This window comes from Duganella radicis (assembly GCF_009720825.1).
GTDB lineage: Bacteria > Pseudomonadota > Gammaproteobacteria > Burkholderiales > Burkholderiaceae_D > Rugamonas > Rugamonas radicis.
In genome coordinates this window covers 1-55,002 of the sequence record NZ_WNKY01000042.1, presented here as the reverse complement: position 1 = coordinate 55,002, position 55,002 = coordinate 1, and the positions used below count along the sequence as shown (strand labels likewise).

Sequence of the window (55,002 nt, the reverse complement as noted above, 5' to 3'; positions counted from 1 at the left end):
GCCGGCAGACCCGCCGCCACGCGCGCGGCCGCCTGACGGGCCAGTCGATCCACCGCGCGAGCCGCCGTCGCGTGGGCGGCCCGACGATGGCCCGCCGGCATCTGGCGCGCGATCGCGGCCCGGCGATTTCGAATGTTTTTCTGGCGCAATGTAAGTGCCCAGCGATTCACTGCCGCCGGCCGGCCGGGCTTCGACCCTGGCTGGCGTTTTGCCGCCGGCCGGCGCAGCGGCAGGGCGTTTGGCGCCGGCGGCCGGCTTGCCCGCCGCCTTGCCACCGGCGCGTGGTGCGGTTAGCTTCTGCACGGCTGGCGCACTGCCTTTGGGCGCGGTCTCCGGCACGCGGTGATCGGCCTCGAAACCTGCTTCCTCAAAGCGCGGCACGATCTGCCTGGTGAGCGTCTCAATCGCCTTCAGCATGTCCACTTCATCCGCGCATACCAGTGACACCGCCTCGCCCTCCAGGCCTGCGCGGCCGGTACGGCCGATGCGGTGGATGTAATCCTCGGCCACTGTAGGCAAATCAAAGTTCACCACCAGCGGCAGCGCCTCGATATCCAGTCCGCGCGCCGCCACGTCGGTGGCAATCAACAGTTGCACCTCCTTGCGCTTGAAGCGCTCCAGCGCGCGCAGACGTGCAGGCTGCGTCTTGTCGCCATGGATCGCGTCGGCAGTGAGCCCATGCTCCTGCAACTCCTTCACCAGCGCCTCCGCACCCTTGCGCGTCTTGACGAACACCAGCGCCTGTCCCCAACCGAGCTTGCCGAGCAAATGCAGGAACAACTCCGGCTTGCGGCGCTTGTCGGTCGTAACAAGCCACTGCTTGACGGTTTTTACAGCCGTATTCGCCGCCGCCACCTGAATCTGCACCGGATCGCGCAGCAGGCCCTTGGCCAGCCTGCGTATCTCATCCGAGAACGTGGCAGAAAACAGCAAGGTCTGGCGCTGCTTCGGCAAGGCTTCCAGCAAGATATCCAGATCGCGCTCAAAACCCAGATCCAGCATGCGGTCCGCCTCATCCAGCACCAGCGTTTGCAGTAGCGCGAAACTGATCGCGCCCTGATCGTGCAGATCGATCAACCGGCCCGGCGTCGCCACCAGCACATCGAGACCCTTGCGCAGCTTGGCGATCTGCGGCGCGATATCGACGCCGCCGTACGCCACCGCACTGCGCAACGGCAAATTGCCGCCGTAGCTGCGGAAGCTTTCGAAAACCTGCTCGGCCAACTCGCGCGTCGGCACCAGCACCAGCGCGCGCACGCACTGCGGGCCGGTGACGCCATCCAGCGTCAAGCGCTGCAAGATCGGCAGCGCGAAGCCGGCCGTCTTGCCGGTCCCGGTCTGCGCGGCCGCCATCACGTCGCGGCCCGCCAGCACGGCGGGAATGGCTTGCTTCTGAACCGGAGTAGGCTGCTTGTAGCCCAACCCGCCCAGCGTGCGCAATAAAGGATCGATCAGATCCAGTGCTTGAAAAGTCATGTGCAACCTAAAAAAATTAATTGGCCAATGCGGCCGACCACAAAGCCAGAATCTCGCGTACGCGCTGGTCCGGCAGATGCATCAGATTGTCGCCGATGTAAAGCTCGGCCGAGCAGCGCCCGGGCAGGGCCGCATGATTGGCGCCGTTGAACAGCCACACGCTGTGCTCCTCGGCGAAGCGATTGCGTATCTCCAGCGCTCGCTCGCGGCTCACCGGCAAATGCAGATGCAGCATGTTGGCATGCGGTGCCGCCGGATTCGGCGTCAGCAAAGGGAAGTCGCGCAGCGCCTCGTAAAGCCACTGGGTGCGCTTGAAGTAATCCGGCATCGCCGCCAACCGCGCATCGAACTGCATGGCCGCAGCCACCACATACGGCGTGCGCTGATAGAGATTGCCGCCCTGGCGGCGGAACCACTCCTGCGCCTTGGCGACAAACGATGCGCTGCCGGCCAGCATGGCGCCACCCATGCCGCCAATGCCCTTGTACAGCGAAACGTAGACGCTATCGAAGCCGGCCGCGATCTCGCCGACCGGGCGGCCATAGGCGGCAGCGGTTTCCCACAGCCGCGCGCCATCCATGTGCAGGTGAATGCCTTGTTCGCGTGCATAAGCCTTGATGGCACACAGATCCTCCCATTCCGGACACTGGCCGCCGATCTCGCGCGCCGGCAGCTCCAGCGAAACGGCGCCCAGCTTGTCGGGGATCGCCTGCAACTCGCTCAGCGTCCAGGGACGATGCGGATCGCCGATTTGCAGCGCATGGAAATGATCGAACAGCTGATGATTGCCGCGTTCATGCTTGAGAATGTGCGAGGTCGGATGCAGCGCCACCAGCTTGCTGCCGCGCTCCGCGCAAGCGATGCGCAGCGCGGTCGCTTGTGTCATGGTACCGGTGATGCAGAACACAGCCGCGTCAAAGCCGAGCAGGCGCGCGATCTTCTGTTCGAATTCCTGAATCAGCGCTCCGCTGCCGTAGACGTCGTGCGCGATGTCGCGCGCCTGGCACCAGTCGCCCATGGCCGCAAACAATTCAGCGGGCGTGAGGGCGCGATGGCCCGGCAAGTGCTGGCGGCAGCTTTGCTTCAATTCTGCGTCGGTCATGGTGGATTCCTGAAAGGCAGAATGTTACCACTTTAGCCCTGGCTGACGCGGAATCCTGCTGTACGGTAGTGCCGCTCGTAGTCCGGCGACAGGGTGCCCATCATGCGGTCCCAGAACAGGAAGTACCAACTGAAGTTGTAGCGCGCCCGCGCGTGATGAACGTTGTGTGCCGTCGACGTATTGATCCAGCGGCCCAGCCAGTGCCGTGACATCCCCTTTGGGAACAATTCGTAGCCCAGATGGGTGTAGACCGCGTACACAGTATTGATGACACTGAAGGTAAGCACGCTCGCGCCGGTTGTGGGGAGGAGCATCATTATCAGCACGCCCGAGCCGCTGTCCACCAGTGCTTCCAGTGGATGGATCGAGTAGGTGGTCCATGGATTGGTGTGCGTGGAACGGTGATGCGTGAAGTGGAACCATCTGAACAGCCGGCGATGGTGCATCAACCGGTGCGTCCAGTAGAAGTAGGTGTCCTGGATAATCATCGCCAGCAGTATGCTAAGGAAGAAGTAGGGCCAGCCATGCGTCGCGATGCGCTCGTAGTGCTGCGTGTGGCGGCCAAAACCTAATGAGAACAGGATGGGCATGAAGCTGCCGAGGACGACGATGCTGCCCATCGAGGTAAGGAGTTCCCGGCGGATCTGCGCTGTCTCTATCTTTTTCGCCTGGAGCGGAGAGCGTTTGCCGGGCCGGATGCGCCACCAGAGCCATAGCGCGAAGAAGGCGCCGGCGATGATCGCATAATAAAAAGCTGCCCAGCGGAGATTGAACAGAATATTAGGCAACAGGTGCTGAGGCATGGCGTCTCCGTCGGGTCAGGAGACGCAATCATAATTACCGGTGCTTATAGAAAAATTAATGTTCGATGTGGACGTTGTGGAATTGCAGCGCTGCCAGATTGGCGTAGATGCCACCCATTGCCACCAGCGATGCGTGTGTGCCGGTTTCGACGATTTTACCGTCCTCCATCACAATGATGCGGTCCGCGCGCTGCACGGTTGCCAGACGATGCGCGATGATGACGGTGGTGCGGCCGACCATGGCCGCTTCCAGCGCTTTTTGCACCAGCCGTTCCGATTCCGCGTCCAGCGCGCTGGTGGCTTCGTCCAGCAGCAGCAGCGGCGGATTTTTCAGCAGCGCGCGCGCGATGGCGATGCGTTGACGCTGGCCGCCCGACAGGCGCACGCCGCGCTCGCCGAGGAAGGATTGGTAACCTTGCGGCAGGCGCTCGATGAACTCGTGCGCGGCAGCCAGCTTGGCGGCGGCGATCACTTCCTCGTCGGTGGCATCGGCGCGGCCGTAGCGGATGTTCTCCATGGCGTTGGCCGAGAAGATCACCGTGTCCTGGGGCACGATGCCAATCGCGCCGCGCAGCGTGTGCAGGTCCAGCTGCGTGATGTCGACGCCATCGAGCTTGATGCTGCCGCTTTGCGGATCGTAGAAACGCAGGAACAGTTGGAACAGCGTGGTCTTGCCGGCGCCCGACGGGCCGACCACGGCCACGGTTTCACCAGGCTTGATATCAAGCGCGAGGTGGCTCAAAGCGTGGGTTTCAGGACGCGACGGGTAGGAGAACACCACATCGTTCAAGGTCAGCGCCGCGCCGTTGGCCGCGCGCGGCGGCAGCGGCAACGGCGTGGCTGGCGATTGAATCCTCGATTTCACCGACATCAGTTCCAGCAGACGTTCGGTGGCGCCGGCGGCACGCTGCGCTTCGCCCATCACTTCGGACAGCGCGCCGATCGCGCCTGCCGTAATCGAGGCGTACAGGATGAACTGGCCCAGATCGCCGCCAGTCATTTCGCCTGACAGCACGGCGTGCGCGCCCAGCCACAGCACGAACACAATGGCGCCGAACACCAGCACGATGGCCAGCATGGTCAGGATGGAGCGCGCGCGGATGCGGTTCATCGCGGTCTGGAATGCGCTTTCGACCGAGCCGCCGAAGCGTTGTGCTTCCAGGTGTTCGTGTGTGAAGGCCTGCACGGTGGGCATGGCGTTGAGGATTTCGCCGGCCATGGCGGAGGCGTCGGCCACGCGGTCCTGCGAATCGCGCGACAGCTTGCGCACGCGGCGGCCGAACATCACGATCGGCAGTACGGTCAGGATCAGCAGGCCGATGATGATGGCGGACAGTTTAGGGCTGGTCACGAACAGCATCACCAGGCCGCCGATGAACAGCAGCATATTCCGCAGCGCCATCGAGATGCTGGTGCCGACCACCGATTGAATCAGCGTGGTGTCGGTGGTGATGCGCGACAGGACTTCGCCGGTCTGCGTGGTCTCGAAGAATTCCGGGCTTTGCGTGACCACGTGCTTGTAGACCGCGCTGCGGATATCGGCCGTCACGCGCTCGCCCAGCCACGAAACGCTGTAGAAACGGGCCGCCGTCGCCAGCGCGAGGATGGTGGCAAGACCGAACAGCGCCAGGAACACCAGATCAACATGCTGGATGCTGCGCGCGCCGGAACTGCCGAAACCGAGGTCGATCATCTGCTTGAAGGCGGCCGGTATCGCCAGCGTGGCGCCGGCGGCCACCAGCAGCGCGATGCCGGCGATGGCGAAGCGCTTCTTGTACGGTGCGAGGAAGGGCAGCAGGCCGCGCAAGGTGGCCAGGCTGCCTTTTTTCAGTTCTCGGGATGTTGTCGGTGTGGCGGCAGGCATCGTGCTGGCGGTGGTGCTGTTGGTCATTGTCTGGCTGCGGTTGCGTAAATATGCTTATTCTGACGTTTGGTGCTGCGTTATATTGTTCTTACAGTTTCATCGCCCGGACATAGCCGGTCAGTTCCAGATAGGCTCGTCCGGCCGGCTTGCCGTCGCGGCTCAGCGTCACCGCGCCCTCCCAGTACACGGCGCCGGTCGACCGGCGCGAGTCCAGTTCCTGATCGTCCTGCAAAGGCACGATGTCCCACACGGTATTGCCGGTGGTGAGCTGGGTCGCAACGGGATACTCGGCATTGGTGCGGGGCGAACGCCACCGCCTTTGCGGGGTAAATTTGACCTGGTCCGGGGCAAACTGCGTGATCTTACCGGAAGCATCGCGCCATGTCGCGTGCGCCCATAGTTTAGCACCTGTCTTGCCGCGGATCTGGAAAGCCATCATGGCGCCCCCGTCACTGAGGTTGGCGCCGATCCAATCCCACCCGTTGGCGTTGGGATCGACGTATTCGCTGAACCATTCGTGATCGAGCCAGGCCGACCCGGTGACGGCGGCCGGTTTGCCCCTGTGTGTGATATTTCCGCTAACTTGCAGGTGTGGTTCACTGTAATAGTAGCTGGCCTGCCCGGGGCGCGGGCCTTTGCGCGAGTAGCCCCGGTCGTCCTCGGGCAGCACGGCCTGGGTTGGCTTCAGATTCAGGTCGAACTTGAACTGGGCGCTGTCGACGTGGACGGTGTAGCTGCCGTCGGCGCTGCGCAGCATGTGCCAGTCTTCCAGTTTGACGTCGGTGTCGCCGGTCCTGGCGTAGGACAGGCCGAAGCCCTCGCGCGCGCTGCGCTGGTCATGCAGCAGTTTGCCGTTGGCCGGATCGGAGATGGCGGCGTGGCCGATGATCAGCTGCTTGGGCGCGAACTGACTGGGATTGGCGCGGTCATGGCCGGTGGCGCTGCGGAAGAAGGTGACCTGGAAGCCGAGCGGCTTGCCATCCGGCGTATTGATCCAGCCGGTGACGTACCACCATTCGGTTTTGTAGCCGGGATGCGCGCCGTAGTCTTTAGGGAAGGACAGTGCTGCGCCGGGCGGCAGCGGCGTCACCGGCGTGAATTGCGGCCCGGCGGCGTGCGCGAACGCCGACAGCACGATGGTGAAGGCCAATAGCAGGCGGCGCAACATTACCAGTCCTCCCTGACGGCGCGTATCGGTCCGCCGGACAGCGATTGCCGGCCGGCCAGCAGCGCGGTGAGCGCGGCGGCGGCCAGCAGCAGGCCGGCCACGCTGGCGAGCAGCGGCCAGGGCAAATGGAGTTGCATGGTCCAGTGGAATGATTGCGGATTCACGATGAATACCAATATCAGGCTGATGACCCATCCCAGCACGAAGCCGGTGGCGATGCCGAGCGCCGTCAGCGAGCCGCCTTCAATCGCCAATATCGACAGCACCTGCTTGCGCGTGACGCCGACGTGGCGCAGCATGCCGAATTCCTTGGCGCGCGCCAGCGTCTGCGCCGAGAACGTGGCCGCCACGCCAAACAGGCCGATGACGATGGCGATCGCCTCCAGCAGATAGGTGATGGCGAAGCTGCGGTCGAATATTTTCATGCTCATGGCGCGGATCTCGGAGGGTTCGCTGGCTTCCAGCGCGGCGGCGAAGGGCAGGCGTTTCAATGCGGTCAGTGTGTCCTCGGCTTTGGCATCGGGCTTGAGCGAGAGCGCGACGCCGCTGGCTTCCTGATCGCCGGTGATGGCGCGGTAGTCGCTGAGCAGCATCTGGATGGTGCCGGTCGGCCGCGCGTAATCGCGCCAGACGCCGGCCACCTGGAAGGCGTGCATTACGCCGTTGAGCGGCAGCTCGACGCGCTGGCCGACCTGCATGCCGTACAAATCCACCATCGCTTCGGACACCCACACCGGCCTTGCGCCCGGCGCTGGTGCGCGCGCCTCGCCGACGATGGACAGCGTGCGGCTTGGGTTGGCCGGATCGACGTTGCGCGCCATGAGCGTGACAGGCGGGCGATCGGACGCCAGCGAAACGGAGCGGGTGCGCAGGAAGTCGGCATGCGCCACGCCGGGCAGGGCGGCCAGCGTGGCCTGTTGTTCCGGATGCAGGCCGGCGGTGCCGCCGCCGGTGGCCGCGCCGACGTAGATATCGGCCGGCAGGATGTGTTGCAGCCAGTCGTCCAGCGACACACGGAAGCTGGCGACCATGATGGCCATTGCCACCATCAGGCTGAAACTGGACAGCACGCCGCCCAGCGCGATACCGGCCTGGCTGGAGGCATTGGCGAGCCGCGACAAGGTCAGTGTCATGACGGCGGAAGCGCCGGGCTTGCCGGCGGTGGCGGCGCTCCAGCGCTGGTGTGCGTAGCGGAACACGATGGCGGCCAGGCGCGGCATCAGGCCGATGGCGCCGATCAGCAGCAGGGCGATCGAGAGGTAGCCGAATAGCGGCAGCTCGAACACCGGCGGCGCTTGCGACAGCAGCGCGGCCAACGCCATCAGCACCAGCGATGGCCAGGCACGCGAGAGACGCGACATGGCCGCTTCCTCGGTGCCGGATTTCAGCGCGACGGCCGGCTTGGCGCGCGCCGCATCGAGCGCAGGCGCGGCGCAGCCCAGCAGCGCAACCACTACGCCCAGCGCGAAGTAGACAGCGGCGGCCACCGGCGTGAAATGCACTTGCGGGCGCACGCCGGAGAAGAAGCCGGCGCCAAGGTCGGCACCCATGAAGTGCAGCGCGGCGGCCGCCATGCCGTAGCCGGCGGCGATGCCGATGGCGGAACCGGCCACACCGAGGCACAGGCCTTCGATCAATATTTGCCGCAGCAAGCGGTGACGGCCCATGCCCAGCACGCGCAGCAGCGCGAACTGACTGCGGCGGCGGATCACGGACAGGGCCTGCGTGGAGAATACGAGGAAAGCGCCGGTGAACAGCGCCACCAGCGCCAGCACGGTAAGATTGACACGGTAGGCGCGGCTCATCCCTTCGTTGCGGTTGTTCTGTTCTTCGTCGTTGGGCTGGTTGACGCGGAAGCGGCCGGGGTACTGGCGTTGCAGGTCTTGCTGGAGCTGGGCCTTGAAGGCCTCGCGATTGACGCCATCGCGCAGTTTGAGGTCGATGCGCGAGAGCTGGCCGAGTTTTTCGAAGCGCCATTGGGCGGTGCCGATATCCATCGCGGCGATGCGCTGGCCGGCACGTGCGCCCGGCAGCGGGCCGGCTACGCGCAGCTTGAGCTGGTTGGTGCCGACTTGCAGCGTTACCGCGCCGTCAGCCGGTTGCAGCCATTGTTGCGCGGCGGCGGAGAGGAACAGGGCGTCGTCGGCCAGTGTGTCTTCAAGGCGGTCTTCGGCCGGTGTGCCCAGCAGGTCGGGCGAGACGAAGCTGGCGCGGAAGGCGTCGATGCCGAGGATTTTCAGGGCGGTGCGCTGACCGGGGACCGAGGCTTCCAGTTCCAGGACCGGCGACGCAACCACCACGCCTTCGCGCTCGGCCAGCGCCGGGAAGATGGCTTCGTCGAAGAATGGCTCGGCGCCGCGCACCTGGATGTCCGCCACGCCGGACAGGCTTTTCACCGCGGCGGAAAATTCGTTGAAAGCGGCGGCGTTGATCAGGTGGATGGCGAAACCGAGCGAGATGCCGACCGCGATGGCCGCAATCGCCACCAACGCCCGCATCGGGTGGGCGCGCCATTCGCCCAGCAGCAGCCAGCGCGACAAGCGGCGCATCGATGCAGCCGAGCCGTCCGCCGCCCCGCGCGGGGCCGGGCACTCGCCACTGGCGTTGATGGCCCCAAGCGCAGCCTCTCGCGGCGTGCCGGGCGCCTGAGCCGGCGGTGGGCTGGGCGGTGCGTGGTCGGACATCAGTGTGGACACTCCAGTGACATCGCCTCGCCGGCGCGGTGGGCGCGCAGGCGGGCGGCTTCGGTGGCCTGGCCGGTGGCGCGGCGGGCGTCTTCGTCGGCCCAGCGCTTCTTGAGCTTGAGCTGATCGCACTTCTTGCGCTGCGCAGCGGCAGCCTTGGCATCGCGAGCGGCGTCACGCTCTTCGCGTTCCTCGCGCTTGAGACGCGCCTTTTCCAGCGTGTCGGCCTGCTTTTGCTGGCGGCGCAGCGTGGCGCCGGCCGCCGGATCGGGCGAAGGCGCGGCCGGCGCCTCCAGCACCGCGCCGCCGGCGCAGGGTATATCGCTGTAAGTGATCCTGCCATCTACCGTGCATTTGTAGACAGCACCCGCCAACGCAGCAACGATCAGGATATGCATCTCAGCCTCGCTCAAAGGATTTTACCGGGATTCATAATACCCAGCGGGTCCAGCGCGGCTTTGATGGCTCGCATCATATTGAGTTCCACCGGCGATTTGTAGTGCGCCAGCTCGTCGCGCTTCAACGCACCGATCCCGTGTTCGGCCGAAATCGACCCGCCAAACGCCACCACGCTGTCGTGCACCACGCGATTGACCTTGTCCTGATTGACGAGGAAGTCTTCATTGGAAATCCCTGCCGGCGGCGCGACGTTGTAATGCAGGTTGCCATCGCCCAGATGGCCGAAGCACACCAGCTGGCAGCCGGGGAATGCCGCCTCCAGCCGTGGCCCGGTCGCCGCGATAAAGTCGGCGATGCGCGATACCGGCAGCGAAATATCGTGCTTGATGTTCTTGCCCGCCTTGGCCTGCGCCAGCGGGATATGCTCGCGCAGCTGCCACAGGCCGGCCGATTGCGCCACCGACGACGCCACCACCGCGTCCTGAATCACGCCGCGCTCCAGCGCCGCGCCAATCGCATGCTCCAGCAAACCGACCGCATGCGCCTCCGACTCGCTGCTCGACAACTCCAGCAGCACATACTGCGCATACGGTTCGGCGAAAGGCTTGGGCAGTTGCGGGAACTGCCGCGCCACCAGATCGAGACAGAAGCGCGACATCAGCTCAAAGCCCGTCAGGCTGGCGCCACAGTGATCCTGCATCAGCACCAGCAACTGCTGCGCATGGGCAGGCGAGGGCAGGGCGGCCAGCGCCGTGATGCTGGCCTTCGGTTGCGGATACAGCTTGAGCACCGCGCCGGTGATGATGCCCAGCGTGCCCTCGGCGCCGATGAACAGATCGCGCAGGTCGTAGCCGGTATTGTCCTTGCGCAGGCCGCGCAAGCCGCTCCAGATCTCGCCCTGCGGCGTTACCACCTCAAGGCCAAGACACAATTCACGCGTATTCCCATACCGCAGAACCGCCGTGCCGCCCGCGTTGGTGGACAGGTTGCCACCAATGGTGCAGCTGCCTTCCGCCGCCAGCGACAAGGGGAACAAACAACCCTCGGCGGCCGCCGCTTCCTGAATCTGCTGGAGTATGCAGCCCGCATCCACCGTCATGGTGCGGTTGACCGGATCGATCTGGCGCACGCGGTTCAGCCGCGCCAGCGACAGCACCACTTGCGCGCCGCTGGCATCCGGCACGCTGCCCAGCACCAATCCGGTGTTGCCGCCCTGTGGCACCAGGGCCACGCGATGTTCGGCGCAAGCGCGCACCAGCGCCGCCACTTGCTCGACCGAGCCGGGACGCAGCACCGCCAACGCCTTGCCGGTGAAACGTCCACGCCAGTCGGTGAGGAAGGGCGCCATATCGGCTTCCGCGTCCAGCACGCCGGCGTCGCCGACGATGGCGCGGCATTGCGAGAGAAAATCCATCATTTAACCGTGTTGACCTTTACCTTGTCGAGCAGTTCCCTGGCCATCTTTTTGGCGGCACGCTTGTAAGGACGCAGATACAGCACGGCGCACACAAAATACACGCACACAATCGCCGCCTCGCCCCAGCCCAGCCAGGCGGACAGGCTGCCGGTATCGCTCCAGCCGCGCACCACGCCTTCGGCGAAGTACAGCAGGATCATCATCGACGTCCATTGCAGCGTGTAGATATCGCGCTTGTACACGCCATACAGCGGCAGCAGCAGCGGTGCGGCTTTCAGCACCAGCCACGAGCCGCCCGGCTTCAACGGCGCCAGCACCGTCTCCCACAACACACACCAGACAATCAGCGTCACCAGGCTGCCGATCGCGCCCCAGTGAAAATATTTTTGTGCTGTGGTTTCCATGGCGCTTATCCGTTAAGTTTGACTGCTGTTTCAGCCAGGCGCTTGCCCAATGCGATGGCCAGGCGTTTCTCGTCTTCGGTCATGACCTTTTGGCCGTCGAGCCCGGACCAATGGCTGGCGCCGTACGGCGTGCCGCCGCTGGCGGTGGTCATCAGTTCGGGATGGGTGTACGGCAGGCCGAGCACCATCAGACCGTGATGGAACAGCGGGATCATCATCGACAGCAGGGTCGATTCCTGCCCGCCGTGCAGGCTGCCGGTGGAGGTGAACACGCAGGCTGGCTTGCCCGCCAGCGCGCCCGACAGCCACTGGCTGGCGGTGCCGTCCCAGAAATACTTCATGGCCGCCGCCATATTGCCGAAGCGCGTAGGCGAGCCGACGGCGATGCCGGCACATTCGATCAGATCGTCCAGTTCCACGTAAGGCGCGCCATCGGCCGGGACCTCCGGTTCAGTGGCCTCGGCCACGGTGGACACGGCCGGCACGGTGCGCAGGCGCGCGTCGCAACCCGGCACGCTTTCGATCCCCTGCGCGATCAGCTCGGCCAGTTTGCGCGTGGCGCCATGGCGCGAGTAAAACAGTACAAGAATAGTCAGAGAGTTCATCGGCGTTATTATAGGGCGGTTTAGCGGCTGGCATCATTGCCACTGTTGTAATACGATACGCCCCATGATTGAAAAATATACCAAGTGGTTCTTCCAGTACGTCTACCGCAGCTGTAAAAGCGGCTGGGAGACAGCGCGTTCCCTGTCCTGGCCTGAAGTGCGGGACTTGTTCCTGTTTGCCCATCGCCGCCTGCGCGAAGAGAGCTTGCCGCAGGTGGCCGGCAGCCTGACGTTCACCACCGTGTTTGCGCTGGTGCCGCTGCTGACCATCGCGCTGGCGATCTTCACCACCTTCCCGCTGTTTAACACCTTCCGTACTTCGCTGGAGGCGTACTTCGTGCAGAGCGTGATGCCGAAGTCCATCTCCAGCAACATCCTCAACTACCTGACCATGTTCGCCTCCAAGGCCACGCGCCTGTCGGCGGTGGGCGCGGTGACGCTGATCGTGACATCGATCGCGATGATGAACCTGATCGAGCGCGTGTTCAACCGCATCTGGCGCGTGCGCGGTGAACGTGCCTGGACCCGGCGCATTCTGGTTTACTGGGCCCTGATCACGCTGGGGCCTTTGCTGATCGGCGTGTCGCTGACCTTGTCCTCGCAGGTGTTCATGGCCACCAGCGACCTGGTTGGCCACGTGCCGATACTGGGCACGCTGATCTACACCACGCTGTCGCTGGCGCTGACCACGGCCACCTTCACGCTGCTGTACGTGGCGGTGCCGAACCGCGACGTCGACTGGCACGATGCCGCATGGGGCGGTCTGGTGGCCGGCCTGGCGTTTGAAGTGGCCAAGCGCGGCTTCGCCATCTTCATCACCCAGTTCCCGACTTATTCCAAGATTTACGGCGCGCTGGCGGCGGTGCCGCTGTTCCTGCTGTGGGTTTATCTATCGTGGCTGATCACCCTGTTCGGCGCCTTGCTGGTGGCCGCGCTGCCGGTGGTGAAGTACGAGCGCTGGTGGCACGAGGCGCAACCGGGCGGCGAGTTTGTCGACGCGATGGCGATCCTGAAGGTGCTGCACGTGGCCTGCAAATGCGGCGACACGGCGCTGGTCAGCGCGGTGCGGATCCGCGAGCGCACGCGCCTGGGCTTCGATGAAATGGACAATCTGCTGGAACGCATGATGGCGGAAGGCTGGGTGGGGCGGGTGCCGGTGGCCACGCAGCCGCGCGTCCAGTGGGGCAAGCGTGTGAGCGAGGGCGCGGACAACTGGGTCATCCTCGCCAATGTCGACAAGCTGACGCTGGCCGACGTGTATCGCCTGTTCGTCTTCGCCGGCATGCCGCTCAACGCCGGCGTGGTGGCGGACGGCGACGATGAGCGCGACCTGCAAGCCGCGCGCGAGGCCGCGGCGCTGGCGCGCGAAGTGGAAACGGCGGTGGAGGCGGGCCTGGGCAAGACCCTGGCCGCGCATTTCGGGCCTATCGACTGCCGATAAAGTCGAGCAGCGCGTGGTTGACGGCGTCCGCCTGCTCGGACATCAGCGCATGGCCGGCCGGCAGCGTGAGGCTTTGCGCGTGGGCGATGGCGCCGCCCAGGCGGGCGGCGGATTTGGGCGGCGTCATGACGTCGTTGGCGCCGAAAATGAACAGGGTGGGGCAGCGCACCGCTGCTGCTGCGGCGTCGCCGTTGTCGTAGGCATTGCAGGCCGCGAGGTCGGTGTGCAGCAGCTGCTTTCCCGCGAGGCGCAGCATCATCTGCCGCAGCGGTTCGGTATCCGCGTAACCCGGGCTGTGCGACCATTTGGTCACCATGCCGATGGCGCGCTGCTCGTCGTCGCGTGCGGTGTCCAGCAGCGCGTCGGCCACCTTCATCGGATAGGTGGAGCCTAGCAGCGCCAGATGCGTGATGCGCCGCGGCGCGCGTGCCGCCGCTTCCAGCGCGATCAGGGACCCCATGCTGTGACCGACCAGCGCCGCTTGCGATACGCCAGCCGCGTCGAGCTTCGCCAGCAGCCAGGCGGCCATCGCGTCGACGCTGGCCAGCGCGGGGCCGTCGACGCCGTGGCCCGGCAAATCCAGCGCCAATACCGGGTAGCCATGGGCCTCGAAATGGCGGCTTTGCGCGCGCCATACGGCATGGTCGTTTAACGCGCCATGGACGAATACCACGGTGGACTTTTGCATGTCAGGCTCCTTTCGACAACAATGTTGTGTTTTGCTTATCCGTAGCGCTGGCTTTTTCGCCGGGCATAGGCTACATTCGCTACAAGGCTAGAACAACTAGAAATCCCATTCACAGAGCATATATCAGCGGACAGGACGGCCCAAAATGAAAGTCTCCGAAATTCTCCAAGTTAAAGGTTCCATCCTCTACACCATCTCCCCAGACCAACCGCTGGCGGATGCCGCCAACACCATGGCCGAAAAGGACATCGGTTCGCTGGTGGTGATGGAATTTGGCGACCTGGTAGGCATGCTGACCTTCCGCGAAGTGCTGCGCGCGCTGCACGAAAACCACGGCAACGTGGGCGCCGGCACGGTGCGCAAGCACATGGAAGACCACCCGATCACCGTGACGCCGGACACCGACGTCAACGAAGTGCGCCGCATCATGCTGGAAAAACACGCGCGCTACCTGCCGGTAATGAACGCCAAGACCATCCTTGGCGTGATCTCGTTCTACGACGTGGCGCGCGCGGTGCTGGAAGCGCAAAGCTTCGAGAACCGCATGCTGAAAGCCTACATCCGCGACTGGCCGGCCGAGGCCGAGCAGGCGGCGGATTAAGCGGCTGAATGAGAAACGCCACCCGAGGGTGGCGTTTTCGTTTGGGCGTGCCGCGTTTCAGGCCGCGCCCTCCAGCGCATCGTTGCTCAGCCAGCTGTTCAGGGCGGTGGCGGTCATCGGGCGGGCGAACAGGAAGCCCTGCGCCAGCGGGCAGCCCAGCGATTGCAGGATTTGCGCCTGACGCTCGTCTTCCACGCCTTCGGCGATCACCGCCAGGCCGAGGTTGCGGCCCAGCTGTATCACCATCTCGGCGATGCTGCTGCCGCGCGCCGAGCCGGTGATTTCGGTGACGAAGGCGCGGTCGATCTTCAGGCGGTCGATCTGCAAGCGCTGCAAGTAGGACAGCGAGGAGAAACCGGTGCCAAAGTCGTCGATGGCGATGCTGACGCCGGTCTGCTTGATCTGGGCCAGCATCTTGATCAGCATGTCCGGCTCTTCCATGGCCATCGATTCGGTGATTTCCAGCTCGATGTTCTGCGGCGGCGCGCCGGTGTCCTCGAGCGCCTTGCGCAGCATGTCGAGGAAGTGCGGATGGCGGAACTGCACCTGCGAGACGTTGATCGACATCATGAAGTCATGGTGGCCGGCTGCGCGCAGATCGACCAGCTCGCGGCAGGCGGTGCGCATCACCCATTCGCCCAGTTCGATGATCAGGCCGGAATACTCGGCGATCGGGATGAAGCGGTCCGGCGAGATGAATTTGCCGTCCGGCGTCTGCCAGCGCAGCAGCGCCTCGGCGCCCATCGGCCGGCGCGTGGCCAGGTCGATCTGCGGCTGGTACACCACGAACAGCTGGTTCTGGCCGAACGCCGTGCGCAGCGCATGCATCATGCGCACCCGTTCGCGGATCTCCACGCCCATCGAGCGCGAGAAGTAGAAGTGGCCGGCGCGCTGCTGCGATTTGGCGCGCTTCAGGGCGATGTCGGCGTCCTTGAGCGCATCGGCGCCGCTGCCCTCGTGCTCGCACAGGCGCACCAGGCCGAGCGTGGCCGACAGCTGCACGTCCTGGCCGTCGATGCTGAAGGCGCGCTGGAACAGCGCCAGGATGCTGCCCGGATTGACCTGCGCCGAATCGCCCAGCACGCAGAAGATGTCGCCGCCGATGCGGGCCACGGTCAGCTGGCCGCCCAACTCGGTTTGCAGGCGGCCGGCCACCGCCACCAGCAGCATGTCGCCGAACTGGTGGCCGAGGGCGTCGTTGGTTTCGGCAAAGTGGTCGAGGTCGACCAGCGACAGGGTGGCCTCGTCGCGCGCCGGCCCGGCCAGGGCGGCGTCGAGGATTTCCACCAGCCGGGTGCGGTTCGGCAGCTTGGACAGCTGGTCGTAGAAGGCGGCGTTGTGCAGATGCGAGACCAGTTCCACGTTGTCCAGTCCCACCGCGACGTTGCTGCAAAACACTTCCAGCAGGCGCTCGTCGATCTCGCTGGTGGCGCGCTTGAGTTCCAGGAAGGCGACAAAGTCGCGGCTGGCCTTGCCGGCGAAGTACAGCACCACGTAATCCGGGCCGTAGACGTTGCGCCGCTGCGCCAGCGCCTGCTCCAGGGCGTCGTGGATGCGCTGGTCCTCGCGCACGGTCAGGGTGATGTTGTCGAGGTGGCGGTAGGTGCCGGCGGTGGCCATCACCATCAGTTCGTGGCAGCCGCTGTCCGGGCATTCCTGCACGCACAGCACGCCGTTGGCCTCCTGGCCCAGCAGGTCGCCGATCTGCGCCAGCACGCCGGCGGCAAAGTTCTGCACGCCGTGCAGGGCCATCAGCTGGGTGCTGGCGTGGACGATCTGGTTCAGGCCGCGGCGGCTGTCGTTGATCTTGCGGATTTGCTCGTAGGAACGAATCGCCGCCGTCACGGTGGTGAACAGCTTGATGCGGGTCAGTTCGGACTTGGTCTTGTAATCGTTGATGTCGAAATCGCGGATGGCGTCGATTTCAGGGGCGTAGCCCGGCTGGCCGGTGCGCAGGATGATGCGCACGTCGTGCAGTTGCAGGGTTTCACGGATGTAGCGCACCAGGTGCAGGCCGGCGTCGTCCTGCTCCATCACCACGTCCAGCAGGATGACAGCGATTTCACGCTCGTGCTTGAGCAACTCGCGCGCTTGCCCAGCCGAATACGCGTGCACGAATTCGAGCGGGCGATGTTGCATGTCGAGGTTGCCGAGCGCAAAGGTGGTGGTCGAGTGGACGTCTTCGTCGTCGTCGATAATCATGACCCGCCAAACATTGCGCGCGCCCGTCGACGCAGGCGCAGCCGGATGCTCTTCTAAGAATACCAAATCGTCTTGATCATCCTTGGACTGCTCAAGGGGTGAAACCGGTGGGGGCATGTGTAGCTTCTCCAGAGTACTCGGTGTTCTTGCGTTCAAGTATATAGCGGATTGTCAAAAAGAATGCGGTTTTCCATGGCTTTCGGCAGAAGCTTGTGCGCCGATGTGCAAGTTACACCATACTTGTATCAAAAGAATGATATTTTACCAAGCGGAACTTGCTTTGTGGAAATTATTGTGCGGATGGGACGCCACGGGGCGCTGGCTGGTAGAATGAGGGACTTTCCACTTTTTTCCGAAGATTCTTTTCCTATGTCCGGTAATACTTTTGGCAAATTGTTTTCTGTAACTACCTTTGGTGAGTCGCACGGTCCCGCGATTGGTTGTGTGATCGATGGCTGCCCGCCGGGTTTGCCGTTGTCGGAAGCGGACATTCAGCCGGAACTGGATCGCCGCAAGCCGGGCACGTCGCGCCACGTCACCCAGCGCCAGGAGTCGGACACGGTGGAGATTCTGTCGGGCGTGTACCAGGGCGTGACCACCGGCACGCCGATCACGCTGCTGATCCGCAACGAAGACCAGCGCAGCAAGGACTACGGCAACATCGCTGAAACCTTCCGTCCGGGCCATGCGGACTATACCTACTGGCATAAATACGGCGTGCGCGATCCGCGCGGCGGCGGCCGTTCCTCGGCGCGCCTGACCGCGCCGGTGGTGGGCGCGGCGGCGATCGCCAAGAAGTGGCTGCACCAGCAGTACGGCACGGTGTTCAAGGGCTGCATGAGCCAGCTGGGCGACATCGTGGTGCCGTTCCAGGACTGGACGCATGTGCCGGACAATCCGTTCTTCGCCGCCACCGGCGATGCCGCGGTGATCGCCAGCATGGAAACTTATATGGACGAGCTGCGCAAGGCCGGCGACTCGATCGGCGCCCGCATCGACGTGGTGGCGCAGAACATCCCGGTCGGCCTCGGCCAGCCGATCTACGACAAGCTGGACGCCGACATCGCCTACGCCATGATGGGCATTAACGCGGTCAAGGGCGTTGAGATCGGCGCCGGTTTCAAATCGATCGCGCAGAAGGGCACCGAGCATGGCGATCCGCTGACGCCGCAAGGCTTCGTCGGCAACAACGCCGGCGGCGTGCTGGGCGGGCTGTCGACCGGCCAGGACATCACGGTGTCGATCGCCATCAAGCCGACGTCGTCGATCCGCACCCCGCGTCCATCGATCGACAAGGACGGCAATCCGGTGATGGTGGAAACCTTCGGCCGCCACGATCCCTGCGTGGGCATCCGCGCCACGCCGATCGCGGAAGCGATGCTGGCCCTGGTGCTGATCGACCACGCGCTGATGCACCGCGCGCAGTGCGGCGACGTCAAGGTATCCACGCCCAACATCGCGCCTTCGGCTGCGCCTTAAGCGGTGCCCGCGCAAGCGCTCAGCTTCGCCTTATTCCTCTTCTGCTACTACGCACACGCCGGCACCTGGTCGACCTACGCCACGCTGTTCTTTGCCGACAAAGGCATGACGGTGGCGCAGATCGGCGTGCTGATGTCGATGATCCAGGTGCTGCGCATCGTCGGCCCCAACGTCTGGGGCTACGTCGCCGATCATTACGACCGCCGCGTGCTGGTGTTGCGCCTGGCCGGTTTTGCCGCGCTGGCGGGATTCTCGGGCTTCTTCTTCGGCGGCACCTTCGGCCACTTCATGCTGGCCATGGTGATCCTCAACCTGTTCACCAGCGGGCAGGCGCCGATCTGCGAAGCGCTGATGCTGTCAGAGATGAAGGGCGATCTTACTTACTATGGCCGCATCCGCATGTGGGGCTCGATCGGCTTCATCGTCTCGGTGACGCTGGCCTCCGTCGCGCTGGAGCGCTATGGCATCGTCACGCTGCCGTGGGTGGCGGCCGGCCTGCTGGTGGCGACCATCGCCGCCGCCTTCCGCCTGCGCGATGTGCCGCGCCGCACGCATGCCGTGCCGCCGCCGCCCTTGTTGTCGCTGCTGCGCCGGCGCGAGGTGATCGCCTTCTTCGCTTCCACCGCGCTGATGGTGTCGGCCCACACCTCGCTGTACACCTTCTACTCGCTGTATTTGGAGCGCAATGGCTACAGCAAGACCGTGATCGGCGCCATGTGGTCCTTGGGCGTGCTGGCCGAGGTGGCGCTGTTCTATTTTCAGGCGCCGTTGTTCAGGCGCTGGGGCGCGATGCGCATGATGTACCTCGCGCTTGGGGTCGCGCTGGTGCGCTTCCTGATGATCGGCTTTGGTTCGCACATTCTGTGGCTGCTGGTGGCGGCGCAGCTGATGCACGCGGCCACTTTCGCGCTGCATCACTCGTCGTCCGTGATGTCCTTGCAGCGCTGGTTCTCCGGGCCGTTGCAGGCGCGCGGGCAAGCGCTGTACATGAGCATCTCCTACGGCATCGGCGGCTCGCTCGGTGGTTTGTTCCTGGCGCAGTGGTGGGAGAGGGCGGGTGCCGAGTCAGTGTATTACGTGGCGTCGGCGCTGGTGGCCTTGTCCGCGCTGGCCGCCATGCTGTCCTTCCGCTGGCAGCAGCGCGACCAGTATTAACGGGCGACCGCTTCCGGCATGATGCCGTGGCGGCGCTCGACCGCGCGCACCACCATGGCGCGCATGTCGTTCAGCAGCGAGAACTCGGTGGCGCTGAGCGAAATCGGCGGGAAGGAATCGTCCCAGTCGCCATACAGGAAACCAGCCGGCTGGCCGTTGGCCGACAGCGGCAGGATCACGAAGCTGCGCGCTTCGGATAGCGACGATTTCCACCACAGCGGCAGCTTGGCCGCGAACTTGGCGTCGCGCGCGTTTTCGATGAAGATCACTCGGTCGCTGTTGAGCGCCGCGTGGAACACATTCGGTTCGTAGGCATCGTCGAAGGTCATCCCGGGCAGCAGCTCGCGCGTGCCTTCGCCGAAGCTGATCTTGGCCGAGTAGGTGTTTTCCTTGCGGTTGCGGACGAAGGCCACGGCGCGCGAGAAGTCCAGGCCTTTGTAGACTGTCTCCAGCGCGATCTGCACCATCTGCCCGGGGCTGGCGGTGTCCAGCACGTCGCGCATGTCGGCCAGGCCGCTGAGCAGGATCTTGTTGCCGGCGGCGCGCTGGCGCGTTTTCGCCAGCGCCTTGGCGCGGCGCTCGGCGGGACGCGACAAGGGGGCGATGGTCAGGTCGTTGGCCGCCACCTCCTTGGCCTGTTCGATGGCGTGCATCAGGTTATCCGCTTCCACGCCCAGCATGCCGGCGTAACTTGCGGCCAGCTGCTTTACTTTCTCGGCGCCGGCGGCATCGTCGTGCCACAGCGATTCGGCGCAGCTGGCGGCCATGGTCGACAGGCCGGCGATCCAGTCGGACGGCGATACATCCGCACCCGCTTCGACCGGCTCCAGCGTGCGCATACCGTTCAGCAGCGACGATGGCAACCCCCAGTGCAGCGCGGCGGCGTGGCCGATTTCTTCCAGGCTGAGGCCCAGCAATTCCGGCGCGGCCTGTTCCACCGTGCACGCACTCTGGTCGGCCAGGCGTTGCAGCTCATGCCAGCGCTCCGGCATGTAGAAGGTCAGCATCATCCGGCCCAGCGTGTGCAGCATGGAGCACACCACGGCTTCCTCGCCGTGACGGCTTTCGGCGGTGTAGGCGATTTGCTGCGCCACGATCCCGGCCAGCACCGCCTTTTCCATTTCGATATGGGCGATGGTGGTGTCGCTGGAGGTGGCCGCCAGCTCCTCGATCAGTTTGAGGCCGAGGGCCAGGTGGCCGATGGCCTCCGTGCCCAGCACCAGCACCGCTTTCGACACCGTGTTCACATGCTGGCCGAAGGCCGAGTACATGCCGCTGTTGGCCAGCCGCAGGACTTTCTGCGTCAGTACCGGGTCGGACAGCACGGTGCGGGTCATATTGAATTCCTGCTCATCCTCGCCGCGCATGGCGCCGAGGATGGCGGTGATGGCTTTGGCGAAGCCCGGCATGTCGCCGCGGCGGCGCGTGCAGTCACCCAGTTCGCTCAGGGTCTTGTTGCCGAGCGGAGTGGATGCCTTGTAGCTGGCGATCATTGGGCCACCTGCCGCAATTCCGCCGGAACCATCTTGACGTGGATGCTTTCCTTGAGCGCCGCCAGCGCCACGTTGGCCGCCATCGGCTTGCCGGTCAGGTAGCCCTGGATATACTGGCAGCCGCGTTGTTCAAGATACTGAAGCTGTTCCTCGGTCTCCACGCCTTCCGCCACCACCGACAGGTTGAGGTGCTTGGCCAGGTCCAGCACGGCGTTGCAGATGGCGCCATCCTTCTGCGATCCGGGCAGGTCGCGGATGAAGGTGCGGTCGATTTTCAGCACCGAGATCGGGAAACGTTTGAGATAAGCCAGCGAGGAATAGCCGGTGCCGAAATCGTCAATCGCGATACGCGCCTTGCGTTCGGCCATTTTGGACAGGATGGACTCGGCATGCACCGGGTCGATCATCAGTGTGCCTTCTGTGATTTCTAAAACCAATTGCTCACCAAGCAGGCCGGAAAATGCGATGGCATCGTCCAGCACATCCAAGAATTTATCATTGCGGAATTGTCGCGGGCTGATATTAACAGAGATGTACAAGCTGCGCTTGGCCACTTCTTCAAACTGTTTCAGTTGCACGCAGGCCGCTTTCAGCGCCCACGCGCCCAGCAGGTTAATCAGGCCGTTGGTCTCGGCGATCGGGATGAAGCGCGCCGGCGGCACCATGCCCAGCGTCGGATGCTTCCAGCGCATCAGTGTTTCAAAGCCCTGGATCTCGCGCGTTTGCGCATCGACGATGGGCTGGTAGTACAGTTGGAACTCGCCCTCGCGCACCGCCTGGAACATGGCCGCTTCCAGCGAAATGTCGTGCTGCGGCGGGCCGGCCAGGGAAGGGCTGTAGACCACGGCGCGTGCCTTGCCGGTTTCCTTGGCGCGCGACATGGCGGCATCGGCCAGCGCCAGCAGGCGGATCTCGTCTTCCGCATGCTGCGGATAGACCGACACGCCAACCGAGGCGCCGACGTAAATCGTGTGGTTCTCGATTTCAAACGGCGATTGCAGGGTGGCGATCAGGCGGCCGGTCACCAGCTTGATCTGCGCCTCGGTGGCGGTGCCGGGCAGGATGGCGACAAACTCGTCGCCGCCCACGCGGGCCAGGGTGTCGCTGTCGCGCAGGGTCTTGCGCAGACGCTGCGCGGCCATGCGCAGCATGGCGTCGCCGATCGGGTGGCCGAGGCCATCGTTCACTTTCTTGAAACCGTCCAGGCCGATGGTGGCCACCGAAAAGCCCTGGCCGGAACGGCGCGCGTTGGCGATCACCATGCGCATGCGGTCCGACAGCAGCAGGCGATTCGGCAGTTCGGTCAGCGCGTCGTGGGTGGCCATGTGGCGCAGGCGTTCTTCGGTGGCGTGCTGCACGGTCATGTCGCGCCCGACCACCAGCAGTTCCAGCGCGCCGTCCGCGTTGGCGTAGGCCGAGATGCGCAGCTCGTGCCAGATTTCCATGTCGGCGGTTTTGAGGCGCGCTTCCAGCAGCTTGGGCGTGCGCGATTCGGCCACCTCGGCCAGCGCGGCGGCCAGCGCGGCCTGATCGCCTTCGGCCACCAGTTTGGCCATGGCGCCGCCTGTCAGCGGCGCGGCGGCGCCGATGCGCGCGATGGCGCGCTGGCTGGCAAACAGCAACTGGCCGGATTGGTTCAGGCGGAATACGACATCGCCAGCCTCTTCCATGAGGTTATCCAATTCATGACGCGGCTGGGATGAAACACTGGTAGGCATCGCGAAGATCTATTCTTTCAAATTATGCATGTAACAATTGGTCTGGCCGAATCTTGCAAAACCATAACGGAATGTATCACTGATGAGAGGCAAATTGCATGAAAAAAGACAACATTACAGCGACTTTTTGAGAAATCTCTTGAGATCGTTAAAAAAACTGCTTTTCAGAGTGAAAAACTGCCTTTCCGCAGGGGCTGTCTGATGGCGGTTTGACAAAAATACCGGCTCTCGATTTTGAGCGCGTTATCGAAGTCAACTTGCAGTCCTTCGACCATCGCGCACAGCACGGCTTCCGCCGCTGACGGTTTGGCGCTGGCGCGCAACCTGGCGGGCGCGGCTTGCAGCAGGGCGCGTATTGGCGGGGTGTCCAGCGCGCCACCGGGCAGTTGGTAGCCCTTGGCTTGCCAGGGTTGCATCATTGGCGTTTTGTCCAGGACCGCGGCGGCCAATTCCGCATCGCTGGCGGCCACGGCGTGCAGCAGGCCGGCCCGGCGCGCTTGCGATGCGTTGAGTGTGGCGCCATCCATCAGCAGCGGCATGGCGGCCTGCACACCCGCGAGGCGCGCGGTGCGGGCGATTTCGCCGGCCACCGGCGCCAGGCCAGACTGCACTTGCGGCATGCTGAGCCGCACATCGTGCATGGCGATGCGGCGATGGCAGGCCAGCGCCAGGCCCAGCGCGTGGCCGCTGATGTCGCCGCCCAGCGTGGCAGTGACCGGCACGCCCAGCGTTTCCAGACGGTGCAGCAGGGCGTTGTAGTCGTCCAGCATGCGCAGGCAGTCGACTGCTTGCGCCGGTGTGATGGGGTGTTCCAGTTCGTGGCCGCGGCCGGCGGTTTCAGCATCGAAGCCGATGATGACAGCTGCCAGCCGGGCGCGCTGCGATTCCAGCTGGTCCAGCAGGGCCGCCAGTTCGCGCTGGAACAGGCGGCTCAGCGGGTTGATGCTGCGCGCGGCCAGCAGCACGCTGACGGTGTGGCCGTTGCGGTGGGCGGTGATCATGGCCAGATCCGCTTCAGATCCGCTCAATGATGGTGGCGATGCCCATGCCGCCGCCCACGCACATGGCCACCATGCCGCGCCGCAGGCGGCGTTCTTCCAGCGCGTCCAGCAGGGTGCCGAGCAGCATGCAGCCGGTGGCCCCCAGCGGATGGCCGAGCGCGATGCTGCCGCCGTTGACGTTGACCTTGTCTTCAGGGACGTCCAGTTCGTGCATGAAGCGCAGCACCACCGAGGCGAAGGCCTCGTTCACTTCAAACAAGTCGATATCGTTGACCGACAGGCCGGCCTTGTGCAAGGCCTTGCGCGCGGCCGGCGCCGGTCCGGTCAGCATGATGGCCGGTTCGCTGCCGGTGACCGCCGCCGCCACGATGCGCGCGCGCGGCGCCAGTCCGATGCGGGCGCCGGCGGCCTTGCTGCCCACCAGCGCCAGCGCCGCGCCATCGACGATGCCGGAGGAATTGCCGGCCGTGTGCAGGTGGACGATCTGTTTCAGTTGTGGATATTGACGCAGGGCCAGGCTGTCAAAGCCGCTCTGGCCGAGCGCGGCAAAAGCCGGCTGCAAGTTTTCCAGGGCTTCCATGGTGGTGGCGGGCTTGATGAACTCGTCCTCGGCCAGGATGGTCACGCCGTTTTGGTCGCGTACCGGCACAATGGAGCGGAAGCGGCCGGCGGCGCGCGCGGCGGTTGCTTTCTGCTGCGAGCGCAGGGCGAAGGCATCCAGTTGCTCGCGCTGATAGCCGTCCAGCGTGGCGATCAGATCGGCGCCTATGCCTTGCGGGACGTAGTTGGTCTTGAAACTGGTTTCGGGGTCCTGTGTCCAGGCGCCGCCGTCCGAGCCCATCGGCACGCGCGACATCGACTCGACGCCGCCGGCCACCACCAGGTCTTCCCAGCCGGAGCGCACTTTTTGCGCGGCCAGATTGACGGCTTCCAGTCCCGAGGCGCAAAAACGGTTGAGCTGCACGCCGGCCACTTTCCAGTCCCAGCCGGCGGCCAGCGCGGCGATCTTGGCGATGTCCGCGCCTTGCTCGCCGATGGGCGTGACGCAGCCGAGCACCACGTCGTCCACCAGCGCGGTGTCGAGCTGGTGGCGTTGCTGGAGTTCGCCCAGCAAGCCGGTGAGCAGGGAGATCGGCTTGACGCTGTGCAGGCTGCCGTCCTTTTTGCCTTTGCCGCGTGGGGTGCGGATGGCCTCGTAAATATAAGCGTCGCTCATACTGTCTCCTTGTTGTTATGCGATTATCATAGGGTATTGTTCAAGAAAACAGATAACAGCGGTTTGAACGGAGACAAAATGCAAGCTTTCGATACCCACGAAGTGCGCAATACTGTTGCGCCGTTTGCGAATATCAATCTGTTTGCTGCCGATCCTGCCTTGCAGGAAGCCTTGCGGCGCGAAGGCGCGGGCGATGCGGCCGCCTCGCTGCACGCGCTGGGCGCCGAGCTGGGGCGGGCGGAAACGCTGGACCTGGCGCGGCTGGCCAATCTCTACCCACCCCGGCTGCACAACTACGACCGCGAAGGCCACCGCATCGACGAGGTGGAATTCCATCCAGCCTGGCACAGCCTGATGGCGCTGCTGATCGGCCATGGCACGCATTCCTCGCCATGGCAGGGCGGCCCCGGCGCGCAGGTGGCGCGGGCGGCGCGCTATCTGTTGTTCGGTCAGGTGGAGAATGGTTCGCAGTGCCCGGTCACCATGACTTACGCCTCGGTGCCGGCCTTGAAGCAGGCGCCGGGCATCGCCGCCAAGTGGCTGCCCAGGATTTTGTCCAACGATTACGATCCGCGCTCGCTGCCTGTCGAGCAGAAGCGCGGCGCCATCATCGGCATGGGCATGACCGAGAAGCAGGGCGGTTCGGACGTGCGCGCCAATACCACCCGCGCCGAGCCGGTGCCGCCGTCCGAGGCACGCGCCTTGTTTGGCGAGGAGGGCGAGGAGGTGTTCCGCATCGTCGGCCACAAGTGGTTCTTCTCGGCGCCGCAAAGCGACGCGCACCTGATCCTGGCGCAGACCGGCGAGGCTGGCCTGTCCTGCTTCTTCCTGCCGCGTTATCTGCCGAACGGCGAGCGCAACGCCATCCGCGTGCAGCGACTCAAGGATAAGGTCGGCAACCGCTCGAATGCCTCGTCGGAAGTGGAATTCACCGGCGCTTACGGCTGGCTGATCGGCAAGCCGGGGCGGGGCATTCCAACCATTCTGGAAATGGGTGGCTACACCAGGCTCGACTGTGTGCTGGGCAGCGCCGGCGCCATGCGCGCCGCGCTCACGCATGCGCTGCATCATGCGCGCCGCCGCGTGGCGTTCGGCCGTCCGCTGGCCGGGCAGCCGTTGATGCAGAACGTGCTGGCCGATCTGGCGCTGGAGTCCGAAGCCGCCACCGTGCTGGCCATGCGCCTGGCGCGCTGCTTCGACGAGGTACACGACCCGGCCCAGGCCGTGCTGGCGCGGGTGCTGACGCCGGCCGCCAAATACTGGGTCTGCAAGCGCGGCCCGGGTTTTGGCGCCGAGGCGATGGAAGTCATCGGCGGCAGCGGCTATGTGGAAGAGAGCCCGCTGGCGCGGCTGTACCGCGAACTGCCGGTCAATTCAATCTGGGAAGGTTCGGGCAATGTGATGTGCCTGGATCTGCTGCGCGCGCTGTCCAAGTCGCCGGAAGCGCTGGAGGCGCTGGCGGCCGAACTGGCGCTGGCCGGCAATGGCGATACGTTCTTCGTCGCCTACCGCAGCACCTTGCTGGCCGATCTGGCGCAGCAGCAGCAGCCGGACGAATTCGGCGCCCGCGTGCGCGCCGAGCGCGTGGTGCTGGCGGTGCAGGCCGCGCTACTGCTGCGCCATGCGCCGGAATATGTGTCGTCGGCGTTCGTGGCCTCGCGCCTCAAGCGCGAGCCGGGCGGCGCCTACGGCCGCCTGCCATCGGGCGTGGACTGCGGCGCCATCCTGGCACGGGCGCTGGTCGAGTCAGTATAATGCCGCCTACAACCGCCTAAAAAGAGCACAATCCAATGAAACAAGATCCGCGTTTTCCCAAGCTGTTCATCACCGACCACCCGCTGATCCAGCACAAGCTGAGCCACATGCGCGCCAAGGATACGTCGACCCGTACCTTCCGCGACCTGCTCAAGGAAATCACGCTGCTGATGGGTTACGAGATCACGCGCGACCTGCCGCTGACCACCCGCACCGTTGAAACCCCGCTGATGACCATCGACGCGCCGGTGATCGCCGGGCGCAAGCTGGCCATCGTGCCCATCCTGCGCGCCGGCATCGGCATGAGCGATGGCCTGCTGGACCTGGTGCCGTCGGCGCGCGTCGGCCACATCGGCGTGTTCCGCGATCCTGAAACCCACCAGCCGGTGGAATATCTGGTGCGCCTGCCGGATACCGCCGAGCGCACCTTCATCCTGTGCGACCCGATGGTCGCCACCGGCAACTCGGCGGTACACGCGGTGGATGTGCTGAAAAAACGCGGCGTCAGCGACGATCAGATCATTTTCCTGGCGCTGGTGGCCGCGCCCGAAGGCGTCGAAGTGTTCCAGAGGGCGCACCCGGACGTGAAGCTCTACTGCGCCTCGCTCGATTCGCACCTGAACGACCACGCCTACATCATCCCCGGCCTGGGCGACGCCGGCGACCGTATCTTCGGCACCAAATAAAATGGCTACCCCGGTCGATCCCGATTTCCGCGCGCGTCTGGCTGCGCTGAACGACAAGTTCGCCGCCACCGTGCCCGCCACGCTCGACAAGATCCGCGCCGCGCTGGCGCTGTGCGTGGCCGGCGGCGGACAGCCGCCGCAAGACGCGCTGCACCAGCTGCATGAAGTGCTGCACGGCGTGGCCGGCTCGGCCGGCACCTTCGGTTTTACCGTGTTTGGCCAGGAAGCGCGCCGCATCGAGCAGATGGTGCGCGCCGTGCTGAACGGCCAGGGCGCATGGGCGCCGGTGGTGCCGGAAGTGGAAAAATTGCTGGCCTGGGCGGCACGCGACGCCAAGGCAAGTCACTACGACTAATCGTGCGTTTGATCTAGCGCAAAACGTGTACGATTTCGTTGTCTATCATGACACATACACCCTGCTGCGGAGGGTTTCTACCAAAAAATGCGGCGGTTTGCATTTATTTTCGTGAAAACGTGCTTTTCTCTTGTAAATGGGTATAATGCGGGATCGTTTAGATTCAAGAGTAGTACAGTTTGTCTTTCTTGCCTCAAAAACGATATCACGGGCGCAAGCCCAAATTAACTGAAATAGGAATTGTAATGGCAACTGGTATCGTAAAATGGTTCAATGATTCGAAGGGTTTCGGCTTTATCACCCCTGACGAAGGCGGCGAAGATCTGTTCGCTCACTTCTCGGCGATTCAGACCGCAGGCTTCAAATCGCTGCAAGAGAACCAACGCGTTTCTTTCGAAGTAACCGCCGGCCCTAAAGGCAAGCAAGCTTCGAACATTCAGCCTCTGTAATACGCTGGATCTAACGATCAAGAAATCCTCGGTAACCGAGGATTTTTTTTTGCCGGTTCACGTCATCACTTGGCCTTGCGCCAGTAATCCGGCTGGGCGTACGTGTGGCGCAGGAAGTCCACGAAGACCCGGATGCGCAGCGGCAGGTGGCGGCGCTGCGCGAACACCGCGTAAATGTCATTGCCCGGCGCGGCGTAGCCGTCCAGCACCGTTTGCAGCTTGCCGGCGTCGATCGCGCTGCCCACTTCCCACATCGAGCGCCATGCCAGCCCTTTGCCGGCCAGCGCCCACTCGTGCAGCACCTGGCCGTCGTTGCAGGCCATGTTGCCGTTGACCTTCAACACCACGTTCTTGCCATTCTCGCGGAAGGTCCAGCCACGCTGGCTGCCTTCGCTGCTGATGGCCAGACAGTTGTGCCTGGTCAGATCGGCCAGCGTTTCCGGCTTGCCGTGGCGCTTGAGGTAGGCCGGCGAACCGACCACCACACGCTCGTTATCGGCCAGCTTGACGCTGACCAGATTCGAGTCCGACAGGCTGGCGATGCGGATCGCCACATCGATGCCTTCGCCGACGATGTCGACCACGCGGTCGCTCATGTTGAGCGTGGCCGTGACGTCGCGATGCTCGGCCAGGAAGGAGGGCAACAGCGGCGCCACGTGCTGGCGGCCGAAGCCGGCCGGCGCCGATATCATCAGGTGACCTGTGGCGTGCGCGCTACGTTCCGACACCGCCGATTCCGCTTCCTCCAGTTCGGCCAGGATGCGCTGGCAGTCTTCCAGAAAGGCCGCGCCCTCGTCGGTCAAGGCCAGCTTGCGCGTGGTGCGTTGCAACAGCTTGACCCCCAGACGGGCCTCCAGCGCATCCAGCCGGCGGCCGATCATCGCCGGCGCAATGCCCTCCGCACGGGCGGCGGCCGACAAACTGCCCCGCGCAACGACCTCAACAAAAGTGGAAATCTGCCTGAACTGCCCCATGAAAACCTTTCTCCGTTATTTTTTTACAAAAACGCATAGATGAAGTGATATTTAATCTCGTTTGCATAACTAACGAGTGAATATACTGTAAAACAAATCAGCTTGTAACTGAATCCACACACTAAAAACGCCGCACTGCAACAAGCATATAATTAGCCGATTCGTTGACATTTTTTTACGGAGACCTCCATGACGCAATCCACCCTGAGCCTGCCAGCGGGCATGCAAATCACCGGCGAGATCAAGCCTGGCTACGAAACCATCCTGACGCCTGAGGCGCTGGCCCTGGTCGCCAAGCTGAGCCGCGAATTCGAAGCGCGCCGTCAACAACTGCTGGCCGTGCGCGTGGAGCGCGCCAGGCGCCTGGATGCCGGCGAACGCCCGGATTTCCTGGCCGAGACCGCTCACATCCGTAACGGCGACTGGAAAATCGCGCCGATCCCGAAAGCGCTGGAATGCCGCCGCGTGGAAATCACCGGCCCGGTGGAGCGCAAGATGGTGATCAACGCCCTGAACTCGGGGGCCGACAGCTACATGACCGACTTCGAGGACTCCAACTCGCCCAACTGGGACAACCAGATCAGCGGCCAGATCAATATGAAGGACGCGGTGCGCCGCACCATTTCGCTGGAGCAGAACGGCAAGTCCTACAAGCTGAACGACAAGGTCGCCACGCTGGTGGTGCGTCCGCGCGGCTGGCACCTGGATGAAAAGCACGTGCTGGTGGATGGCAAGCGCATCTCGGGCGGCATCTTCGACTTCGCGCTGTTCATGTTCCACAACGCCAAGGAGCAACTGGCGCGCGGCGCCGGCCCCTACTTCTACCTGCCGAAAATGGAATCGCACCTGGAAGCGCGCCTGTGGAACGACATCTTCGTCATGACCCAGAACGAGCTGGGCCTGCCGCAGGGCACCATCAAGGCCACCGTGCTGATCGAAACCATCCTGGCCGCCTTCGAGATGGATGAAATCCTGTACGAACTGCGCGAGCACAGCGCGGGCCTGAACGCCGGCCGCTGGGATTACATCTTCTCGTGCATCAAAAAGTTCAAGCTGGACAAGGATTTCTGCCTGGCTGACCGCGCCAAGGTCACCATGACCTCGCCCTTCATGCGCGCTTACGCTTTGCTGCTGCTGAAAACCTGCCACAAGCGCAACGCGCCGGCCATCGGCGGCATGGCGGCGCTGATTCCGATCAAGAACGACCCGGAGAAAAACGAGATCGCCATGGGCGGCGTGCGCAACGACAAGGCGCGCGACGCGACCGACGGCTACGACGGCGGCTGGGTGGCGCACCCGGGCCTGGTGGATCTGGCCATGGCCGAATTCAAGAAAGTGCTGGGCGATAAGCCGAACCAGATCGACAAGCAACGCCTGGACGTGGAAGTGAACGCCGAGCAGCTGCTGGACTTCAAGCCGGAAACCCCGATCACCGAAGCCGGCCTGCGCTACAACATCAACGTTGGCATCCACTATCTGGGCAGCTGGCTGAACGGCAATGGCTGTGTGCCGATTCACAACCTGATGGAAGACGCGGCCACCGCCGAGATCAGCCGTTCGCAAGTGTGGCAGTGGATTCGTTCGACCAAGGGCGTGCTGGACGACGGCCGCAAGGTCAGCGCCGAGATGGTGCGCGCCATGATTCCGGAGGAACTGGCGAAAGTGCAGGGCACCGCACCGGATGGTGACACCCCGGCCTATCCACGCGCGGCGCAAATCTTCGAACAGATGTCGACCTCGGAAGCGTTTGAGGAATTCCTGACGCTGCCGCTGTACGAGGAAATCTGATTGTTCTAACGATTAGAAGTCATTCTTCCACAAACGCAGCGCGGTGAAGGTGGCAAGCGGCGTATCGATCCGATCGAGACGCCCGGCCTTCACCAGCTGCTCCGCGATCGCCGGCTCGCGATAGCGCAGGAACGGGTTGGTGGCCTTCTCCAGCCGGATGGTCGACGGCACCGTCGGCACATCATGCTCGCGCTTGTCGGTCTCCACCTTCACCCGCTCTTGCAGCGCAACATTGTCCGGATCGACCACGCGCGCGAAGCGCAGGTTGGACAGCGTGTACTCGTGCGCACAAAACACCTTGCTGTCATCCGGCAGCGCCGCCAGCTTGCCGAGCGAGCTGATCATCTGCGCCGGCGTGCCTTCAAACAAACGTCCGCAACCGCCGGCAAACAGCGTGTCGCCGCAGAACAGCCAGGTCGGTTCATCGCCCTCGGCCTCGCGCACGTAAGCGATGTGGCCCATGGTGTGGCCGGGCACGTCCAGCACCGACAGCCTCAGCGCAAGGCCCGGCACCTCGATAATCTTGCCTTCGCCGACCGGCAAAGTGACCGCGGCGATAGTCTCGTTGCGCGGGCCGAAAACGGGAACCTGATAATGCTGTAATAATTCAGGAACACCGCCTATATGGTCAGCGTGATGATGGGTGAGTAGAATGGCGGTGAGCTTGAGTCCATGGGCTTTCAGGGCCGCCAGGATGGGTTTGGCGTCGCCGGGGTCGACCACCGCGGCATGTGTGCCATCATGTATCAACCACAGGTAATTGTCGCGGAACGCCGGTACCGTTAAAACACTGAGAGCTTGAGTAGAAGATATGGTCATTGGATCGCAAAAGGCTAAGCATGGATAAGGCGGGGTCGGAGAAATCCATTATAGCGCTGGAAGGCTGGCTGCAAACGCCCGCAGGTGTGTACATGCGTGCGTGGGAACAAAGCTGTCTCGATAATTTAACAGCCGATATCTTTGGATTCAACGCCGTGCAGATCGGCATGCCTGAAATCGATGCACTGGCCGCCAGCCGCATGCCCTACAAGCTGCTGGCCGACCGCAAGCCGCGCAGCGGCCGCGCCGTCGATGTCACGCTCGACTACACCGAACTGCCGTTCGCCTCGCAGAGCGTGGACCTGATCGTGCTGCCGCACGTGCTGGAATTTTCCACCGATCCGCACCAGGTGCTGCGCGAGGTCGAGCGCGTGCTGATCCCGGAAGGGCAGGTCATCATCTGCGGCTTCAACCCGGCCAGCCTGTGGGGCGCGCGCCACGTGCTGCGGCGCGTCGGCGGCACCTCCTTCCTGCCGCGCACCGAGGAGCTGATTTCTATGCCGCGCATGAAGGATTGGTTAAAATTATTGAATATGAGCGCCAGCCAGAGCCACTTCGGCTGCTATGCGCCGGCCTGCCGCACGGAAAAATGGTTGCAGCGCTACGGCTTCATGGATAATGCCGGCTCGCGCTGGTGGCCCTACTTTGGCGGCGTCTACGTGATACAAGCGGTCAAGCGCGTGAAAGGCATGCGTCTGATCGGTCCGGCATGGACCAGGAAAGCGGCAGCGGCCCCGGTGGGCGTGCCGGTAACGAATAAAAGAAGAGAGCAGCAGGATGGATAAGGTTGAAATTTTTACCGATGGCGCATGCAAGGGCAATCCCGGCCTGGGCGGCTGGGGCGCCTTGCTGGTGGCGGGCGAGGCCGAGAAGGAAATCTGCGGCGGCGCGCGCGACACCACCAATAACCGCATGGAGCTGCAAGCGGTGATCGAGGCGTTGAGTGTGCTGAAGCGCCCGTGCAACGTGGTGCTGCACACCGACAGCCAGTATGTCCAGAAAGGCATCAGCGAGTGGATCCACGGCTGGAAGGCGCGCGGCTGGAAAACCTCGACCAGGGAACCGGTCAAGAACGAAGACTTGTGGAAGGCGCTCGACGCGGCGCAGCAAATGCATACCGTGGAATGGCGCTGGGTGCGGGGCCACAATGGTCATCCTGGCAACGAACGGGCCGACATGCTGGCCAACCGCGGCGTGGAAGTGGCGCGCGGCCGCTGATATACTGCACTCTGCAATTAATTTCGGAATACTATGCGCCAAATCGTACTCGATACCGAAACCACCGGTATCAACCCCAAGCTGGGCAACCGCATCCTGGAAATCGGCTGCGTCGAGCTGAACAACCGCATGCTGACGGGGAATAATCTCCACTTCTACATCAATCCGGAACGCGATTCGGAAGAGGGCGCGCTGAACGTCCACGGCCTGACCACCGAATTCCTGAGCGACAAGCCGAAGTTCCACGAGATCGTCGACCAGCTGCGCGAGTACATCCAGGGCGCCGAAGTCATCATTCACAACGCGCCGTTCGACCTGGGCTTTTTGAACCACGAATTCAAGCTGCTCAAGCTGCCGGACTTCACCGAGCACATCGGCGGCGTGATCGACACCCTGGTGCAGGCCAAGGAACTTCATCCGGGCAAGCGCAATTCGCTGGACGCGCTGTGCGACCGCTACGGCATCTCCAACTCCCACCGCAAGCTGCACGGCGCGCTGCTGGATGCGGAACTGCTGGCGGATGTTTATCTGGCCATGACCCGCGGGCAAAACAGCCTGGGCATGGATGTGGAAGAGGAAGTGGTCAGCGTCGGCGACATGCTGGAGCCGGTCGCCATGGCCGAGATCATTTTCATGCCAGCCTCGCAAGACGAGCTGGCGGCACACGCGGAAACGCTGGCAGGGCTGGACAAGGCGGTCAAGGGCCAGTGCATCTGGACCGCCTCGCTGAATCCGCCGGCCCCGCCGGCGGCGGCTTAAACTCAGTCCTTGCCCGGCATGGCCGACGAGTGGTGGCTGGTGATCAGCCACTGCTTGCCATCCCATTTATAGGTGTAGGTAAAGCGTGCCTTCACCTCCTTGCCGTCCGCGAACTTGAAGGTGTACAGGCCGGCGTCGACCGCGCTGTTGCAGTCCAGCTCGATGCTGCGGCTATTGATGGTGCCGACCGGCTTGCCCGCCAGGAAGTGCTCGAAATAATCGCGCTTTTCTTCCGGGGTCAGGCGCGGCTTGTTCGACACCGTGGCCAGCAGCACCGACTTCGTGGCGTAGTTGGCCACCACCTTGTCCGGATTCCCGGTTTGCAGCGACGCGTTCCAGCGGTCGAACAGGCCGGCGATTTCCTTTTCCGACGATGGATGGCAGACCTCGGTATTGGCGGCGTAGGTATTGGCCGCGAACATGACGCAGGCGAAAGGCAACAGGCTCAGGTAACGCATAATTTTTCCTTGGTATGTGGTTGATGAATGCGGTGCCGCTTAGCCGCCGTGATACAGCGGGTTAGGCGAGACGTACACGCGGACGCGATGGGTATCGATCTCGGCCGGCGCGATTTTCGACAGCGGGAAACTGTCGCTGGCGCGCAGCGTGTCGAAGTGCCAGGTGAACGATTTGTCGCCCACCACGAACTTCACGGTCTCGCCCTGTTGGACGTTGACGTGCTTGGTCTTCGGCAGGACGTTGATCACGCGGGTGGAAGCGCTGGCGGTGGCGGCGCTGCCGTTGACGTGGGTCTTGTTGGCCGCCGAGGCGCTCAATGGCAGGACAATGGCGATGGCCGCGATGGTCAGGAATTTCTTCATTAAATTACGATCTCCAAAAAAAGGATTTGAGTTTCAGGTCGCACACGGATCGGTGATCGGTGGCGATGAGTGAAGTATGGTGATATCGCGATTTGCAGGAATCGGCTGAACGGCGGATTTTTTCTATGCTGATTGGCATATAATCCGCTCTACAGGAAAATCCCATGACCGACACCAGCACGCTTACCGACCACAACAGCAGCGCCCGCAGCACCCGCGTGCGCTATCGCCACAACGAAGGCAGCGCCGCCCGCCTGCGCCTGCTGACCGCCGCCGCCGCCGCGCTGGCCGATGGCGGCCATAGCGACGCCACCATGCAAACCATCCTGGGCAAGGCGCTGTCCTTCCTGTCGCTGGAGGAGGGCTTGCTGCTCCATCTGCATGCCGACGGTCTGCACGTGGCCGCGTCGCAGGGACCGGTGGCGCCGGTGGGCGCCTGCCTGCCGGCCACCGGCGCGCTGCACGAGGCCTTGCAGGACAACGCGCTGGCGCAGATCCGGCAGGACATCCAGAGCCGTCTGCGGATCGGGCGCGACAAGACGATCGGGCTGGAAGTGCTGGTGCCGCTGCGCTTCCATGGCCGGAACGTGGGCTTGCTGGCCTTGATGAGCGCGCGGCCGGTATCGCCGCCGAACGCCGACGACCTGAGTGTGTTGCAGGTGCTGGGCACGGTCCTGGCGACGGCGCATGAGGCCGCCAGTAAGCCGACCGTGCGCGCGGCTGCCACCGCCTCGGCCGCCAAGTTGAAGCAGCTGACCTCGCGCGAACTGCAAGTGTTTGCCATGATGCCGCGCGGCCTGACCAACGCGGCGATGGCGCAGGAACTGGGCATCGCCGCCGGCACCGTCAAGGTGCATATCGAGCGCATCCTGCACAAGCTCGACCTGCGTGATCGCACCCAGGCCGCGGTGTACGCGGTCGACTACGGATTCGGTGGATGAAGCGGGCCGCTTTGTACTGGCGCAACTGGTCGCTGACGGTCAAGGGCGTGGCCATCATCGCGGCGGCGCTGGCCACGCTGGTGGGATCGGCCGCCACCAGCTACAAGCTGGAGCGGCAAACCGCGGAGGCCATGGCGGAAATGCAGCGCACGCTGAAAGTGCAGCGCGACATCCAGCTGCTGCACGCGCTGATCGCCGAAGCGGCCACCGGCGTGCGCGGCTATCTGCTGACCGGTGTGGACGACTTCCTCAATCCCTACCGCGCGGCGCAGGAGAAATTGCCGGCGGCGATGGCCGACCTGCAACAGAACTCGCGCGATCCGGAACAGCGGGCGCGCCTGGACGTGCTGCTGCCGCTGGTGCGGAAAAAGCTGGTCGGGCTGGAAGCGCTGCGCCAGCAATATGACGCCAGGCCGGAACAGTTGCGCGCCAGCCTGCTGGCCGGGCGGCAGATCCTCAACCAGCTGCGCGAAGGCATCGGCGCCCTGAACGCGCGCGAGTCGCTGCTGGTCGAGCAACGCACGGCGGCGGTGCGGGAGGCGCTGCGCCGCAACGTGTTGATGAATCTGATCACCATCGTGATCGGACTGGCCGGCGCGCTGGCCATGTTGCTGTTCACCTTGCGGGTGGTGCGGCGGGTCCGGGTGTCGGCGGAGAACGCGGAACGACTGGTGAACGACCAGCCGCTGCTGCCGACCGGCGTCGCCAGCGACGAACTGGGACAACTGGCCGACCGCCTGCATCACGCCAGCGTGCTGCTGGCCAGGCGCGCCGCCGAGGCGCAGGCGGCCAGCGTGGCCAAATCCGAATTCCTGTCGCGCACCAGCCATGAGCTGCGCACGCCGCTGAACGCGATTCTCGGTTTCGCGCAATTGCTGGAGGACGATCTGAGCGCCAGCCAGGACCGGCAACATGCGCAGCACATCGCGCGCGCGGGCAAACACTTGCTGGCGCTGATTGATGACGTGCTGGACGTCGCCCGTGTCGAGGCGGGGCAGTTGGCCATCACCACCGCGCCGGTATTGGTGGCGCCAGTGCTGCGGGAAGCGCTGGCCTTGTTGCAACCGCTGGCGGCCAAGCATCAGGTCAGGCTGCCGCGGCAGGACGATGACGGCGGACTGGCCGTGCTGGCCGACCGCCAGCGCCTGATGCAAATCGTACTCAACCTGCTGTCCAACGCCATCAAGTACAACCGTGCCGGCGGCGAGGTGCGGATCACCACCGGTGCGCAGGACGGACAGGTCGCCATCGCGATCGGCGACGAAGGCGCCGGCATCGCGGCTGGCATGCAGGAGCGCCTGTTCACGCCGTTCGACCGCCTCGGCGCCGAGCGCGGCAAGACCGAAGGCGTGGGCCTGGGACTGGCGGTATCACGTTCGCTGGCCGAAGCGATGGGGGGCAGCCTGAGCGCCGATAGCCTGGCGGGCAAGGGCAGCGTGTTCACCGTGCGTCTGCCGCTTGCGACGCAGGAGGTGCATGAGCCGTTGGCTGCGCCGGATGCGCAAACGGCGCCAGCTGCGGCGGAACCCGCCGGCATGCCGACCATACTGTGCATCGACAGCGACGCATCCAGCCTGGCTCTGATGGAAACCCTGATGTCGCGCCGTCCCGGCTGGCGATTCGTGGCGGCGCGCAGCGTGGCCGAAGGCTGGGCGCTGGCTGCGCCGCGCGCGCCGGACGTGCTGCTGCTGGACGCGCAACTGGCGGATCAGGCCACGCTGGCGCGCTGGCGCGGCGACGCCACCCTGGCACAGGTGCCGCTGGTGCTGCTGGGTGGCGATGGCGCGGCGCTGGCGGCGGACGCGGGACATCTGAAAAAGCCGCTCGACCTGCCCGAATTTTTTGCCTTGTTAGACAGGATGATCAAATGAACGAAGACGATTTGCTGACCTCGCGCGTGCTGATCATCGACGACCAGCCAGCCAATCTGCGCCTGCTGGAAGACTTGCTGACGCGCGAAGGGCTGACTCACGTGGTCGGCACCACCGATGCGCAAAAAGCGCTCGACCTGTATGCGGCGTTCGACCCTGACCTGATCATCCTCGACCTGATGATGCCGGAGCTCGACGGCTACGCCGTGCTGGAGCACCTCAAGCGGCGCGGCGACCCCTTCGATTACCGTCCGGTGCTGGTGGTGACCGCCGACGCCACCAGCGAATCCAAGCGGCGCGCGCTGTCGCTGGGCGCGCGCGACTTCCTCACCAAGCCCTTCGATACGATAGAAGCCATGCTGCGCGTGTGGAATCTGCTGGAAACGCGGGCCCTGTACAAGCGCCTGCAAGCCTTGTCGCCAAGCGCGCCGCTGATCGTGCTGCCCTACAGCACCGGCAAAAACCGGCCCGAAGATGGGCAATAACAGATCGGTACTTGCGTTTGCCTGAGAGACAGACTATAATGCTCGCACTCGACGGGAGGTTAGCTCAGGGGTAGAGCACTGCATTCACACTGCAGGGGTCGCAAGTTCGAAACTTGCACTTCCCACCAATTCTAAGATATTGATTCCTCGGCGTTTATTCAAAACCCTTCAATATCTGTCCTAACGTGAATCGGATCGATTGCCACAAAATTGCCACATGTTCAGTGGCATGGAGTGAAAGTGGCAACGATTCGTCAACGTGGTAACCGAGTAGAAGTCCAGATCCGACGCAAGGGCTGGCCTACCGTTTCAGAAACATTCCCAGATAAAACCTCGGCTCGTGAGTGGGCTACCGTGATCGAAGCGGAAATGGTTCGTGGCGTCTTCATGGACCGCTCCGAGGCGGAGCGCAATACGCTCGGCGACCTGTTTGATCGTTATCTCCGCGACGTGTCGCCGTCGAAAAAAGGCGCTTCCTCCGAAAGCTATCGCTTGCGTTCCTTGCGCCGTGATGCGATCTCGGAATACAAGGTCGCGGCCCTCACAGGCAAGGTTCTTGCGGAATGGCGGGATCGCCGACTAAAGAAGGTCTCGGGATCCACCACCAACCGAGACCTTGGTCTGATTAGTCACGTGATCAACGTCGCCCGCAAGGAATGGGGCGTCAATGTCGAAAATCCTGTATCCATGATTCGCCGGCCACCTGAAAGCAAGGGGCGCAACCGGAGATTATCGGGAGATGAGGAGCAACGGCTACTCAAGGAGCTGGAACCCAGCACCAGGGGCGACAGCGGGGCCTATCAACCTGGTGGGGTACGCAATCTCCTGGTTCGCAGCATTGTCGAGTTGGCGATTGAAACGGCAATGCGCCGTAGCGAAATGCTGTCAATGCGCTGGCAGGACGTGCACCTAAACGATCGCTATGTGAGGCTGCGTGACACCAAGAACGGTGAGGCGCGGGACGTTCCGCTGACGAGACGCGCAGTTCAAGTGCTTGAAGCCCTTCCCCGTGATGAGGATGGCCCAGTCTTTCCAACGACGGCCGACGCCGTGAAAAAAGCGTTTGAGCGCGCGGTTAAACGCGCTGGCCTCGGAGATCTTCATTTTCATGACCTCCGCCATGAAGGCACCAGCCGCTTGGCGGAGAAACTCGACAACGTGCTGGAGCTTTCGGCGGTCACCGGCCACAAGACGCTGTCCATGCTGAAGCGCTACTACCATCCGCGGGCCAAAGACCTGGCGCGAAAGCTGGGGTGAGGCGATGAGCAAAAGTTCGCTTTTCCGCGCGTATTGCGATTGGCCATACGAGACCGCCGTATTTGTCGAGGCCAGTAATCGTCACAGTGCTGCGCACAAGATTTCCTGCCTGATTGAGGCGTTATATGGCTGCTCGCCGGATGACGTCTCGTTTTACAACCTGGACTCATATGACGAACTGATCGACGAGAAGGGTGTTGGTGACGATCTTGATTTCAGACTATTCGAGTCGGGCTGGGATGGCGACGGAGTCGTCTCTTGGGTGGAGAGTCCGCTGTTCCTTGCGCCTCTGAACCAGCCGTTCTTGCTTGCCACATGGGGCCGTTTGCAGCGGCACATCGAGGAGTTGCGGCTCGATGATCAGATCCAGGTTCGCAACCGCATGTGGCTGGCGTACCTCGCCGCAGGCCGGGGCGGCTGGCCTAAAATGCCCCCTGTAGGTGCTTACGCGGCGTGGCGGGAGGGGTAACCAAAAGGTTGGCCATATGCAATAATCTACTTTCCTCAACTTGGATATTGCTATGTCAAAAATTCTACTTCTGGCCGTTTTTCTTGCCCCTGTAGCTTTTGCTCAGGACGCGGTTCCGCAACCTCACCCGCACCGCACCATTGTTGAGAACGTTCAGAAGCCCGTCTCGGATGGGCGTTACTGTGTTTATGAGGATAAGAAGTACTCAGAAGGCGCTATCAAGACCGCTGATAGTCGCACGATGATTTGTATGCAGAAAGAGGTCTTCACACAAAAGGACAAGGACGAGGGCAGCGAGTTGATCTGGGAGTACGGCGGCAACGGGCGGGGAGAGATCCATCTGCGCTCCAATCCTATCAAGCGTTAAACTACTAAATGCCTGTGTGGCGGCGTGTGGAAGGGCATCCATCCAGTAATTTCTCTGCACGCTGATCGTCCGGCCGGATGGTAGAACCCCAGATTGCTGCAGTTGTGAGTGGTTCGCATCGTCGCTGGCCGGGACGACCGGCCAAAAGCGCTCCTACATGCGCCCACGAGGCGTGGGGGTGGCCCTGAACGGGCCATCCTCGCTCCCTCGCCTGCGGCATCGGTCCTCGGACTCAAATCGCCCCCACCGACTATTTGGGCGCTCCATGGTGTCCCAGAGGCGTATTGTTAATTGCGGCAGAAGTTTGAAACCTGGAGATTGTGGTGGGGAAGGCTATAAGTCGTCCTCTTCCTCAGCTTTCCTAAGCGTGAAGATTTCCTCCAAAAGCTTATTTCCATATTTGGTGTTCAGGCGAGCCACGAAATCGGGTTCGATATCACGTGCAAAGCCCAATAGGCCCTGAGTCCTATATGTGTCGCCTTTGCTTAAGAGGCCAATTGAGTATTTGTGGATGAGCGAACTTATTTCTCTCTTTCTATCTCGCCCGAGAGATAAATTGTTTTCACTATTAATTATCACACCTGTTACTACTCTTTTGTGTCGCTTTGATAAATGTATGGATTTTTTCTTGTTGAGCTTGAGTTGTGGGTACTCAATTTCCTTTAACGTCAACGAAACCATCTTTTCAACCTCGGATGATATATCGGGTCGATTAGTTGAAAAGGTAAGGTCGTCGGCGTATCGCGTATAAGCGACTTTGTTTTCTTTGCACCAAGATTTAATTTTCTTATCCAATTCATAAACTATTGAATTGGAAAGGCATGGCGATGCTGGAGAACCGATGCTCAGTGCAAAATCCCTTCCTCCAATATGTAGGCAACTAATCAGTGCCATCCGTTTAATGTCATCATCCTCATAGGCGTCGGAAAGATGGACACAAAAGTGGTTGACAAGATCCTGATATTTAATTGATGGGAAGAATTCTTTGAAATCCAACTTTACCATATATTTCGAATTGGCATGCCTTTCAGCGTTTTTCTTAATGCTTGCGCCTGGCCGATATGCTGCGGCTGCATCATGAATTGGTAAAGTGCAGAAGATATGCTCAATTAGCCATTTTTGTATGAGCTTTGTTTCCCTAGCAGGTTGAGCGATAGTGCGGTCGCCGCCTGATCGCTTGGGGATGGTGTAGACTTTATACGTATAAGGCGCACGCTCTATCAATCGTTCGATCTGCGCGACGGGAAGCCCAAGCTCGGCCCTGATCTGGGTTAGTAATTTGCTATTCATATCGCGATTGGACCTGAGGACTGCTGTATGGCTCGGATTCGATTTCTTTGTTTTGAGTTGGTGCGATAAAACGCAATGCAATCTGCTTGCGTTCGAATTGCATCATGTCGTAATCCGTCGGTAAGAGCCAAGCGGAGTCTATGATATTGATACTTCCCGCTTAGATAAAATGTGGCGTCGCTATAGGTTTTTTTTGTAATTAACTTGAATCGATCTAATAAAAAAAGCTTTCTGCGCAGCTCATCTTTTTCGATAGATACACCAAGCGAGTTTAGAAAATCGAATATTTCGGTTTCTTTTAGCGCGGTGAAAAGCGATATCAATTCACATATCAAAGAAAGTTTATGTGAATTAATTTCTTTCTTAAAGACGAGGGATTTTGGTGTTTTGTCTAACTCCTCCTGAAGATCAGCAATGACGTCAGAAACTACTTCCTCCGTGATTGAGCTTGGATTATCAATCCGCCAAGGGTAATTCCTAACTGCAGAGTTCGACTGTTCTCGAATGTATCGCAATATGCCAAGATTGATGAAGGACGTGGCGGCCTTGGGATTTTCGAAATCTAGGGATTTAATTGCTACGATTTTTTTGTGCAATTCTGGAAGCTGTGAAAAAGCTCCCAACTCGGCGATAGCGCCTGGACTTTCCAAAATGACAGCGACAAGCGAACAAATACCTGCAAGTTCCTGTTCAAAATCCATAAGATTTCTGAACATTCCATCTGCATGCCAGTCGGTGATATCCTCAGGCCGGTAAGTTTCGTATTGTGGACCCGCGTGTGTAATTGCGTGTCGTAGAGACGCGACTGCAGGGGTAGGGTCGTCCGAACGGTCTTTATAGTTTACTTTGCCGCCACATAGCAAAACAATGTGGTTATCGGTGTACTCGACCCTGCTTGCATCGAGGTTAACTTTCTCGAGTAATATCAGACGCGGATCTTCTGAAATTGTTGTCACTAAAATTCTTCACCTAGAAAAGCCGCAGCGGAAATTTGCGGACCGGAATGAGGCGGAGCCGATTGTAGGGCCGCAAATTTTCGCTGCGGCTCAAGTCCAATCAATCCCATAGAGTCTGGCTAATCGCCCGACTAAGGCTACATCTCGAAAGATGAGTCTTTATTCGCGTAAAGAATGGTTTATTTTTAATAATTTGTTGCGTCTTGTCAAGAATTTTGTAAGTGAAATGGGCAGATTGACGCTAATTTGGCGAATTCCAGGTGAGTCCGGGTATTGCTGCCTGCTACCTCAAATATCCTTCGCGCAGAGCTTTCGCATCGGCCAGTGGGTGGGGCGGAGGCCAGACCGCCGAGTATGTCAGCACCTCTCCCAGCTTGTAAGCCGAGTTGCGCAAGTTCCTGTGATCAACAGCTGGTGCGCGCCGAGTTTGCACGGCAAGCCGCCGGCGAAAGGAGCCTGCAGCAGCTGCCAGTCGACGGGGAAGTCGTACATAATGGTCGCCGGCTCAGGCAGCGCATCAAACCAGCGTCGCAAACGGCTACAGGCACCCACGAGAAGTGCGGGTGCCCTTCGGGCATCCGGGCCTTCGCCCGGACTCAAATCGCCCGAACGGGGTTTGCGAGCGGCGCAAGGCTGGCTGGTAGAGGATAAGGCCCTCATCTGGTAAGCTGTCAACATTAGAAGCCTGACATCTGCTGTTATCCTCACATTTAAGAATTTTTTTTGATCTATCTATGACAAATATCCACTCGAAAAAAGACCAAGAAGTAGTTGATGAGCTTATTGAAGATCTCGATGAAGAGATTGAGTCTGATATAAAAATACGGGAAAGCTTGGCACCGTTGGTCGTTGCGTCGCGTGATTGGACGGTCGAGACAATGATCCGGCAGATTTCGCAAAAGAATATCGATCTGAACCCAAAATTTCAACGCCGAAATGCTTGGGATGACGGTAAGCGCAGCGCGTTGATTGAGTCACTTATCTGGGGGGTTCCAGTGCCTCAGATTGTCTTGGCTGAAGACCCACAACGCCCGCGCTCCTATATTGTAATTGATGGGAAGCAGCGACTCTTGACTATTGCGGGCTTTATGGATCCAAGTATCAACTATTGGGATAAGGCCGAGCTTAAGGGATTAACCGTCTTAAATGATTTAAATGGCCATTCGGCTCAGGAATTGGAGAGCGATGCTTCATTCTCGGATTACTATCGCCGTCTGATGAATGCCGATATCCGATGCACAATATTATCGAATTTTTCTGATTCGGATGTTCTGTACGATATTTTCTATCGTATCAATACCGGATCAGTTCGACTGGGGTCTCAGGAGCTAAGGCAAGTATTCCACCGCGGGTGGTTTGCGGACTACTTGGTCGAGATAACAAATTCAATGCAACCAATCCATCAAGTGCTAGGCCTTAGTGAGCCAGATGTCCGCCTCGCTGACGTTGAGATCGTTTTAAGAAGTCTCTCCATGGAGCTGTTTGGTGCTACCTATAAAGGGAATTTGAAGCAGTTCTTAGCCAATTCGATGACTTCGATTACCGAGGGTATGAGTCGCGCTGAAATCGAGAAAGAATATCAGTTGTTTAACACCGGTATTTCGAATTGCGCATTGGTCTTTGATTACAAGGAAATTGGGAGAAAGACTACTGATGGGAAGTTCGAGCGTAGATTTAATCGCGTGCTTTTCGAGGTCGAAATCTTCTTCTTTAAATATTTAACTGAAGCCGCTATCAAGAAGAATAAGGCTAAATTCTTGAAGGCTTTTATCGCTCTTATGGATGATCAGGAGTTCAGGTCCAGCATTGAAAGTACGACTAAGAGCATTGAAAATACGCGTGTTCGATTCCAAAAATTCCAGGCGTTAATCAAGTCTGTGTTCGCCAAGAAGATCGAAATTCCATTTTAATCGCTGGGGCTTGAGCGATGAAAGAGAATTTGGCTGAACTTAAGCAGTACGTTGAAGAATTGCGGATAAAATATCTTGATTGCCATATAAAGGCACAAGAAAGTGCCGATAGAGGAGAACAGGACGCGCCTTCAGCTGAGTCTTATGATCTAGATGTTAGGGCGTATTGCGTTTTTGTTCACGCTGCGATTGAACAATTTTTTGAGGAGCTTGCGGATTACGCGCTGGAATCGATACTCAATCAATGGACTAGCGGGCTCCCAATGTCTCGGGCAAGTGTAGTATCTTTGATCTCAATCATATCTCACGATGGGATTGCGAAACTGCCGATCGAAGATGATGAGAAATCATCACAGATCAAACCGTTGCATTATATTAGTGACCTAATTGCGACTTCAAAGGCCAAGCTAAAGCGTAAGGTTCAAGATAATCACGGAGCGTCTCTGAAATATCTTAGGGCATTATTTTCACCTTTAGGTATATCGATTGATCCTGATCCGAGCGCAGAAAGTGCGCTTAGTCGCTTGGCGTCAAGTCGCGGGGCTTTTGCACATCGACGCACAATGTCTCGTGCGGGACATTATGTTTATAAGCCGATTTCACCTGGCGATGCGCTGATTGCTGCTACAGACTGTTTGTTGTTTTGCGGGGAATTGTCGGGTCAGCTGCCACAGTCCCCGAGCGAGGACGCATATAAGGCCGAAGGGCTCTATCTTTCCGCTTACAGGGCTAATTTGGCAAGGGTTATTAAAGCAATTTCTGATAAGAAAAGTAAAACTGAACGTGTAAAGCGCTTGCCTGGTTGATCTTGTCAAGTGTTTGGTAGCGGGGCGGCGTGACCACCTCGCCAAACGGCGGCGGCGTGGTCTGGCGCGCGGGCAGCTCGTTCAAGTTCTGATCCCAAAATGCAAAAAAGGGAAGGGCACAGCGCACCCTTTTTGCATTTCTTTGCCCAACGCCCCATAAGTGTTCACTTATCGGGCGTTGGCACAATCGGAGTGTTCCATGCGCGGCCAGACATTGCTGCTTGCCACCTCAAGTAGCCCTCCCTCAGCGCCTGCGCGTCCGCCAGCGCATGGTGCGGCGGCCAGGCCGCCGAGTACGTCAGCACCTCACCAAGCTTGTAGGCCGAGTGGCGAAACATTTTGTGATCGACCAGCTGGTGCGCGTCGACGTTGGGCGGCAAGTCGCCGGCGAAAGCGGCCTGCAGCAGCTGCCAGTCGATGAGGAAGTCATACATGATGATCGCGGGCTCGGGCAGCGCATCAAACCAGCCACGCAAGCGGCTGGCCAGCTCAACGGACGTACAGGCCGCGCCAGGGATTTTCCCCAACAGTGGGATGACATCAGTTCGCACGAATTCGCTTGTGTCATCGTGCCTGTAGTCGATACGCTCGGCGTAGAAGTCACTTGCCCCCACGGCGGCCATCCCAATGCTGATAAGGTCGGGATCGGCACGCGCCAGGCTAGTGAACTCAGTATCGAGGAAGACCAGCATGTCAGCCCTCCGCTGCCGGATCCGGGCGAGGGCAGAATGGCAGCAGTCGGGCGATATTGAGCCCGTCGTCAAGGGCGCGGTGGTGATGGCCTTCGGGTGTCAGGTTACAGATTTTCATAGCTGCGATCATGCCGCATTGCTTGATCTTCGGCCTGCGGGCCCTTGCGAAATTCCGCTTTAGGTTTTCGTGGGGCAGGTCCGCCAGCGGATCCGCAATGCGGTGGCGGGCTGATTCGCGCTCGATTTGGTTATGGTCGAAGGCTCCCCACGATCCCCACCAGCTGCCGGGCTGCTGGTGGCGTTGGGCGAACTCGGCCAACCTGGCGGCGACCGCCGGCCAGGTCGGCGCAGCGTCGATCGCTGCCTGGTCGATGTGGGGCAGCAAGCGCTTGCAAAAGGCCGTCAGCCGTGGCCTCTCGATCGGGCGCACGAAGGATTGGAAGCGATCGAGGATTTGACCATCTGGCGCAATCCACACGGACCCGATTTCCAGCGTTTCCATCAGCTCCGGCGGGATGCTGCCGTCGTCGGCGCACGTCGCCTCAAGGTCGATTACCAAGATGTTGGCCAGCATATCAGCTGAGCCCCAATGCGCGCCAATCGATCGAAGCGGCCATGAAGGCGGCCGCGCGATGGCGGGCCAGCCAGTCCGCGCGCAGCTCGTAGCGCTTGGCACAGCGCACGGTGCGCAGCACGGCCAGCTGGTCGAGGTGGTCGACGTGATCGGCTGCGGCGCGGATCAGGGCAAGGGCCATTTGCTGCTTGCTGGCGAAGCCGCCAGTTTGTCGATCGGCCTTGAAAGCAGCATCGAGCGTGACCCGCAGCGCGCCGGCGGCGTCGGCCAGCTGCTGGAATGTGCCCGGCACATGCGGCGCGTCGTGGTCGGTGATGATGTCGTAAGCGGTGCCAGGTAGATCGAGCATCGCATACGACAGCTGGCGGCCGTGGACCGTCGCGTTTTGCACCAGGGCGTAACGCGGGCCAATGCCGTGCAGCGAAAACAGCAAGTCGTCGAGCCGCACCCAGCTAGCTTCCGGCAGCTGGGCGGCCCGTTCCAGGCTCTCGGGAGAGTGCCCAATGCCACTGAAGTGCTCAGTCTCCATTGTCCAGATTGGCAAGGAACAGTTCAAACGCACTCAGGCAGACTTTTCCTGCGGCTGCAACCCGTGTCCGCTCTGCTGCAATGACGACCGGTAAGCTCGCCACGTCACGGTATGCTGCGGCTACGCAATCCACGGACGCTTGCAGGACGGCGTAGATGTGCTTGAACGACTTGGATTTGGCGAATTCCATGCGAGGTGCGACCTCGATGATAAGGTCCTCTACCAGGGATTGGGAAACCAGCGAATGAGTTGATACAATTGCGACAGCCATTGGCAGTACCTCCATTACTTGTCAAAGGTAAGGTCATGCGCAGTGGTTGCCGCCGCTGTGCATGGCCGACTATTTGAAGCTTCGAGCACGCGAGGCAATTCTCAGTAACACATAGAGGATTGCCCTCCAAAAAAAATACCTGGTTTTCTCATCTCAACATCGTCGCGACGAAAAATCCAACTTTGCGTGCTTCGTGCTAAAGATAATACTGAGATTCGAGCCCGTTTACAACGATTTGAGTCACCTTGACTCGTCTTTTTGCCAGCAAGGTCAATGTGACCCAGTTTAGCTGGGTCACATTGACTGCATTTGGATAACGCGTCCACTCGAAAGAGCGCGTTTGCGTCAATGTGACCCTGTTTAGGAAGTCGACCTGCGTCAGTGTGACCCAACTATCTTCGGTCGTGTCGCGACGGCTTTACATTAGGGTGGGCAGTCGTGTTCTGCCGAACAGGTGCTGCAGCTCGAACTGCTGTGGGGTTCAGCATTCCGCTGCCACGTGTGGATATCTGAGCTTGGCCATACAGGGATTGTGTCCGAGTGACGCTGTGCCCGAGGGCCATCGCGATCGCTTCGATCGAAAGGCCTGCTGCTTTAAGGTCCGATGCGAACATGTGCCTTAAGCAGTACCCGGTGGTCTCTGACTTCATGCGAGGCCAAAGTACTCGGCCTACTCGACGAAGGGCGGCCGTATAAGCGTCTTTGCTGGAGACTGATACAAGAATCTCATTTTGCCCGTGGCTTCGGAGTTCGGCGAGCGCTGCTGCGATCAGTGGATTGTCGTCTGTAACCGAATATTCAATTTCCCGCCATGCTTGGCCTTGAACGCCGCCTTGGACTACCTTTGCTCCGATTATGTGCAGCGTCAGCGCCCCATCACGTTCGGTCATCTTGACCCCGTATTCGAGCTCTTGAGGGCGTGCCCCGGATAAGCTTGCGACGAGGACTGCCAGGCGGTACTTCGAGTTGGACATGGCGGAATACATCTGTTCTCGAAAGTCGTCTGGGAGCTTGTGCAGCATCTGTCGCTTGCTCCGCTTTTTTGCCGTGGACGTGATGGGGCATTTGTTGTCATGGCGTTCGAGCGTGGCGTGTAGCCCGATTAGGAAGTCGATCTTCTTAACGCTCATTTCCCATGAGGTCATGTCGCCGGCTGCCTGGTGGCGATCTTGTTCCCGTAACGTGTGCAAAAGCCCTTCCTGGATGACATGGCGAGCAGCTGCGCGTCTCAGATACCACGTTCTCTTCGATTTTGTGGAGCGCATGACTTCGAACATGCCTGCTGGTGTCTTGGGGCTACATTTCGCCACCAGTCGCTTAAATTCTTGCGCGTATTGGGCTTTGGATGCCGAAGAGGCCATACTCGGCTTCAGCGCCTTATTGAGTGCACGGGCTCTCCGTATGGTGTCGTAAATTTTTTCTTTTTCGGATTGATTCATCGATGTACTCAAAGTGGATAGTTTTGTGCTCGGATGCCCGTCGATCACTACGTGATCCCATCGCCGGGCACATTAACTGACGGTGCTGACGCACCGTCAGTTAATGTCTTGATTCGAGCACGTGGGTCACATTGACTCGCGCCCGTGATGGGTGTTTTGGGTCACAATGACGCATTTGGAAATGCGGCGTTGCTGGCGTTTACTGAGTGTGATAATGTCGGGCGACGTAACCAAATCGGAGGTCTTATGGGAAGCGATTTTTCGTCCGGTCTTAGCGCTGGGTTTGCCGCAGCAAGGCGTGCGAGGACTGATGCAGATCAGGCTGTTGGGGACTGGAGGATATTTGCAACCAACCTCCAATCCAAGCTTCTCAGCGAGCAAACCGAAAGGGCCGTGGCCGTAGAATATGTTCGGGCCCTCCGCGCCCAGCTTAAACTCGCCGACCCGAACAACAGACTGCTGAATGAAAGTGTGGCGAATAAGCTCCTCGACGATACGCGAGTGCGGAAATACGCAGAACAAGGGTATCAACTGGATTCCTCCACTGGATCATTTGTCAAAGTTCGATAGCCTTAGTCGCCGAGTAGTTCTTTATTACTCGGGGACTTTCCTGCGTTTGAGGGGCTAGTTGATGTATCGGACGGAGTGTCCCTCTTGCCCTTGCCTCCGAGCCCGCCTGCCGCTCCGTGTCCACCGTGCCTGACTTCTCGTACTCCGCCAACCAATACATCATGCCCCTGGTCGCCTTTGCCTTCGGCTCCGCCTAAGCCTGCCGCATGGGATCCGAGCCAGCGTAAGATGTTGTCGGGTATCCAGTGGATTAGCGAGAAAACGATGTGAACCACAGTCGTCATGGTGATGACATAAATTGCCACGTATGCGACGAAGGATACGATCCCTGTCAACGCATCGGCCTGTACGCCGGAGACCACTGTCATGAACATCACATTCACGATGCCTGTGATCGGCTGTGTAAGCAGCATCGCGCCGATCAGACCGAACAGCATGAGCGCTGGCCGCATGCACAGCGATAGGATCATCATGTAGCCTTGGCCGGCCTTGCCGACCGCGTCGTCGCCGTCAGGGTGCACGTGGGCGATGCCGAACAGTGGGCCTGCAATGACTGCTTCGAATACCAGCACGAACCAGTTCACTACTGATGTAGTCCACGTGATCGAGGGGATCATGGGGACATAAGTCGAAAGCGTCACGCCGAAGGCCAGAAGAAGCATCAGTAGCGTCGTAGCGAAACCGGAAAGGAACGCGAAAACTGCGCCGACGTCAAACCCGATGCCGACCGTACCTTTCGCGATCACCGAATTTGCTGCGCCAGTTGCGCTCGCCAGCGTGACCAGCATCGCTTCTCCGGTACCGACGATGGTGTCGCCGAACGACTTCATCTGGCTCATGTGGTTGAGATTCGAACCGGCGATCTCCTGCGTCATCTGGTTGATTGCGCCCATGAATGGAGCGGAGATCAGCTTGCGGACGTATTCCCAGGCACCTTCGCCTTCGCGCGGGGCGCGCACGTTGGTCTCGGCGTAGTACACGCTGCGCACGCTGTCGGCCCGATGCTTGACGTATTCATCAGCTGTCGCGATAGCGTCCTGGTAGGTCACGAGGGCTTCTTTGGTCTCCTTATCCGAAATGTCGATCGGCTCCGAAGTGGGCAAGCCATTGAGCGTGGACTGCATCACATCGTTCATTTTGACGATGTGGTTGTACCAGGTGCCGGCGAAGATCCAGCCGCCGTCCTGGGCTCCTTTCATGAAATCGCTGCGCGCGCGGTCATTCGTGCTTTGCACGGCCGTCTTCGCCGCGGCGCGCAGGGCGTTCTCGTAGTCGGCTGCTGCCTGTTCCAGTGCGCCTGGCGCAGGCTTCTGGCCGGCCACGATCTGGTCGGCGATCGGCTGCAGGGCAATAATCATTTTTTGCACTGCTTGGGCGTGCGCCGCCATGATCGGGGCCTTGATCACCTTCGTGTTGCTGTTGCCCTCAGAGGCTTCCCAGGATTGCTTCCAGCTGATGCCGCCGCAGACGTCGGGATTCAGGTAGGTGTTGTCGTTGGCACGCCATTTGTAGTCGACCACACTGTAGCGCGCGTTAGAGAAGTTCTTGATGGTGGTGTACAGGGCCACCGGCGAAACAGCGTCGAAGACGTCGTAGTTCAGCAGCTCGCCGGTGTTCGACATCGTTTGCGATATCGATACCGCAGTGATCCTGGTGCTCCGATTCGACTCCAGGAACTGCTTATTCATGGCCGCGGCGCAGACCTCGAATTTCAAGATGTTGGCGGCAAGCGGGCGCGAGTCCGGGATCATCGGCCGCGCGATCATGTTGTCCTGGTTCATCTGCTCGATCGCGGCCTTCCAGATCGCGTCGCCGATGCCGACGCCCTGCAGCGCGAGCCAGAGAATGAAGATCTGGATCAGGGAGTAGCCTGACCCCAAAGGAAGCAGGAGTGCCGTGCCGCCGACGGTGCGCAGCGGCACCCAAATGGACGACATTTTTTTCCCCAGCACCTCGCCATCATGGGCCGAATCAATCGTCCCTTTGACAGTTGTATAGCCGACAAAAATCATCCCCAAGAACAGGACCGCGCTGTTGAAAATCTTCATCATCGCACCGAGCACGTCGGTGGTTTGACCGCCCTGGACGTTTGCACCGCTATGGATGAATCCGATGATGCTGCCGAACACCTCGCGCAGATACTCCACCGACAAGTCGCTCGCCGGCGGCGTGAACTGTTGAATTGCCTGTGGAGCTGTTGAATCGGCATGTGCTCCTGACATGTACACGACAAGTGCCACGGCCGTCATGAGCCGAATCATTTGGACTCTCCTTTCCGAGTGGGCGAGAGCGGCACTGTGGCAATCAGCCAAAGCTCATGAGCGATGCCGAAGGTATAGGGTACAGTGAGCAGCGCCCAGCCCTTGTCGCCAGAGTGGATGTACAGAATCGTTCCGCAGCAGAGGATGGCGGAGAGGCCTGGCAGCAAATACCAATCCCTCCAGCCGAGGCCAAGAAAAGGCCTGTGCAAGCCCAGAGGGATGCCCACGAGACAAGGCAATAGCAGAAGCACCGCTCCTACTCGACGGGTTGCGTCATCGAACGCTTTGGAATGGAGGAGAAGGTCCTTCAGCTTGATGATGGCGACCTTCATCACTTAATACCTCCAGCGTCAACCTGCTTCGGCAGCGTGGAACTAGCCGCCAGTTCGGCCATCTTGGCCTTGTGGCAGGCGAGTGCGCGGTCCAGTTCGGCCTTTGCCCGTGCGGCGCAAGCAGCATCCATGCAGGGGGCAGGGTTACGTTCTGGAGCGGTAGCGCAGTCACTTCCCGCAGCTGGAGCCTCGCCGGCAGTGCAAATTTGATGTTGGAGGGAGCCCAATGAAATGAGCGCTGCTAATAAGATCTGGATTTTCTTCACGCTTGTTTCCTTCGCCAGGTGTTCACTATGTCTTTGACTTCTTGGCGCGCCAAACTTGCCAAGTGTTTCTGTTCTTCAGTGGCCTCCGGCTGATTTCCGCTTTGGTCGACTACTTGCGCCGCCTTGTTTCTTCGGCTAGCGATGCGGTCGCAATAGTTGCGGTCGAATTCGCCCGCAAGAGCTTTTTTGACCAACTGCCGAAACCACCCGATCGGCGCGCCGATTGGTGTTCGTTCGCCTCTCTTGCCGGCTTCGAGCACGCCCGCTAATTCGTCTAACAGCTGTTGCGCAAGTTGTGGATCGAGTGAGGGCGACGAAGTGATTCGCAGCAGTTGCTCTTTCATGTGGTCGATAGATGCCTCGAATATAAGGTCACTACCACTACTGCTGTTTGGCCGCGCATCAACAGGCGTTGGTGATGTGGTACGCGCCGGAGGTGCGATGGTGGTGGTTGTAGTTATATTCTTGATAGTCTCTGAAATACTCTCTGAATTAGCTGGTGGAATTTCGTCCATCTTGCCGGCAGGTTCTCGCCGCCCAGATGGTGGAATCCCGCCATCCAGATGGTGGGATTCCACCATCTGGGTGGCACCGAGTAGGAAGCGCTCTAACGCGAGCAGATTGACTCGGTAGTAGAGACGGGCCGGCACTCCCGCACGCCGTTCTTCAAGCAACCCTGCTTCCTTCAACAACTGGCGAGCATGCTCCTGATCAGAGCGCTTCATGCCGAGTTCCCATTCCCAGCTTTGCCTAGTGCGGTTGGTCGGCGGGATCATGGCCCCAGAGCTGTCACGGTCGGCGTCCCGCAATTTAAACCACCATTCTTCAATGCCCACTTTGCTTTGCCAGTAGGTTGCTTGGCCGAGGTAGAGGGCAGCTATTGGTGATCCGAGTGCGCGGGCCAGGGCAGGGCGATAGGCAATGACCTCGCGGTCCCCCAACAGTGACGCCAGGACAAGTTGGATGTCCTGACTCATACGAAGCCGACATCCCGTTTCAGTACCTTGATAACGCTCATTGATCTGCCCCATAGATATTCACCTTTGTGCCCGATGCACTGCGCAGGTCTGTCTGTAACGAGGCTTCGTTAGCTGGGAGCGATGGCGCGTTTGAACCAATTTCGAGCGATGGGACGGCGTTGCTCATAAACCTTCACCTTTGCCCCAAGCGCGGATCTGGCCGATGCGCCAGCGCAGATGGCGAAGGCCGGGGATTGGTGCGGGAAAGTTCTTCACGCGTCGTTGGCGGATGCTCACCGGGGCGAAGGCGGTGAGCGCGGCGGCTTCTTCGACGCCGATTAAGACGTCATCGCTGAGCTTCGAAAGATGCTCTAGCAGTTGCCAATCTCGTTTCATACGTTTTCCTCTAAAAGCTCTTTCGGTCGAATGTGAATTACTGCGTTGCTAAATTTAAGCGAGACATGCAGAATCACGTTAGGACAGAAATCGAGGGGTATATGTCGGAAGAAGCGGTAAAACTGGTCTTGCAGGATTGGCGCGTTCGAGGAATCGAGAAGCCGCGCGCGATACTGCCGCTGGAGGAAACTCAGCGCATTCTTAGAACCCTTCGTCGCAATGCATGTCGGGCAGCTGGCGTTCGGTTTTGCGACTGCTGGCAAGTGAAGCCTGCTGTCGCTGCGGAGACGGGTATGACAGCGCTAATCGGCGTGGATGAGCCGGAGAGGGTGGAGTATGTCGGGCCGGCGTTTTCTGCAGACCCTGCGACTGTAGACCCATGCTTTGGCTGCAGGACGCCAGCGGTCTCGCGCATGGAGTTCTCCGTCGCAGTTTTCGGCAAAGAAGTGCGTGAGAAAGAACTTGGTGCCGCGCGGGTTAACCCGAAGGTTTTTTCCCGTCCCATGAGTGCCGGAAACCTCTATCGTGTTTTGGCTGCTGCATTTTTTCAGGGCTGGGTGACGTTGGCACAGGCCCGATCAATGTTTGACAGGGCGGTGCAGTTGGATGCAACGTCCGAAGTAGTCCGTCGTTTTGTCAAGCGCCTTCGAGCGCGCAAATCCTTTGTTGAAACGGGAGCCATTAAGGAGCAACCGGCATCCTTGTTCGACGAAATCGAGGCCGTTCGCGTTTCGATCCTGGTAGATATGGAGAAGGCTGGGCGGCGAAAAGTGGCCGCTTCCAAGGAGCTCGACGATGAGGTGCGGGACTGGCTGCTTGCCACAGATTTGCCACAGAAATTGAGCTAATAACTTCTAACCCGGTCTCTTCTCGTCTAATGTATACTATTGATCTGTAAGCATATTTTCGAAAATTCGTTATTTAACCGAGGCAATCTTTCCGATTCACACTGCAGGGGTCGCAAGTTCGAAACTTGCACTTCCCACCAGAATTCTTAAAAAGCCTGCACATTGTGCGGGCTTTTTTATTTTAAAAAAACGGTCACTGATGCATTGAGGCGGCCGTCTGGCCGGCGCGGAGGATGGCGATGAAGTCATCGGCTTTCAGCGAGGCGCCGCCGATCAGGCCGCCATCGATATCCGGCATGGAGAGCAGTTCCAGCGCATTCTCCGGCTTCATGCTGCCGCCGTAGAGAATCGGCGTGCGCTGCACCACACTCTCTCGGATCACCGCATGCGCCTGCTGTGCCATCTCAGGCGTGGCGGTCAAACCGGTGCCGATAGCCCACACCGGTTCATAGGCGATCACCAGTCTGGACAGGTCTTCCGGGCTCAGGCTTTGCAGCGCGCTGCGGAGTTGGCGCGTCAATACTTCTTCGGTGCTGCCGCTGGCGCGCTGTTCGGCCGTTTCGCCCACACAGAGGATGGGCGTCAGGCCCGACTGGATGGCTTGCCTGGTCTTGCGCGCTATCGTCTGATCGTCTTCATGGTGGCAGGTCCGCCGCTCGGAATGTCCCACCAGCGCGTAAGCGCAGCCAAATTCCTTCAGCATCGCAGCCGAGACCTCGCCGGTATGCGCGCCGGCGCTGTGCTCCGACATGTCCTGGGCGCCCAGCTTGATTGCCGTTCCCGTCAAGCGTGCTTCGCACAGCATCAGGAAAGGATGGGGCGCGCAGATCGCCACGGCGCAACCGGGGATTGTGTCCCCAGGCGTGGTGTATGAGATGTGATTCTCAAGGGGCTGGGTCCCCGGTCAGTTAATCACGGCGGAGAGCCGTGCGGCCTGATTGTCGCTCAAGCTTTGCAATCCTTCAAGCTGCAT

Annotated in this window: 54 protein-coding genes and 1 tRNA gene; 22 read left to right on the top strand and 33 right to left on the bottom strand. The window is 61.0% G+C overall.

Translation table 11 applies throughout. The features are described 5' to 3' along the window. The 10 genes from GM676_RS25275 to wrbA form a co-directional block, all read right to left on the bottom strand. On the bottom strand, window positions 1-1,476 hold a 1,476-nt coding region (locus GM676_RS25275), incomplete at its 3' end, for a DEAD/DEAH box helicase (RefSeq protein ID WP_211923291.1). A 16-nt stretch (window positions 1,477-1,492) separates the two neighbouring features. Further along, window positions 1,493-2,578, bottom strand: a complete 1,086-nt coding sequence (locus GM676_RS25270) for a threonine aldolase family protein (RefSeq protein ID WP_155466974.1) — start codon at window positions 2,576-2,578, stop codon at window positions 1,493-1,495. A gap of 32 nt (window positions 2,579-2,610) precedes the next feature. Further along, a complete protein-coding gene (locus GM676_RS25265; protein ID WP_155466973.1) occupies window positions 2,611-3,381 on the bottom strand; it encodes a sterol desaturase family protein in 771 nt (256 codons plus the stop codon). A 55-nt stretch (window positions 3,382-3,436) separates the two neighbouring features. Beyond that, window positions 3,437-5,272, bottom strand: a complete 1,836-nt coding sequence (locus tag GM676_RS25260) for an ABC transporter transmembrane domain-containing protein (RefSeq protein WP_155466972.1) — start codon at window positions 5,270-5,272, stop codon at window positions 3,437-3,439. A gap of 61 nt (window positions 5,273-5,333) precedes the next feature. Next, entirely contained in the window at window positions 5,334-6,413 is a 1,080-nt protein-coding gene (locus GM676_RS25255; RefSeq protein ID WP_155466971.1) for a lipocalin-like domain-containing protein, read from the bottom strand. Beyond that, complete coding sequence (locus tag GM676_RS25250; RefSeq protein ID WP_155466976.1) at window positions 6,413-8,962, bottom strand: FtsX-like permease family protein; 2,550 nt, start codon at window positions 8,960-8,962, stop codon at window positions 6,413-6,415. Before GM676_RS25250 ends, GM676_RS25255 begins: the two co-directional genes overlap by 1 nt. A 134-nt stretch (window positions 8,963-9,096) precedes the next feature. Continuing rightward, window positions 9,097-9,495 carry a DUF4124 domain-containing protein gene (locus GM676_RS25245; protein ID WP_155466970.1) on the bottom strand — a complete coding sequence of 133 codons (399 nt, stop codon included), beginning with the start codon at window positions 9,493-9,495 and terminating at the stop codon, window positions 9,097-9,099. Between the two features lie 11 nt (window positions 9,496-9,506). Continuing rightward, the gene (locus tag GM676_RS25240) at window positions 9,507-10,913 is read right to left on the bottom strand and encodes an FAD-binding oxidoreductase (RefSeq protein ID WP_155466969.1); all 1,407 of its coding nucleotides are present in this window, start codon (window positions 10,911-10,913) and stop codon (window positions 9,507-9,509) included. After that, the gene (locus tag GM676_RS25235; RefSeq protein ID WP_155466968.1) at window positions 10,910-11,317 is read right to left on the bottom strand and encodes a DUF2069 domain-containing protein; all 408 of its coding nucleotides are present in this window, start codon (window positions 11,315-11,317) and stop codon (window positions 10,910-10,912) included. Before GM676_RS25235 ends, GM676_RS25240 begins: the two co-directional genes overlap by 4 nt. Before the next feature lie 5 nt (window positions 11,318-11,322). After that, window positions 11,323-11,922: an NAD(P)H:quinone oxidoreductase gene (gene wrbA, locus GM676_RS25230; protein WP_155466967.1), complete on the bottom strand. Its 600-nt coding sequence runs from the start codon at window positions 11,920-11,922 to the stop codon at window positions 11,323-11,325. 64 nt (window positions 11,923-11,986) lie between these two features. Here wrbA and GM676_RS25225 point away from each other — a divergent pair, with 64 nt between their 5' ends. Then, on the top strand, window positions 11,987-13,363 hold the full coding sequence (locus tag GM676_RS25225; RefSeq protein WP_155466966.1) for a YihY family inner membrane protein: 1,377 nt from the start codon (window positions 11,987-11,989) through the stop codon (window positions 13,361-13,363). On the opposite strand, the gene GM676_RS25220 is transcribed toward GM676_RS25225, so the two are convergent. Then, the gene (locus GM676_RS25220) at window positions 13,347-14,051 is read right to left on the bottom strand and encodes an alpha/beta fold hydrolase (RefSeq protein ID WP_155466965.1); all 705 of its coding nucleotides are present in this window, start codon (window positions 14,049-14,051) and stop codon (window positions 13,347-13,349) included. The two genes, GM676_RS25225 and GM676_RS25220, sit on opposite strands and share 17 nt — an antisense overlap. Before the next feature lie 145 nt (window positions 14,052-14,196). On the opposite strand from GM676_RS25220, the gene GM676_RS25215 reads away from it, so the two are divergent. Continuing rightward, window positions 14,197-14,652: a CBS domain-containing protein gene (locus tag GM676_RS25215; protein ID WP_155466964.1), complete on the top strand. Its 456-nt coding sequence runs from the start codon at window positions 14,197-14,199 to the stop codon at window positions 14,650-14,652. Between the two features lie 57 nt (window positions 14,653-14,709). Here the strand turns inward: GM676_RS25215 and GM676_RS25210 are convergent, their stop codons facing one another. Further along, complete coding sequence (locus tag GM676_RS25210; RefSeq protein ID WP_155466963.1) at window positions 14,710-16,971, bottom strand: putative bifunctional diguanylate cyclase/phosphodiesterase; 2,262 nt, start codon at window positions 16,969-16,971, stop codon at window positions 14,710-14,712. A gap of 252 nt (window positions 16,972-17,223) precedes the next feature. On the opposite strand from GM676_RS25210, the gene aroC reads away from it, so the two are divergent. Further along, a complete protein-coding gene (gene aroC / locus GM676_RS25205) occupies window positions 17,224-18,333 on the top strand; it encodes a chorismate synthase (RefSeq protein WP_155466962.1) in 1,110 nt (369 codons plus the stop codon). A 3-nt stretch (window positions 18,334-18,336) separates the two neighbouring features. Continuing rightward, a complete protein-coding gene (locus GM676_RS25200) occupies window positions 18,337-19,488 on the top strand; it encodes an MFS transporter (protein ID WP_371866367.1) in 1,152 nt (383 codons plus the stop codon). On the opposite strand, the gene GM676_RS25195 is transcribed toward GM676_RS25200, so the two are convergent. From GM676_RS25195 to GM676_RS25180, 4 genes are all read right to left on the bottom strand, one after another. Beyond that, entirely contained in the window at window positions 19,485-20,981 is a 1,497-nt protein-coding gene (locus GM676_RS25195; protein WP_155466961.1) for an HDOD domain-containing protein, read from the bottom strand. The genes GM676_RS25200 and GM676_RS25195 overlap by 4 nt on opposite strands. After that, window positions 20,978-22,651 carry a putative bifunctional diguanylate cyclase/phosphodiesterase gene (locus tag GM676_RS25190; RefSeq protein ID WP_155466960.1) on the bottom strand — a complete coding sequence of 558 codons (1,674 nt, stop codon included), beginning with the start codon at window positions 22,649-22,651 and terminating at the stop codon, window positions 20,978-20,980. The genes GM676_RS25195 and GM676_RS25190 overlap by 4 nt, the downstream gene beginning before the upstream one ends. Window positions 22,652-22,863: 212 nt before the next feature. Continuing rightward, window positions 22,864-23,700: an enoyl-CoA hydratase/isomerase family protein gene (locus GM676_RS25185; RefSeq protein WP_155466959.1), complete on the bottom strand. Its 837-nt coding sequence runs from the start codon at window positions 23,698-23,700 to the stop codon at window positions 22,864-22,866. A 13-nt stretch (window positions 23,701-23,713) separates the two neighbouring features. Continuing rightward, window positions 23,714-24,916: an acetyl-CoA C-acetyltransferase gene (locus tag GM676_RS25180; RefSeq protein WP_155466958.1), complete on the bottom strand. Its 1,203-nt coding sequence runs from the start codon at window positions 24,914-24,916 to the stop codon at window positions 23,714-23,716. Between the two features lie 78 nt (window positions 24,917-24,994). Here GM676_RS25180 and GM676_RS25175 point away from each other — a divergent pair, with 78 nt between their 5' ends. From GM676_RS25175 to GM676_RS25160, 4 genes are all read left to right on the top strand, one after another. Beyond that, on the top strand, window positions 24,995-26,671 hold the full coding sequence (locus GM676_RS25175) for an isovaleryl-CoA dehydrogenase (protein ID WP_155466957.1): 1,677 nt from the start codon (window positions 24,995-24,997) through the stop codon (window positions 26,669-26,671). A gap of 35 nt (window positions 26,672-26,706) precedes the next feature. Further along, entirely contained in the window at window positions 26,707-27,357 is a 651-nt protein-coding gene (gene upp, locus GM676_RS25170; RefSeq protein WP_155466956.1) for a uracil phosphoribosyltransferase, read from the top strand. 1 nt (window position 27,358) lies between these two features. Then, window positions 27,359-27,712 carry an Hpt domain-containing protein gene (locus tag GM676_RS25165; RefSeq protein WP_155466955.1) on the top strand — a complete coding sequence of 118 codons (354 nt, stop codon included), beginning with the start codon at window positions 27,359-27,361 and terminating at the stop codon, window positions 27,710-27,712. A gap of 245 nt (window positions 27,713-27,957) precedes the next feature. After that, window positions 27,958-28,161, top strand: a complete 204-nt coding sequence (locus GM676_RS25160) for a cold-shock protein (protein WP_093555047.1) — start codon at window positions 27,958-27,960, stop codon at window positions 28,159-28,161. Between the two features lie 65 nt (window positions 28,162-28,226). On the opposite strand, the gene GM676_RS25155 is transcribed toward GM676_RS25160, so the two are convergent. Beyond that, window positions 28,227-29,135: a LysR family transcriptional regulator gene (locus tag GM676_RS25155; RefSeq protein WP_155466954.1), complete on the bottom strand. Its 909-nt coding sequence runs from the start codon at window positions 29,133-29,135 to the stop codon at window positions 28,227-28,229. A 189-nt stretch (window positions 29,136-29,324) separates the two neighbouring features. Here GM676_RS25155 and aceB point away from each other — a divergent pair, with 189 nt between their 5' ends. Continuing rightward, window positions 29,325-30,923 carry a malate synthase A gene (aceB, locus tag GM676_RS25150; protein WP_155466953.1) on the top strand — a complete coding sequence of 533 codons (1,599 nt, stop codon included), beginning with the start codon at window positions 29,325-29,327 and terminating at the stop codon, window positions 30,921-30,923. Window positions 30,924-30,935: 12 nt separating this feature from the next. Here aceB and gloB read toward each other — a convergent pair whose 3' ends face one another. Further along, window positions 30,936-31,742, bottom strand: coding sequence for a hydroxyacylglutathione hydrolase (gene gloB, locus GM676_RS25145; RefSeq protein ID WP_155466952.1), 807 nt, complete (start codon window positions 31,740-31,742; stop codon window positions 30,936-30,938). 20 nt (window positions 31,743-31,762) lie between these two features. On the opposite strand from gloB, the gene GM676_RS25140 reads away from it, so the two are divergent. The 3 genes from GM676_RS25140 to dnaQ are packed head-to-tail and all read left to right on the top strand — an operon-like array spanning window position 31,763 to window position 33,719. Beyond that, window positions 31,763-32,527 (top strand): class I SAM-dependent methyltransferase, encoded by a 765-nt coding sequence (locus tag GM676_RS25140; protein WP_155466951.1) that lies wholly within the window; start codon window positions 31,763-31,765, stop codon window positions 32,525-32,527. Next, window positions 32,520-32,960, top strand: coding sequence for a ribonuclease HI (rnhA, locus tag GM676_RS25135; protein ID WP_155466950.1), 441 nt, complete (start codon window positions 32,520-32,522; stop codon window positions 32,958-32,960). The genes GM676_RS25140 and rnhA overlap by 8 nt, the downstream gene beginning before the upstream one ends. A gap of 33 nt (window positions 32,961-32,993) precedes the next feature. Further along, the gene (gene dnaQ, locus GM676_RS25130; RefSeq protein WP_155466949.1) at window positions 32,994-33,719 is read left to right on the top strand and encodes a DNA polymerase III subunit epsilon; all 726 of its coding nucleotides are present in this window, start codon (window positions 32,994-32,996) and stop codon (window positions 33,717-33,719) included. Window positions 33,720-33,721: 2 nt separating this feature from the next. On the opposite strand, the gene GM676_RS25125 is transcribed toward dnaQ, so the two are convergent. Together GM676_RS25125 and GM676_RS25120 are read right to left on the bottom strand one after the other, a co-directional pair. Then, window positions 33,722-34,177 (bottom strand): DUF4440 domain-containing protein, encoded by a 456-nt coding sequence (locus GM676_RS25125; RefSeq protein WP_155466948.1) that lies wholly within the window; start codon window positions 34,175-34,177, stop codon window positions 33,722-33,724. A 39-nt stretch (window positions 34,178-34,216) separates the two neighbouring features. Beyond that, on the bottom strand, window positions 34,217-34,540 hold the full coding sequence (locus GM676_RS25120; protein ID WP_155466947.1) for a CzcE family metal-binding protein: 324 nt from the start codon (window positions 34,538-34,540) through the stop codon (window positions 34,217-34,219). A 164-nt stretch (window positions 34,541-34,704) separates the two neighbouring features. Here GM676_RS25120 and GM676_RS25115 point away from each other — a divergent pair, with 164 nt between their 5' ends. The 7 genes from GM676_RS25115 (at window position 34,705) to GM676_RS25085 (ending at window position 39,930) form a co-directional block, all read left to right on the top strand. Then, complete coding sequence (locus GM676_RS25115) at window positions 34,705-35,481, top strand: helix-turn-helix transcriptional regulator (RefSeq protein WP_155466946.1); 777 nt, start codon at window positions 34,705-34,707, stop codon at window positions 35,479-35,481. Continuing rightward, window positions 35,478-37,352, top strand: a complete 1,875-nt coding sequence (locus tag GM676_RS25110; protein ID WP_155466945.1) for a hybrid sensor histidine kinase/response regulator — start codon at window positions 35,478-35,480, stop codon at window positions 37,350-37,352. Before GM676_RS25115 ends, GM676_RS25110 begins: the two co-directional genes overlap by 4 nt. Then, a complete protein-coding gene (locus GM676_RS25105) occupies window positions 37,349-37,837 on the top strand; it encodes a response regulator (protein WP_155466944.1) in 489 nt (162 codons plus the stop codon). The genes GM676_RS25110 and GM676_RS25105 overlap by 4 nt, the downstream gene beginning before the upstream one ends. Before the next feature lie 53 nt (window positions 37,838-37,890). After that, window positions 37,891-37,965: transfer RNA gene (locus GM676_RS25100), tRNA-Val, on the top strand. A gap of 112 nt (window positions 37,966-38,077) precedes the next feature. After that, complete coding sequence (locus GM676_RS25095; protein WP_371866366.1) at window positions 38,078-39,094, top strand: site-specific integrase; 1,017 nt, start codon at window positions 38,078-38,080, stop codon at window positions 39,092-39,094. Window positions 39,095-39,098: 4 nt separating this feature from the next. After that, complete coding sequence (locus GM676_RS25090) at window positions 39,099-39,563, top strand: hypothetical protein (protein WP_155466942.1); 465 nt, start codon at window positions 39,099-39,101, stop codon at window positions 39,561-39,563. A 52-nt stretch (window positions 39,564-39,615) separates the two neighbouring features. Further along, on the top strand, window positions 39,616-39,930 hold the full coding sequence (locus tag GM676_RS25085; RefSeq protein WP_155466941.1) for a DUF1496 domain-containing protein: 315 nt from the start codon (window positions 39,616-39,618) through the stop codon (window positions 39,928-39,930). A 333-nt stretch (window positions 39,931-40,263) separates the two neighbouring features. Here GM676_RS25085 and GM676_RS25080 read toward each other — a convergent pair whose 3' ends face one another. Then, window positions 40,264-41,220, bottom strand: coding sequence for a retron St85 family RNA-directed DNA polymerase (locus GM676_RS25080; RefSeq protein ID WP_155466940.1), 957 nt, complete (start codon window positions 41,218-41,220; stop codon window positions 40,264-40,266). Beyond that, complete coding sequence (locus tag GM676_RS25075) at window positions 41,217-42,176, bottom strand: retron St85 family effector protein (protein ID WP_155466939.1); 960 nt, start codon at window positions 42,174-42,176, stop codon at window positions 41,217-41,219. Before GM676_RS25075 ends, GM676_RS25080 begins: the two co-directional genes overlap by 4 nt. Window positions 42,177-42,910: 734 nt before the next feature. Here GM676_RS25075 and GM676_RS25070 point away from each other — a divergent pair. Beyond that, a complete protein-coding gene (locus tag GM676_RS25070; RefSeq protein ID WP_155466938.1) occupies window positions 42,911-44,086 on the top strand; it encodes a DUF262 domain-containing protein in 1,176 nt (391 codons plus the stop codon). Between the two features lie 17 nt (window positions 44,087-44,103). After that, window positions 44,104-44,892: a HEPN domain-containing protein gene (locus tag GM676_RS25065; RefSeq protein ID WP_155466937.1), complete on the top strand. Its 789-nt coding sequence runs from the start codon at window positions 44,104-44,106 to the stop codon at window positions 44,890-44,892. A 164-nt stretch (window positions 44,893-45,056) separates the two neighbouring features. Here the strand turns inward: GM676_RS25065 and GM676_RS25060 are convergent, their stop codons facing one another. From GM676_RS25060 to GM676_RS25015, 10 genes are all read right to left on the bottom strand, one after another. Next, window positions 45,057-45,584 carry a 3'-5' exonuclease family protein gene (locus GM676_RS25060; RefSeq protein WP_211923290.1) on the bottom strand — a complete coding sequence of 176 codons (528 nt, stop codon included), beginning with the start codon at window positions 45,582-45,584 and terminating at the stop codon, window positions 45,057-45,059. Between the two features lies 1 nt (window position 45,585). Continuing rightward, window positions 45,586-46,158: a 3'-5' exonuclease gene (locus GM676_RS25055; RefSeq protein ID WP_155466936.1), complete on the bottom strand. Its 573-nt coding sequence runs from the start codon at window positions 46,156-46,158 to the stop codon at window positions 45,586-45,588. 1 nt (window position 46,159) lies between these two features. Further along, entirely contained in the window at window positions 46,160-46,606 is a 447-nt protein-coding gene (locus GM676_RS25050) for a hypothetical protein (RefSeq protein ID WP_170304357.1), read from the bottom strand. A 70-nt stretch (window positions 46,607-46,676) separates the two neighbouring features. Further along, complete coding sequence (locus GM676_RS25045) at window positions 46,677-46,958, bottom strand: hypothetical protein (protein WP_155466934.1); 282 nt, start codon at window positions 46,956-46,958, stop codon at window positions 46,677-46,679. A 392-nt stretch (window positions 46,959-47,350) separates the two neighbouring features. Continuing rightward, on the bottom strand, window positions 47,351-48,397 hold the full coding sequence (locus tag GM676_RS25040) for a site-specific integrase (RefSeq protein ID WP_155466933.1): 1,047 nt from the start codon (window positions 48,395-48,397) through the stop codon (window positions 47,351-47,353). 572 nt (window positions 48,398-48,969) lie between these two features. Then, window positions 48,970-51,228, bottom strand: coding sequence for a DotA/TraY family protein (locus tag GM676_RS25035; protein WP_155466932.1), 2,259 nt, complete (start codon window positions 51,226-51,228; stop codon window positions 48,970-48,972). Further along, complete coding sequence (locus GM676_RS25030) at window positions 51,225-51,560, bottom strand: hypothetical protein (RefSeq protein ID WP_155466931.1); 336 nt, start codon at window positions 51,558-51,560, stop codon at window positions 51,225-51,227. Before GM676_RS25030 ends, GM676_RS25035 begins: the two co-directional genes overlap by 4 nt. Then, window positions 51,560-51,826: a hypothetical protein gene (locus GM676_RS25025; protein WP_155466930.1), complete on the bottom strand. Its 267-nt coding sequence runs from the start codon at window positions 51,824-51,826 to the stop codon at window positions 51,560-51,562. Before GM676_RS25025 ends, GM676_RS25030 begins: the two co-directional genes overlap by 1 nt. Continuing rightward, window positions 51,823-52,857, bottom strand: a complete 1,035-nt coding sequence (locus GM676_RS25020; RefSeq protein ID WP_155466929.1) for a hypothetical protein — start codon at window positions 52,855-52,857, stop codon at window positions 51,823-51,825. The genes GM676_RS25025 and GM676_RS25020 overlap by 4 nt, the downstream gene beginning before the upstream one ends. A gap of 111 nt (window positions 52,858-52,968) precedes the next feature. Continuing rightward, window positions 52,969-53,181: a helix-turn-helix transcriptional regulator gene (locus tag GM676_RS25015; RefSeq protein WP_155466928.1), complete on the bottom strand. Its 213-nt coding sequence runs from the start codon at window positions 53,179-53,181 to the stop codon at window positions 52,969-52,971. A 101-nt stretch (window positions 53,182-53,282) separates the two neighbouring features. Here GM676_RS25015 and GM676_RS25010 point away from each other — a divergent pair, with 101 nt between their 5' ends. Then, on the top strand, window positions 53,283-54,029 hold the full coding sequence (locus GM676_RS25010; protein ID WP_155466927.1) for a hypothetical protein: 747 nt from the start codon (window positions 53,283-53,285) through the stop codon (window positions 54,027-54,029). A 193-nt stretch (window positions 54,030-54,222) separates the two neighbouring features. Here the strand turns inward: GM676_RS25010 and tpiA are convergent, their stop codons facing one another. Next, window positions 54,223-54,864, bottom strand: coding sequence for a triose-phosphate isomerase (gene tpiA / locus GM676_RS25005; RefSeq protein WP_371866365.1), 642 nt, complete (start codon window positions 54,862-54,864; stop codon window positions 54,223-54,225). Window positions 54,865-55,002 lie beyond the last annotated feature (138 nt).

Bases quoted from the DNA above. Each gene is read 5' to 3' on its own strand.
- GM676_RS25270 (WP_155466974.1), bottom strand. From the start codon at position 2,578: ATGACCGACGCAGAATTGAAGCAAAGCTGCCGCCAGCACTTGCCGGGC.
- GM676_RS25265 (WP_155466973.1), bottom strand. From the start codon at position 3,381: ATGCCTCAGCACCTGTTGCCTAATATTCTGTTCAATCTCCGCTGGGCA.
- GM676_RS25260 (WP_155466972.1), bottom strand. From the start codon at position 5,272: ATGACCAACAGCACCACCGCCAGCACGATGCCTGCCGCCACACCGACA.
- GM676_RS25255 (WP_155466971.1), bottom strand. From the start codon at position 6,413: ATGTTGCGCCGCCTGCTATTGGCCTTCACCATCGTGCTGTCGGCGTTC.
- GM676_RS25250 (WP_155466976.1), bottom strand. From the start codon at position 8,962: ATGCGCCGCTTGTCGCGCTGGCTGCTGCTGGGCGAATGGCGCGCCCAC.
- GM676_RS25245 (WP_155466970.1), bottom strand. From the start codon at position 9,495: ATGCATATCCTGATCGTTGCTGCGTTGGCGGGTGCTGTCTACAAATGC.
- GM676_RS25240 (WP_155466969.1), bottom strand. From the start codon at position 10,913: ATGATGGATTTTCTCTCGCAATGCCGCGCCATCGTCGGCGACGCCGGC.
- GM676_RS25235 (WP_155466968.1), bottom strand. From the start codon at position 11,317: ATGGAAACCACAGCACAAAAATATTTTCACTGGGGCGCGATCGGCAGC.
- wrbA (WP_155466967.1), bottom strand. From the start codon at position 11,922: ATGAACTCTCTGACTATTCTTGTACTGTTTTACTCGCGCCATGGCGCC.
- GM676_RS25225 (WP_155466966.1), top strand. From the start codon at position 11,987: ATGATTGAAAAATATACCAAGTGGTTCTTCCAGTACGTCTACCGCAGC.
- GM676_RS25220 (WP_155466965.1), bottom strand. From the start codon at position 14,051: ATGCAAAAGTCCACCGTGGTATTCGTCCATGGCGCGTTAAACGACCAT.
- GM676_RS25215 (WP_155466964.1), top strand. From the start codon at position 14,197: ATGAAAGTCTCCGAAATTCTCCAAGTTAAAGGTTCCATCCTCTACACC.
- GM676_RS25210 (WP_155466963.1), bottom strand. From the start codon at position 16,971: ATGCCCCCACCGGTTTCACCCCTTGAGCAGTCCAAGGATGATCAAGAC.
- aroC (WP_155466962.1), top strand. From the start codon at position 17,224: ATGTCCGGTAATACTTTTGGCAAATTGTTTTCTGTAACTACCTTTGGT.
- GM676_RS25195 (WP_155466961.1), bottom strand. From the start codon at position 20,981: ATGATCGCCAGCTACAAGGCATCCACTCCGCTCGGCAACAAGACCCTG.
- GM676_RS25190 (WP_155466960.1), bottom strand. From the start codon at position 22,651: ATGGAAGAGGCTGGCGATGTCGTATTCCGCCTGAACCAATCCGGCCAG.
- GM676_RS25185 (WP_155466959.1), bottom strand. From the start codon at position 23,700: ATGATCACCGCCCACCGCAACGGCCACACCGTCAGCGTGCTGCTGGCC.
- GM676_RS25180 (WP_155466958.1), bottom strand. From the start codon at position 24,916: ATGAGCGACGCTTATATTTACGAGGCCATCCGCACCCCACGCGGCAAA.
- GM676_RS25175 (WP_155466957.1), top strand. From the start codon at position 24,995: ATGCAAGCTTTCGATACCCACGAAGTGCGCAATACTGTTGCGCCGTTT.
- upp (WP_155466956.1), top strand. From the start codon at position 26,707: ATGAAACAAGATCCGCGTTTTCCCAAGCTGTTCATCACCGACCACCCG.
- GM676_RS25165 (WP_155466955.1), top strand. From the start codon at position 27,359: ATGGCTACCCCGGTCGATCCCGATTTCCGCGCGCGTCTGGCTGCGCTG.
- GM676_RS25160 (WP_093555047.1), top strand. From the start codon at position 27,958: ATGGCAACTGGTATCGTAAAATGGTTCAATGATTCGAAGGGTTTCGGC.
- GM676_RS25155 (WP_155466954.1), bottom strand. From the start codon at position 29,135: ATGGGGCAGTTCAGGCAGATTTCCACTTTTGTTGAGGTCGTTGCGCGG.
- aceB (WP_155466953.1), top strand. From the start codon at position 29,325: ATGACGCAATCCACCCTGAGCCTGCCAGCGGGCATGCAAATCACCGGC.
- gloB (WP_155466952.1), bottom strand. From the start codon at position 31,742: ATGACCATATCTTCTACTCAAGCTCTCAGTGTTTTAACGGTACCGGCG.
- GM676_RS25140 (WP_155466951.1), top strand. From the start codon at position 31,763: ATGGATAAGGCGGGGTCGGAGAAATCCATTATAGCGCTGGAAGGCTGG.
- rnhA (WP_155466950.1), top strand. From the start codon at position 32,520: ATGGATAAGGTTGAAATTTTTACCGATGGCGCATGCAAGGGCAATCCC.
- dnaQ (WP_155466949.1), top strand. From the start codon at position 32,994: ATGCGCCAAATCGTACTCGATACCGAAACCACCGGTATCAACCCCAAG.
- GM676_RS25125 (WP_155466948.1), bottom strand. From the start codon at position 34,177: ATGCGTTACCTGAGCCTGTTGCCTTTCGCCTGCGTCATGTTCGCGGCC.
- GM676_RS25120 (WP_155466947.1), bottom strand. From the start codon at position 34,540: ATGAAGAAATTCCTGACCATCGCGGCCATCGCCATTGTCCTGCCATTG.
- GM676_RS25115 (WP_155466946.1), top strand. From the start codon at position 34,705: ATGACCGACACCAGCACGCTTACCGACCACAACAGCAGCGCCCGCAGC.
- GM676_RS25110 (WP_155466945.1), top strand. From the start codon at position 35,478: ATGAAGCGGGCCGCTTTGTACTGGCGCAACTGGTCGCTGACGGTCAAG.
- GM676_RS25105 (WP_155466944.1), top strand. From the start codon at position 37,349: ATGAACGAAGACGATTTGCTGACCTCGCGCGTGCTGATCATCGACGAC.
- GM676_RS25090 (WP_155466942.1), top strand. From the start codon at position 39,099: ATGAGCAAAAGTTCGCTTTTCCGCGCGTATTGCGATTGGCCATACGAG.
- GM676_RS25085 (WP_155466941.1), top strand. From the start codon at position 39,616: ATGTCAAAAATTCTACTTCTGGCCGTTTTTCTTGCCCCTGTAGCTTTT.
- GM676_RS25080 (WP_155466940.1), bottom strand. From the start codon at position 41,220: ATGAATAGCAAATTACTAACCCAGATCAGGGCCGAGCTTGGGCTTCCC.
- GM676_RS25070 (WP_155466938.1), top strand. From the start codon at position 42,911: ATGACAAATATCCACTCGAAAAAAGACCAAGAAGTAGTTGATGAGCTT.
- GM676_RS25065 (WP_155466937.1), top strand. From the start codon at position 44,104: ATGAAAGAGAATTTGGCTGAACTTAAGCAGTACGTTGAAGAATTGCGG.
- GM676_RS25060 (WP_211923290.1), bottom strand. From the start codon at position 45,584: ATGCTGGTCTTCCTCGATACTGAGTTCACTAGCCTGGCGCGTGCCGAT.
- GM676_RS25055 (WP_155466936.1), bottom strand. From the start codon at position 46,158: ATGCTGGCCAACATCTTGGTAATCGACCTTGAGGCGACGTGCGCCGAC.
- GM676_RS25045 (WP_155466934.1), bottom strand. From the start codon at position 46,958: ATGGCTGTCGCAATTGTATCAACTCATTCGCTGGTTTCCCAATCCCTG.
- GM676_RS25040 (WP_155466933.1), bottom strand. From the start codon at position 48,397: ATGAATCAATCCGAAAAAGAAAAAATTTACGACACCATACGGAGAGCC.
- GM676_RS25035 (WP_155466932.1), bottom strand. From the start codon at position 51,228: ATGATTCGGCTCATGACGGCCGTGGCACTTGTCGTGTACATGTCAGGA.
- GM676_RS25030 (WP_155466931.1), bottom strand. From the start codon at position 51,560: ATGAAGGTCGCCATCATCAAGCTGAAGGACCTTCTCCTCCATTCCAAA.
- GM676_RS25020 (WP_155466929.1), bottom strand. From the start codon at position 52,857: ATGGGGCAGATCAATGAGCGTTATCAAGGTACTGAAACGGGATGTCGG.
- GM676_RS25015 (WP_155466928.1), bottom strand. From the start codon at position 53,181: ATGAAACGAGATTGGCAACTGCTAGAGCATCTTTCGAAGCTCAGCGAT.
- GM676_RS25010 (WP_155466927.1), top strand. From the start codon at position 53,283: ATGTCGGAAGAAGCGGTAAAACTGGTCTTGCAGGATTGGCGCGTTCGA.